We start from the raw sequence: 56,186 nt of genomic DNA on the forward strand, positions 1-56,186 counted from the left end.
CAACGGCGCGGGCAAGACCACCCTGCTGCGCGCGCTGTCCGGCCTGGTCGGCGCCCGGGGCTCGGCCACGCTCGACGGGGTCGGGCTCCTGGGCCGCTCGCCCGACGAGATCGCCAGGCTCGGCGTCGCCCATGTCACCCAGGAGGGCGGCACGTTCGGGCCGCTCACGGTGGAGGAGAACCTGCGCGTCGGAGCGTACGCCCGGCGGCGGCCGCGCCGCGGCGTCGCCGAGGACCTGCACCGGGTGTTCACCTACTTCCCCGGGCTCCAGGCGCACCTGGGGCAGCCCGCCGACACGCTGAGCGGCGGCGAGCAGCGGATGCTGGCCATCGGCAGGGCCCTGGTGGCCCGGCCTCGGCTGCTCCTCCTGGACGAGCCGACGCGCGGCCTGGCACCGCCGCTCAGGTCCAGGCTGTTCGGCACCATCCACGCCATCAACCGGCACGAAGGAACCATCATGATCATCGTCGAGCACAACGTGGCGGCGGCGCTGGAGGTGGCGCACCGGGCCTACCTCGTCGAGTCGGGCCGGATCGCCGGCCTGCGGGAACGTCGCAGGTGGTGACCGGATGTTCGTCCAGCAGCTCTTGGAGGGGCTGGGAGCGGGCGCGGGATACGCCGCCCTCGCGCTGGCCCTGGTGCTCACCTACCGGTTCACCGGCATCGTCAACTTCGCGCAGGGCGAGCTGGCCATGCTCGCCACGTACGTGGCCTGGCAACTGGTCGACGCCGGGATGCCGTACTGGGCGGCGCTGCCCGTGACGGTGGCCGTCGCGTTCCTGGCCGGGGTCGTGACCGAGCGGACCGTCATGCGGCGGGTGGAGGACCGCGCGGGCGAGCTCACGCTCGTGGTGACCACGATCGGCCTGTACGTCACGGTGAACGCGATCGCCGCCCTGGTGTGGACCTCGGCCCTGCGTGCCTTCCCCAGTCCCTTCCCCGACGGCCCGGCCGGGGTGTCCGCGCTCGTGGCCGCGTGCGTCGCCGGGCCGGTGCTCGGCGCGGTCGCCCTGGTCGTCCGGCACACCGGCCTCGGCCTGGTGATGCGCGCCGTCGCCGCGGACCCGCGCTCGGCCCGGCTGTCGGGGGTCCGGGTCGGGCGCGTGCTGGCCCTGGGCTGGGGCGCCGCCTCCGCCATCGGCGCGGTCTCCGGCGTCCTGCTCGCTCCGATCCTCTTCCTGGAGCCCACCATGATGACCGGCGTCCTGGTCTACTCCTTCGCCGCCGCCGTGCTCGGCGGCCTGGACAGCGCTCTGGGCGCGGTGGCCGGCGGGCTGATCGTCGGGGTCACCGAGACGCTGGCGGGCACGTACCTGGGCTTCGTCGGGGCGGACCTGAAGATCGCGGTGCCGCTGGTGCTCATCGTCGCCGTGCTGCTGCTGCGACCGCAGGGCCTGTTCGGCTCGGCGCCCGTGGAGCGGGCGTGAACACGGTCCCCGGGCTCGTGCCCCCGGGGCACCGCAGGATGCCCGTCGGGCAGGCGGCCGGGGACCGGCGGCAGGTGTGGCCGTGGCGGCGCGCCGGGCTGGGCGCTCTGGCGGCGGGCGCCGTGGCGCTGCCGTTCGTGCTGCCGCCGTACCTGTTGTTCCAGGCCACGCTCGTGCTCGTGTACGCCGTCGCGCTGCTCGGCCTGGACCTGGTGGTGGGGCGCGGCGGGCAGATCTCCCTGGGCCACGGCGCGTTCTTCGGCGTCGGCGCCTACACGGCGGCCGTCATGATCGCGCAGTTCGGCCTGCCGTACCCGCTGACCCTGCCGGTCGCGGCGCTGCTCACCTTCGGGCTCGGCTGGGCGGCCGGGCTGCCCGCGCTGCGGCTGCGCGGGCTCTACCTGGCCATGGTGACCTTCGCGGTCGCCGTCGTGCTGCCGCCGCTGCTCAAGCGCTTCCCGGCGATCACCGGCGGGGCGATGGGGATGCCCGTGCCCACGCCGCGGGCGCCCGTGCTGGACGACGACCAGTGGGTCTACTTCCTCGTCCTCGGGGTGACCGTCACGGCCTTCGCCGGGATCCGCAACCTGACGGCCTCGCGGGGCGGGCGGGCGCTCACCGCGCTCCGGGAGCACCGGGCGGCGGCCGAGGTGCTCGGCATGCGCCCGGCGACCCACATGACGCACGCCTTCGCCTGGAGCGCCATGTACGCGGGCACGGCGGGCGCCCTCTACACCTGGACGGCCGGCTTCGTCTCCCCCGACTCCTTCGCCCTCAGCCTGTCCATCACGCTGCTGGCCGGGGTGGTCATCGGTGGCCCCGCCACGCTGACCGGGGCGCTGCTCGGCGCGTTCGTCGTGATGGGCGTGCCCGCCGTGGCCCGGGAGCTGAACCCGGCCGCCCCGGGCGTCATCTCCGGCCTGCTGATCGTCCTCGTCGTCTACGCGGCGCCGACGGGACTCACCGGCCTGCTGCGCCGGACCGCCTGGAGCGTCGCCGGGAGGCGCACGTGAAAGCTGCCGGGAGGCGCACATGAGAGCCGGGGTCGTGCCGCTGGCCAGATGTCTCGCCGCGTCGCTCGTCCTCCTGGCGTCGGGCTGCCGGCCGGCGTCCAGCGAGGTCACGCTCACCGGCGACTGCGCGGGCCAGGTGGGCACCGGGATCACCGCCGAGTCCGTGCGGGTCGGCGGGATCTACCCGCTGTCCGGGCCCGCCTCCGCCTACGCGACCGTCGCCCAGGGCGCCCGCGCCTACTTCGACCATGTCAACGCGCGCGGAGGCGTGGAGGGGCGGCGCATCGAGTTCCTGGTTCGCGACGACGCCTACCAGCCCGCCCGCGCGGTGGAGGAGGCTCGCCGCCTGGTGCTGCACGACCGGGTGTTCGCGCTGTTCCAGACGCTCGGCACCCCCTCGACGGCCGCGGTGCGTGAGTACGCCGACCGGTGGAGGGTGCCGCAGGTGTTCGTCGCCACGGGGGCCACCCAGTGGGGCAGCGACACCAGGCGTCCCTGGACGATCGGCTTCCAGCCCAGTTACGTCGCCGAGGCCCGGGTCTACGCCCGCTACCTGGCCAAGGCCAGGCCCGAGGCCAGGGTCGCGGTGCTGTACCAGAACGACGACTTCGGCCACGACCTGCTCGACGGCTTCCGCCAGGCGATCGCCGGCACGTCCGTGCGGCTCGTGGCGGCGCTGAGCTACGAGGTGACCGACCCCAGCGTGCAGGGCCAGCTGGCCAACCTCGCCGCCTCCCGGGCCGACGTCCTGCTCAACGTCAGCACGCCGAAGTTCGCCGCCCAGGCGCTGGCCACCGACGCGGCCATGACCGGCTGGAACCCCCTGCACATCGTCAACGGCGTGGCCGCCTCCCCCGCCGTCCTGAAGCCCGTGGGGTACGACAAGGTCCAGGGCATCGTGACGGCCGGGTTCCAGAAGGAGCCGGGCGCGCCGGACTGGGCCGACGACCCGGGCATGCACACCTACCTGGCCGCGCTGGCCCGGCACGCGCCCGAGGCCGACCCCGCCGGGCAGCAGGTGGTCTTCGGCTGGACGGCGGCGCAGGCCTTCGTCAAGGTGCTCGAACGCATGCGCTGCCCCTCCCGTGAGGCCATGCGCGCGGCGATGCGCAGCCTGTCGGACGTCGAGCTGGACCTGCTCCTGCCCGGCATCACGCTCTCCACGGGGCCCGATGACGGGTTCCCGATCGAGTCGATGCAGCTCACGCGCCTGGAGGGCAACCGCTGGGTACGGTTCGGCAAGGTCATCGACACCCGCGCCGAGTTCGGCCCGGTCCCGCCCCAAGATCACCCTTGATTGCGGCGGAGTCCGCCGTCCGTTCACGAGCCCGCCATGTCCCTATTACAGGGTCTCTGTCCATGATTCGGAAGTTCCGCCGTACGCTGACCGTCACCGGCCTGGCCGCCCTGGCGACCGCCGCCACCCTCACCTCGCTCCCCCCGGCGTCCGCCGCGGACGGGTTCGACCGCATACACGAGCAGCTGCTGCGGCACGGCCCCGGAGCCCCGCTCATGATCGTCGCCCACCGAGGGCAGTGGCGCGACGCCCCGGAGAACTCCCTGGCCGCGATCCAGGCCGCCGTCGAGGACGGCGCCGAGATCGTCGAGATCGACGTACGGCCCACCCGCGACGGCCACCTGGTGCTCATGCACGACGAGACCGTCAACCGGACCACCAACGGCACCGGCCGCGTCGCCGACCTGACCCTCGCGCAGATCAGGTCGCTCCGCCTCAAGCAGGGCCTGGGCGGCAACCAGGCCGCGCTCACCGGCCACACCGTGCCCACCTTCGAGGAGGCGATGCTGGCCGTCAAGGGCCGGGCCCTGGTCAACCTCGACAAGGGCTGGCCCGTCCGGGAGGCGATGTACGAGGTGCTGAAGCGGACCGGCACCGTGGACCACGGCCTGTTCAAGGGCGCCCCCACGGTCGAGGAGGCCGCCGCCTTCATGGCCCGGGACGCCGAGATCCTCTACATGCACATCATCGACGACAGCACCGCCGGCGTGGTAGGCACCTTCCCCGGCCGCCAGCCCGTGGCGTACGAGGTGGTGTTCGACCGGGCCGAAGATCCGCAGGTCGCTCCCCGGACGCTGGAGAAGATCGCGCGGCACAGCCGGATCTGGATCAACAGCATGTGGTACGGCCTGGCCGCCAGGTACACCGACGAGGCGTCCCTGCGCGACGCGAACCTCGGCTGGCGCGCGCTGGTCAGGACGTACGGCGCGAACATGATCCAGACCGACAACGTCGAGGCGCTGGACTACTGGCGCGACGGCGGCAACCTGTCCCACTGGGGCCGGCAACCCGGCAACCGCACGATCCGCGTCGAGGGCGAGGACTTCGCGCCGGGCGGCGAGGGCGTCGGCTACCACGACCTCGACCCGAACCGCTGCACCGTGGCCCGGCCCGAGGAGGGCGTGGACATCTGCGACCTCGAGGGCGCCATCGCGGTGAACTGGATCCGCGGCGGCGAGTGGCTCAAGTATCGCTTCGAGGTCAAGCAGCCGGGCCTCTACCAGGTCTCGGCCCGCGTCTCCTCGCCGTACTCACCGGCCGGCACCGTCGTGCTCGACTGGGGCACGGGCACCGGCACCACCGCCGCGATCGCGAACACCACCAGCCACGACGCGCTGACCCTCCAGCCCCTGGAGCGCCGCCGCCTCACCAGGGGCACGCACGAGCTGGTCCTGCGCATGCCGGAGACCGCCTACCAGAACTTCAACCTCGACTACCTGCAGCTCGACCTGATCAAGCGCTGACACCCGGCCGGAAGGCGCTCAGCCGGGCGCGATACGCAGCTCGCAGTAGCTGAGTTGCGAAATTTCGCAATTCAGCAGAGTATGGGGCTGTCTACTTCGGCGATCCGGAAGGTGGCACGCGTGAGCGGTGCGTTCGCGGCGGCGGTGCGAGAACGGGCACGCCTGGCCCGGGCGGCGGTGCTGGCCGCCCGTCGCGACCAGGACCCGGACGAGGCTCTCGTGGCCGAGGCCGAGTGGGAGCACGTTACGCGCCTGGCCCGCACTCACGGCATCCGCCTGGCCGAGCCCGAGCCCGAGCCGGCCGAGGCTGAGCCGGCCGAGCCCGAGCGGGGAGAGCAGCCGTAATGTCGGTGCCGTTGTACCAGGCCAAGGCGGAGCTGTTCCGGCTGCTGGGCCATCCGGTCCGGATCCGGGTGCTGGAGCTGCTGCAGGAAGGGCCGAAGCCGGTGCGCGACCTGCTGGCCGAGATCGAGGTCGAGCCGACCGGGTTGTCGCAGCACCTCGCGGTGCTGCGCCGCTCCGAGCTGGTGACCGCCCACCGGGAGGGCTCCAGCGTGGTGTACGCGCTGTCCGGCGGGGACGTGGCCGAGTTGCTGCGCGCGGCCCGTCAGCTGCTGACCGCCAAGCTGAGCGCCAAGCTGTCCGATCAGCGTGAGCTGCTCAGCGAGCTGCTGCAGGCCGAAGCCGGCCGGGAGTGAGCAACCTGGTGACCGCGGGCCTCGCCCGCCTGCGTTCCGTGCTGCCCGCGCGCGCCGATCTGGCCGCGATGGGCCGCCACCCCCGCAGGGATCTGCTGGCCGGGCTCACCGTGGCGATCGTGGCGCTGCCGCTGGCGCTCGGGTTCGGCATCTCCTCCGGTCTCGGCGCCGAGGCCGGGCTGGTGACCGCGGTGGTGGCCGGGGCGCTGGCCGCGCTGTTCGGCGGCTCGGCCCTGCAGGTGTCCGGGCCGACCGGTGCCATGACGGTGGTGCTCGTGCCCATCATGAACGAGCACGGCCCCGGCGGGGTGCTCACGGTCGGCGTGCTGGCCGGCGTGTTACTGCTGGCTCTGGCGCTGGCCCAGGCCGGCCGGTACATGGCGCTGGTTCCGGCGCCGGTGGTGGAGGGCTTCACCCTGGGCATCGCCTGTGTGATCGCTCTGCAGCAGGTGCCCGCCGCGCTCGGCGTCCCTGTCCCGGAAGGGGACAAGGTGGTCACGGTGGCCTGGCAGGCCGTTCGTGACTTCGCGTCCGGCCCGGGCTGGACGGCGCCGGCCATGGCCGCAGCCGTGGCCGCGCTGATGCTGGCGGGGGCCCGCGTGCGGCCCGGCGTGCCCTTCTCGCTGCTGGCTGTGGCCGGCGCCACCGCGCTCGCCGAACTCGCCGACCTGCCGGTGGCCCGCATCGACAGCCTGCCCGCCGGGCTGGGCGCCCCGTCGCTGGCCTTCTTCGACGCCGCCGCCCTCGGCTCGCTGCTCGCTCCCGCCGTCGCGGTGGCCGCGCTGGCCGCCCTGGAGTCGCTGCTGTCGGCCGCCGTCGCCGACGGCATGAGCGTCAACCACAAGCACCATCCGGACCGGGAACTGTTCGGCCAGGGCCTGGCCAACCTGGTCGCCCCGATGTTCGGCGGCGTCCCGGCCACGGGGGCGATCGCCCGCACCGCGGTCAATGTGCGCTCGGGCGCCTCCTCCCGGCTGGCCGCACTCTCCCACGCCGCGATCCTGGCCGTGATCGTCTTCACCGCCGCCGACCTGGTCGCCCGGATCCCGCTGGCCGCGCTGGCCGGCGTGCTGCTGGCCACCGCCGTGCGGATGGTCGAGGTCGGCTCCGTACGGGCGATGGTCCGCTCCACCCGCGCGGACGCGCTGGTCCTGGCGCTGACCGCGCTGGCCACCCTCGCCCTCGACCTCGTCGCCGCGGTCATCCTCGGCCTGATCGTGGCCGGCGCGCTGGCCCTGCGCGCCATCGCCCGCGACGTCCGCGTGGACCCCATGCCGCTGCGCCCGGACATCCCCGGCGACCACGACGCGGAGGAGCACGACCTGCTGGCCGAGCACATCGTCGCCTACCGGCTGGACGGCCCCCTGTTCTTCGCCGCCGCGCACCGCTTCCTGCTGGAGCTGTCCGAAGTCGCCGACGTGTCCGTGGTCATCCTGCGCATGTCCCGGGTCACCGCCCTGGACGCCAGCGGCGCCATGGTCCTCGGCGACGCCATCGGCCGGCTCGAGCGGCGCGGCATCACCGTCTACGTCTCCGGCATCCGCGACCGCCATCAGCAGCCGCTGCGCGCCCTGGGCGCCATCGCCCGCCTGGACGCGTCGGGCCAGGTGTTCGCCACCACCCCCGAGGCCATAGCGGCTGCTCGCGACCGGCTGGCCGGCACCGGCGTCCTGCCCCCGCCCCGGACCGCCCCCACGGCCTGACCTCTGCGGGATCGGTGCGGCAAGCCGGCCCCGGAACGCGGCACGGGGCTCGGAGCGTGGGTGGCGGCGAGCCGGGCGCCGCCGCCCACGCTCCCCGGTTCAGGGAGCGATGCCCACGCCGCCGCGCCGGGCCAGGGCCCGTTCCCGCTCCGCCGTGAGCGCGGGCCAGTGGCGGGCGCCCGGGCGTGGCAGCACGCGGGAGGCGTAGTCACCCGGTACGAAGCCGGGATCGTAGTGGCAGCCGGTGCCGTAGACGGTGTCGAAGGCCGGGCAGGACGCGGCGAGCGACTCGGGCGTGGGCTTGGCTCCGGTGCGCACCCACCCGGACAGCGCCGACATCGCGGCGGCATACTCAGAGGCGCTCAGGGCGCTGTGCTCGCTCTCCCGGGTGAAGGCCTGCACCAGGTGGTCGCCGGCGCGGGCGCCCTCCAGGCTGGCGCGGTAGGCCGCCTCGTGCTCGACGAAGGCCGTGGGGTCGTCGATCGCGTGCATGGTGAGCACGGGCAGGGCGACCGCCCCGGTGACGTCGCTGTCGAAGGACAGGTCCCGCACGGCCGACGGGTCGGGCGAGAACCGCTCGACGCCGGCGTTGAGCGCCTTGTCGTCGTGGGAGCCGGAGTAGCGTACGCCCCGGTTGCCGAACGGGTTCCGGCCGCCGAGCCGCTCGTGCACGATGTCGCGGAAGGTGAAGGTGGCGAACCGCAGATGCGACTCCAGCGTGCGCTCCGGGATCCTGGTCACGGCCAGGATGTCGGCGAGGTTGCGCTGCTGCAGGGGCGTACGGGCCTCGGGTGCGAGGTCGTGGCCGGTGCACTCGCTCAGCCGGGCGCGCAGGCCGGTCGACGTCATCGTCGAGTCCGCGCGCAGCCCCATCCACAGCGGATACTGCGGCTCGGTGGGGCGCGGGTGGTTGCGGCAGTAGTACTGGTAGACCACCCGCAGGTCCACCCGGTAGTCGTAGCCGCGCGAGCCGCCCGCCAGCACGCCGCTGGTCAGCAGCACCCCGTCGTACGGCGAGCCCGGCCGGCGGCCGTAGATCTCGGCGACCTTGGCGGCCACGTTGCCGCCCCAGGACTGGCCGTGGACGTAGGTGCGCTGCGGCCGCCCGAACCTCTCGACGAACAGCCGCCGCAGGTTCTCGGTGTCCTCGGCCGCCATCCTGGTGCCGTAGCCGCCGCGCCGGTAGGCCGAGCCCGCCCAGGCGTAGCCCTCGCGGACCAGCACCGACCAGCGGGCCAGGTCGTCGGGGCTGCGCTCGGGGTCGGACGCCTCGGTCAGGTCGGGGCCGCCGTGGGCGTGCATGACCAGCGACCCGTTCCAGTCCGCCGGGATGGCGATCATGTAGTGGGCGCCGTTGCGGTCCTGCCCGCGGTGGCAGGTGGCCTGCTCCGTGAGCTGCTCCGGGCAGGGCACGGTGACCATCGTGCCGGCGGGCGCCGCGGCCGCGGGCGAGCCGAGTGCGGCCAGCAGCGGTCCGATGAGCAGGCCGGTCAGCGCGATGCGCCCGCGCCGGCGGGATCGGGATCCGAAGGGTGTCCGGGGGGTGCGGCCAGGGGCCTGGCTCGTGTCCACGTAAGTGGTCCTCCTTCGTCAGCCCCGCGCCCTGCTGCGGGCGCGGGGCTCTGATGCTAGGAAGGAGGCTCTGTTAAGAGAATGTTTCGTCAATTGTGTTCGTAGATCGCGGGCCGGCGTTCGGGGAGACGGCCGTCAACCGGCGGCCGCCGGGTCGTGGCGGGCGAGCCCTGCCCGGGGCCGGGGACGAGGTGAAGGGGATGCCGGTCAGCGGTTGCGCAGGTTCTTGCGCCAGTGGAAGCCGCCGGGCAGGTTGACCGACAGCGTACGGCGGCCGTCCGCGGTTCGCGTCACGCGGAAGAGCCGGTTGCCCCAGCTGTGCCCCACGCCGCCGCGGGACAGGTTCAGCCGGAAAGGACCGAGCTTGATGGACTTTCGATAGCTCAAACCCATTGCGCGTTCCTCCTTGAGAGCTCGCGAAGGACCTTCAGCTACCCAAACAAGAGGCGACATATCGGGTTTCGTAATCTCTGGGCAAAGCCTCACATGTTCTCGGCGCCCGCCTTGATGGCTTCGCGGATCCGGAAGTACGTGCCGCAGCGGCAGATGTTGCGCAGCCCGTCGAGGTCGGCGTCGGTGATCCCGCGGCCTTCGGCGGCGGCACGGCGGACCAGCGCCACGGCGGCCATGATCTGGCCGGGCTGGCAGTAGCCGCACTGCGCGACGTCGTGGTCCAGCCAGGCCTGCTGCATGGGGTGCAGGTCCGCGCCGGCGGTGGCCGCGAGCCCTTCGATGGTGGTGATCTCGTCGTCCGGCTGGAGATCCGCGACGGGGATCGCGCACGGGTTGATCGCCTCGCCGTTGAGGTGGCTGGTGCAGGCCTTGCAGACGTTGATGCCGCAGCCGTACTTCGGCCCGGTGATGCCGAGGAGGTCGCGCAGCACCCACAGCAGGCGCACGTCCGCGGCGACGTCGACGGTGACCTGCTCCCCGTTGACGCGGAAGGTGTATTCAGGCACTCGGCTCTCCTCGACTCAGCGGGCGGGGTCCAGGCCGTCGGTCGGGGACGGCGGGACGGACGGGACGGTCGGTTTGGGGGTGAAGGAGAGCGTGCCGTGGTTGATCGGGAAGCTGGTGGGCATCGTCCCGGTCGCGCGGCCGTACGCGCAGGCGACCGCGGCCATCGACGCGGCCACGCCCAGCTCGCCGGCGCCGCCGGGTGTCTCGGAGGTGCTGGGCATGACGATGATCCGGAGCTCGGGCGGGGTGTTCCACTGCCGGGTGTAGAAGTAGTTGTCCCAGCTCGCCTCGAGGAAATACCCGTCGCGCAGGTGCAGGCTGGAGGTCAGGGCCAGCGCGATGCCGTCCATGATGCCGCCCATCATCTGCGCCTCCAGGCCGCGCGGGTTGACGGCGAGGCCGACGTCCACGGCGAAGACGGCCTTGGTGACGCGCGGCCCGGTCACGCCGTCGCGGATGGGGCGGTTGACGGTCTCCGGGCGGCAGTCGATCTCCACCAGCGCGGCGCTGACCGACTTGTACTCGGCGTGGAACGCGATGCCCTGCGCGGTGCCCGGCTGCATGGGCCGCCCCCAGCCGCCGGCCTCGGCCACCTTCGCCAGCACCGCCCGGGAGCGGGCGTCACGGAGGAAGTCGTGCCGTAACCGGTAGGGGTCCTTGCCCATCCGCGCGGCGAGCTGGTCGACCATGAGCTCCCGGGCGCAGGTGACGTCGGGCGAGTAGACGTTGCGCATGCTGCCGGTGTTGAAGCCCTTGTCCGTCTCGGCGAGGAGCCGGCTGGTGACGCCGAAGTCGTAGGACGTCGCCTGGCTGAGGTGGAAGAACGTCTGGGAGAACCCGACGTCGCCCACCGGGAGCCGCGCGGCCAGGGCGGTGATGATCTCGCCCAGCCCGTGGCCGAGGTCGGTGGAGACGCCGGTGTGCCGCTGCTTGTAGCTGAGCACGGTGTCGCCGAGGTAGGCGATGCGTACCCGGGAGGTGGCCATCGGGTGGGCGCGGCCCTGGCGGGAGTCGTCGGCGCGGTGCCACATGAGCTTGACCGGTTTGCCGATCTTCCGGGACGCCTCGGCGGCTTCCAGCGCGGCGTCGAAGAACAGCTTGCGGCCGAAGGAGCCGCCGCCCTCGACGACGTGCACGGTGATCCGGCCGGGCGGCAGCCCGAGCCGGGCGGCGATGGCCTGCTGGGCGACGATCGGCGACTTCAGCGCCGACCAGATCTCGGCGCGGTCGGCCCGTACGTCGGCGATCGCGCAGTTGGGCTCCAGCGCGCTGTTGCTCCGGAAGTGGAAGGTGAACTTGCCTTCGACGACCGGGGTGGGCGGTCTGAGCCCGATCGGCAGCTCCGCGGCCTCCAGCTCCCGCAGCACGCTCGCGTCGGACTTCCCTTCCGCGGTGCCGGGTCTCCAGGAGACCCGCAGGGCGCGTACGGCGTCGATGCACTGGCCGAAGGTCTCGGCGCGCACCGCCACCCCGGTGGAGATCACCACGGCGTCGGTGACGCCCGGCATGGTGCGGACCTCGGCGAGGTTGGCCACCGAGCCGACCTTGCCGTTGATGGTCGGCGGGCGGCACACCATCGTCGGCTTCGCGTCCGGGACGTCGAGGTCCATCGTGAACTTCTTGCGCCCGGTCACCGCGTCCAGCGCGTCGATCCGGTTGTGCGGCCTGCCGATGACGGTGAAGCTCGCGCGCGGCGTGAGCGCCACGGACACCTGCCGGGTCCGCGTGCTCGCGGCCTTGCCGGCGAGGGCGCCGATGCCGACGCCACGGCCGGAACGGTCGGTGATCACGCCCGCCTTCAGGGTCAGGTCGCGGACCGCCGAGCCGAGTTCGGTCGCCGCCGCCGCCAGCAGCCGCTCCCGGGCGATGGCGGCGGCGACCCGGATCGGGGTGTAGGTCGCGATGGTCGTGTTCGATCCGCCGGTGAGCTGGTTGAAGACCAGCTCGGGCCGGGCGTCGGCCAGGGTGACCCGTACGCGTTCCAGCGGCACGGCCATCTCCTCGGCGATCAGCATGGCCGTCGAGGTGGTGATGCCCTGCCCCACCTCGGCCCGCGGCAACGCGAACGACACCGTGCCGTCCTGGTGGACCTCGACCGAGATCAGGCCGGAGGTCGGCAGCGCCGCCGCGGTCATCAGGTCGTTGAGGTCGAGCAGCGCCGGCAGGTCCAGGAGCTCCGGCGAGGGCAGCGGGTCGGCGGCCGCCGGCGGCGGATCGAGCTCGGCGGCGGCCACCAGGGTCGGAGCCGCGAGAACGTACCCGAGAAACCGCCGCCGCGCGATGGCGTCATTCGATTCCGTCATTGTCCAGCTCATCCAGGACGGTTGGTCGTGGGAATCTCTATCTTGGTCTCCTTGCCCTTGGTGAGGAAGAACAGGATGTACTTGCGCGCGGCCTCGTCGATGACCCAGGCGACCTCGGGCACCAGCGGCAGCGGGATGAGGCCCTCGCGGAACTTCACGAGCTTCGGCCAGGCGGTGGCGATCAGCGGGTCCCACAGCGGCTCGCGCCGGATGCCGTCCCAGTCGGCCACCTGGTTGCCGACCAGGTAGCGGGCCAGCGCGTTGCACAGAGGCCGGCTGATGCTGCCGGGGCTGGTCTGCTCGGCGAGCTGGCCCAGCAGGATGTCGGTCAGGATCACGCCCTCGGGCGTCGGCCCCATGTTCCTGGGCAGGATCTGGTCCGACTGAGCGTTGGCCGCGTCCCAGGTGGCGGGGACGTACTCGTCCTTGATGCCGAGCAGGTGCGCGGTCACCTGCCACACGTGCAGGTACGCCTCCGACTCGGCGGCCGTGATCGGCACCTTCCATTCGCGCATCCTGCGCATCGCGAAGGTCGGCAGGGTGTGCCAGGTGACCAGCATGTCCTCCTGGCTGATCGGGATGTCGCCGCCCCAGTGGGGGGACTGCCGCAGCAGGTGCCGCACCGCCGCGTGCACCAGCCTGGTCTTCACGGCCTCGACGACGCAGGAGCCGTCGGGCCGGTAGGCGTTCAGGGATCCGACGGCGAACCCCAGGATGCTCGTCTTGGCGACCCGGTCCTCCATGTCCGCGCCGCCCTTGGAGTAGTAGACCGCGCGGGCCTCCTTGGGGATGGCGGTGCTCAGCATGCCGCCGCCGACGCCGTTGAGCAGGTTGAGGTAGAGCCCCCTGGACTTGTTGAACTCGGCCGCGGTGCCCAGCTTGCCGTGGTCCGCCCACGACGGCAGCTCGCGGGCCCGCTCCATGAACGACCGCAGATCCTCCGGCAGCCCGGCGGGTAACGGCTGATCGTTGCGGGTCCAGTCCCACAGCAGGCGGTTGACCTCGGGCACCGCGCCGCGATCGATCAGCGAGGCGACCAGCGGGTCGGCCTCCTCGTCCCAGACCCACCGCGGATCGGCACCGGCACCGGAGCCGGCGACCGAGCCGGTCGGCGCCCAGGTCCAGGGCGTCAGGGGACGCGCCTCAGCCGGCGCCGCCATCCCCAGCGCCCCGAGCGCGCCCAGGGCCCCGCCCGAGATCAGAATCTTGCGTCTGCTCAGCTCCGCCATGCTCCGAACTCCTTTCCAGCGTGTCAGGACGGGCGGTTGGTGTCCGGGATCTCGATCCTGATCGGCTGCGCCTCGGACAGGAAGAGCAGGGCGGCCTTGCGCAGGAACTCGTCGAACAGCCAGTACGCCTCCGGCGCCAGCGGGAACGGCAGCAGCCCCTCGCGGACGGCGATGAAGGGCCCCCAGGACACCTTGAGCAGCGGATCCCAGACCAGCTCCCTCGGGATCTTCAGCCATCCGGCGATCCGGTCGCCGAGCATGAAGCGCGTGAACGCGCCGAGTATGGGCTTGGACAGGATGCCGGCATCGACCGAGGAGCCGAGGTTGAGCAGGATGTCGGCCAGCTTGACGCCCTCGGGCGTCGGCGCCAGCACCGGCTCCAGGACCTCCCTGGCCTGGGCGTTGGCCTCGGCCCACGACGCCGGGATGTACTCGTCCTTGATGCCGAGCAGGTGCGCGGTCAGCTGCCACGAGTGCAGGAAGCCCTCGGACTCGGCGGCGGGGATGGGCACCCTCCAGGCGACCAGCTTCTGCATGACGGTCGTGGGCAGGCTGTGCCAGGTGACCATCATGTCCCGCTGGCTGATCGGGATCTCCTCCTCGGCGACCTCCGACCAGTGCGGGGACTGTGGCAGCAGGTGCCGCACCGCCGCGTGCACGAGCCGGGTCTTGACGCAGGTCACGATCATTTCGCCGTCGGGCTGGAAGGCGGTCCGGCTCATGACGTCGTAGCCGAGCTTGGCGGTCTTGGAGATGCGGTCCTTCATGTCCGCACCGCCCTGGGAGTAGTAGACCGCGAGGGCCTCCTTGGGGATGACCGTGCTCATCATGCCGCTGGCCAGCCCGTACAGGAGGCCGAGGTAGAGGCCGCGCTTCTCGTTGAACCTGAACGCGGTCGCGAGCTTGCCGTGGTCGGCCCACGAAGGCAGCTGACGGGCCCGCTCCATGAAGTCCCGCAGGTCCGCCGGCAGCCCGGCCGGTAACGGCTGGCCGTTCTTGGTCCAGGTACGTAACAGCTCGTTGACCCTGGGCACGTCACCCCGGTCGAGCAGCGAGGCGACCAGCGGATCGGCCTCCTCGTCCCACACCCATCGCGGGTCGGTGCCGGCCCCGGTGCCCGCCACCGAGCCCTTGGCCGACCACGTCCACGGTCCCTGCGCGTACGCCGGTGCCGCGACGCCCAGCGCGCCGAGCGCGCCCAGCGCCCCACCGGCCTTCAGCACGTTGCGCCTGCTGAGTCGGTCCATGCCTGCGTTCCTCCTCCTCGCCGGAGCCTCCTCGTCGGAGCGACGAAGCGCTGGTTGATACGGTGAAACACGTAGCGCTTCTGTGTATCATCATCATGAGAGCACACTGTGAGGGGCATCACAAGACCGCACCGGCGGCCGTTGGGGCATGAGGCAGAATCAACTGCAGGAGGTGATCGTGGAATCTGCGCTGTCCGGGCTCATGACGCCTTCGGACTCGGAGTCGTTGCTGGAGCGCGCATACCTTGATGCCGTCGAACAGGTCGACGACACCGACGAGCTCCGCGCCCGCATACTCGACGCGGCTTACGACCAGTTCTGCCGGATGGGCATCCGGCGCTCCACCATGGAGGACGTCGCCCGGCGGGCCAAGGTCTCGCGGATCACGGTCTACCGGCGGTTCGCCACGAAGGACGCGCTGGTCGAACACGTCGTACGCCGCGAGTTCCGCCGCTACTTCGACCGGTTCCTCATCGACATAGAGCAGGCGGGCACCCCGGCCGACCGCGTGGTCCTGGGCTTCGTGAGCTCGTTACGCGCCATCCGGGGCAACCCGCTGATCGGCGGCCTGATCTCCGCGGAGCCGGACCTGCTGGTGCCCTCCATGGTCGCCGACGGGGGCCGGACCCTCGCCACCGTGCGCCAGTTCGTCGCCGGGCAGCTGCGCCGCGAGCAGCACGCGGGCCACGTCTCCGCCGACCTGAACACCGACCTCGTGGCCGAGATGATGGTCCGGGTCTCCGCCTCCTTCCTGGCGACCCCCAGCCACATCATCGACCTCGACGACGACGAGCAACTGGCCGCGGTGGCCCGCCAGTTCCTGGTGCCGATGCTGACCCCACCCTGATGCAGTTTTGTGGCAATTGCGACTCATGTGCAGAATGGGGAGGTGCTTTCTGATCGAACCGCCCTGCCCATGCCGCTCATCAGCGCCCCGCCGAAGGCGGGGGCCGGCTCATGAGAAAGCTCCTGGCCCTGGTGGCAGCCCTGACCCTGACCGCCTGCGGCCAGACGCCCGCCACCACCCGGGAGACCGGTCCCGATGCGGCGCCGCGGGCGGGTTTCCCGGTCACGATCACCAACTGCGGGCGCACCCTCACCTTCGACCGGCCGCCCGCCAAGGTCGTCACCGGCTACCACCCCTCCCTGGAGACCCTGTTCGCCCTCGGCCTGCATGATCGCGTCGCCGGGCGGACGAACTTCTCCGAGAGCGCGTTCCTGCCCGGCCAGAAGGAGCTGTACGACCGGATCCCGGAGATCTCGCCGACGATCATGCTGCCGCAGAAGGAGGTCATGCTCGCCCAGGGCGCCGACCTCGTCCTGGACAACGCGATGGCCGCCTTCGACGCCGCCGGCGGCTACGCCACCGTGGCGGAGCTGGACGCCGCGGGCTCCCCGGTGTACATCCTGGGCGGCTGGTGCAGCCCTGAGGAGACGCTCGAGTACACCCTCGACGACACCCTCACCGACCTGCGGAACCTCGGCAGGATCTTCGGCGTCTCCGGCCGCGCCGACCGGCTGGCCGCCGACCTGCGCGGCAGGCTGGACGACGTGCGCGAGCGCGTCGCCGGTCGGCCGCCGGTCAAGGTGCTGGCCACCGACGGCGGCAAGGGCCCGGTCAACGCCTACGGCGGCGCCGGCATCACCAACCAGATGATCATCGCCGCCGGCGGGGTGAACGTGCTGGCCGGTGTCAAGGGCGACTACACCGAGGTCAGCGTGGAGCAGGTCAGCGCCGCGCAACCCGACGCCATCCTGGTCAGCGAGTACGCCACGCTGCGGGGCGAGACGATGCCGACCGTGCGGGCCAAGACCGCCGACACCCTCGCCATCGCCAGGAACAGCCCAGCGGCCAAGGAGCGGCGCGTGCTCGCTCTGCCGGTGGCGGCCCAGCATCCCGGCTACCGCAACCTCCTGGCCGTCGAGGACATCGCCCGCTTCCTGCACCCCGGCGCGTTCACCCGATGACCAGCGCGCTTCAGCGGGCCAGGCCGGTGGACACCGGCCGGCCACACCGGCGCGGCGGCCGGTTCGCGCTGCTCGTCGCCCTCCTCGCCGTGGCCGTGGTCGCCTCGACGTGGCTGGCGGTGAGCATCGGCGCGGTGCGGGTCGGGTTGCCGCAGGCCTGGGGCATCGTCGCCGACCGCCTGGTGCCCGGGCTGGTCCCGCGTACCTGGACGCCGGTGCAGGAGCAGATCGTGTGGGAGTTCCGGCTGCCGCGCGCGCTGCTGGCGCTGCTGGTCGGGGCCGGGCTGGCGGTGGTCGGGGCGGTGCTGCAGGCCCTGGTGCGCAACCCGCTGGCGGACCCGTTCCTGCTCGGCATCTCCTCCGGCGCGTCCTTCGGCGCGGTGCTCGTGCTGATCCTGGGGGCCGGGGCGCTGGGCGGGCTGTCGCTGTCGGGGGCCGCCTTCGCCGGCTCGCTCCTCGCTCTGGGGCTGGTGTACGTGCTGGCTCAGCGGGCGGGCCGGATCACCCCGTCGCGGCTGGTGCTGGCCGGGGTGGCGCTGGCCTACCTCTTCCAGGCCCTCTACAGCTTCGTGCTGCAGCAGGCGCAGAGCGGGCGGGCGGCCCAGCAGGTGCTGTTCTGGTTGATGGGCAGCCTCGGCGGGGCCCGCTGGCACATGCTGCCGCTGCCGGCCGCCGTCCTGGCCGTGGGCCTGGTCTACCTGCTGCTGCAGCATCGTCAGCTCAACGCGCTCATGGCCGGCGAGGAGAGCGCTGTCTCCCTCGGCGTGAACGTGCACCGCCTGCGGCTCACGCTCTTCGTCCTCACCTCCCTGCTGGTCGGCGTGCTGGTGGCCACCAGCGGGGCGATCGCGTTCGTCGGGCTGATCGTGCCGCACGCGGCCCGGCTGCTCACCGGGGCCGACCACCGCCGGGTGCTCCCGGTCACGGCGCTGCTCGGCGCGGCGTTCCTGCAGCTCGTGGACGTCGCCGCCCGGGTCGTCAACGCGCCGCAGGAGCTGGCGCTCAGCATCGTCACCGCGCTGTTCGGCGTGCCGTTCTTCCTGTGGCTGCTGCGCCGCCGCTCGGTGGACCGGGCGGTGACCGTCGCATGAGGCTCGACCTGCGCGGCGTCGCCGTGCACCTCGACGGCCGCCCGATCGTCCACGAGGCCGACCTGCTGGTGGACGACGGCGAGTTCGTCGCCCTGGTGGGCCCGAACGGCTGCGGCAAGTCCACCCTCTTGCGGACGATCTACCGGGCGCTGCGTCCCTCGGCGGGGCTCATCCGGGTGGACGGCGACGACGCGCACGGCCTGCCCTGGCGGGAGTCCGCCCGGCGAACCGCCGTGGTGGCCCAGGAAACGCCCGCCGAGCTCGACTTCACGGTCGGGGAGGTCGTGCTCATGGGGCGCACGCCGTACAAACCCGATGCCGTGGCGGACGCGGAGCGGTGCGCGCGGGCCCTGGACCGCGTCGGCCTCGCCGGCGCGGCGGACCGCGTCTACGCCACCCTGTCCGGCGGCGAGAAGCAGCGCGCCCTCGTCGCCCGCGCCCTGGTGCAGGAGACCCGCCTGCTCCTGCTCGACGAGCCCACCTCCCACCTGGACGTCCACCACCAGCTGGAGATCCTGCACCTGGTCCGCGAGCTCGGCACCGAGCTGGGCCTCGCCACCCTGGCCGTCCTGCACGACCTCAACCAGGCCGCCGCGTTCTGCGACCGCCTCTACGTCATGAGCGCCGGCCGCATCCTGGCCGGCGGTCCGCCCGGCCAGGTCCTCACCCCCGAGCTGATCTCCGAGGTGTACGGCGTGCGCGCCGTCCACCGCCCCCAGCTCGTCTTCGAACGGCTCAGTCGGAGCCGGGCCACCAACCTGGCGGATCCAGGGGCCAGCGGCTGAGGGCGGCGCCCAGCACGCTCCCGGCGGTGGCACTGCTGAGGGCGATGCTCCAGCCGATGGGCCCGAGCGGCGTGCAGCCGAAGAAGCCGCTCACGAAGGGCGTCTGGATGACGGCGGTGAGCAGGGCGGCCGAGCCCAGGCCGGCGACCAGGACGTTGCGGTCGAGGCCGCCGGTCAGCAGGGTCTGGCCCAGCTGGCTGCCGACCAGCGCGGCCAGCGCCACGGTCGAGGCGCGGCGGGACCGTCCGGTGAACCGGGCCGCCAGCCACGCGCTGCCCGCTCCCGCCGCGGTGGCCAGCGCCCGGTTGTACATCTCCTGGGTGAGGGCCTCGCCGAGGGACATGTCGGGGCCCTCGCGCAGCAGGTGCGCGACGTCGTGCTCGCTGGGCGGCCGCAGCGCGATCGCCAGCGCGGGGGCGAGATCGGTGAGCAGGTTGACCAGCAGCAGCTGGCGGGCGTTCAGCGGGGACCGCCCGGTCAGGGCCGTGCCCAGGACGGTGAAGGCGATCTCCCCGAGGTTGCCGCCGAGCAGGATGCCCAGGGCGTGCCGGACGGACGACCACATGGCCCGCCCCTCGACCAGCGCCGCGATGATGGTCTCCAGGCGGTCGTCGGAGACGACGAGGTCGGCGGCGGCCTGCGCGGCGGGGGTGCCGCGGCGGCCGAGCGCGATGCCGACGTCGGCCAGCCGGATGGCCGGGGCGTCGTTGGCGCCGTCGCCGGTCATCGCGACCACCTTGCCCAGCCGCTGGTAGGCCTGGATGATGCGGACCTTCTGCGCCGGGCTGCAGCGGGCGATGACGTTCACCTCGGGCAGCCGCTTGTCCAGCGCGGCGTCGTCGAGCTCGTCGATCTCCGCTCCGGTGAGGACGTGGTTGGGGATGGCGCCGGGGTGCACGGTGGCCGCAATCGCGTCGGCCGTGGCGGGGTGGTCTCCGGTGATCATGACGGTGCGCACGCCCGCCTCGTGCAGGCGGGCCGCCGCGGGGGCGGCGCTGGTGCGTACCGGGTCGGCGAGGGCGAGGAAGCCGAGGAAGGTCAGGTCGCGGACGGTGTCCTCGTCGACCCCTTCCTGGGTGGCGGGCATGCGGCGTTCGGCCACGGCGAGCACGCGGTGACCGGCGCCGGCGAGCCGTTCGGCCAGCTCGGTCAGGGCGGTGTGGTCGCCGTCGGTCATCTCGCGTTCCCGCCCGCCGGTCCGGTGCCGGCCGCAGCGCGACAGCACGACCTCGGGGGCGCCCTTGACGCTGAGCAGCACCTGCCCGCCGGCGCGGCCGAGGGTGGCGTGGAAGCCGCGCGAGGGCTCGAACGGCAGGGCGAGGGTCTTCCGCCAGCCGCGGGCGCCGGTGCCCGGCCGGATCCGCGCGCGGCGGGCGCACTCGACGACGGCGCGGTCGGTCTGATGGGCCAGGTCCTCCGGGTGCCGGGCGTCCGGGCTGGCCCGCAGCGCCGCGGCCACCACCGTGCGGCAGGAGTCGTCCAGCGACCGTACGGGGCTGGCACGGGTGCCGTCGTGGACCTCGCGCACCGCGAGCCGGCCCTCGGTGAGAGTGCCGGTCTTGTCGAAGCACAGCACGTCCACCCGGCCGAGGGCCTCGATGGTACGCGGGTTGCGCACCAGCGCGCCGAGATCGGCCAGGCGGCGGGCGGCCGACAGCTGAGCGGCGTTGACCAGGAACGGCAGGCCCTCGGGCACCGACGCGATGGCCAGGTTGACCGCCGCGCTCAGGCTGTCGCGCACCGGCACGCCGTGCAGCAGCCCCGCTCCGGTCACGGCCGCGGCCGAACCCAGTGCCACCGGCAGGCTGTGCCGGGTGAAGCGGCGCAGGTGCTGTTCGACGCCGGTCACCGGGGCGCTCTGGCGGGCGGCGGCCATGCTGCGGCCGACCTCGGTGTCGGCGCCGGTCGCCACGACGACCGCCACGGCCCGGCCGGCTGCCAGCGTCGTGCCCTCGTACAACATCGACCGGCGATCGGCGAGCTCCGCGGCGATGACCGGGGCGACGTCCTTGGCCGCCGACAGCGACTCCCCGGTCAGTGACGACTCGTCGGCCTCCACCCCGTCGGCGCGCAGCAGCCGGCAGTCGGCGGGGACGACGTCGCCGGGGCCGAGCAGCACCACGTCTCCGGGGACGAGCTGCTCGGCGGTGACGACCTGCTCGATGCCGTCGCGGCGGACGGTGGCCCCGACGGCCGAGCGGGCCAGCAGGTCGGCCAGAGCCCGGTTGGTGCGTACGCGTTGCGCGGCCCCGGTCAGCGCGGAGACCCCGGTGATCCCGGCGACCAGGCCGGCGTCCACCAGCGAGCCGACGACCGCGCTCAGCGCCGCCCCGCCGGCCAGGACGGGAGTCAGCGGGTTGGCCAGCTCCTCCATGAACGCCGCGCCCAGGCTGCTGCCCAGCGGCTCCAGACGACCGCCCGCCCGCCACCTCTGCCGCGCCTCCTCGCTGCTCAGCCCCTCTTCGCCGGCGCCCAGGCGGCGCAGCACGGCCTCGGCCGGCATCAGGTGCCACGGGGTACGGGCGACGGCGCGGGCGGGTGTCTGCGTGTGCAGGTGGTGAGCCCGCCAGGCGCCGTCGGCGAAGGCCAGCGCGGCGCCGATGTTGACCGCGCGCAGGCTGCGTACCGACGGCCGCGCGGAACCGCCCTGGAGGGCCGAGGCCGCGCCGATGCCGGTGGCCGCCTGTGACAGCACGATGCCGTCGCGATCCACGGACCGTGCCGCCGCCACGGCCTCCACCAGCAGGACCGCGGTGCCCAGCTCCGATCCGACCAGGACGTGCGCGCCCCACGGCGGCACCTCGCCGTCCCTGTGCACGCCCAGCCCGCAGTCCGCCGCTCCGAGCGCCCGCCGCTCCCCCGAGATCAGCATGACCGCCCCGCCCGCCGCCTGGATCTCGCGCACCGCGGCCGACAGCCCGCGCCGGCGTTCCACCACGACGTCGGCGTGACCGCCGCGCGCGGGCCGCTGCTCGTCGGTGGCCAGCACGATCCGCAGCCGGGCGCGGCGGGCCGCGGCGACGACCCCGTCCAGGCCGGGCGCCGTCTCCTGCTCGGCCGCCAGCACCGCTTCCAGCCTCCCGCCGCGGGCCAGGCCCAGGACCACCTCGGCGCCGGTCCCGGCCAGCCGCTTGCGCTGCCGGGCCCCGGTACGGCCGCGCAGCTCCAGGTCCTCGACCGGGCCCAGGACCCATTCGCCGTCGCGGCGCACGGCCCGCACGTCGCCGTCGGGCGCGAACAACGCGAAGCCGACCTCGGCCACCTCCCCGGCGTCCGCACCGGCCAGCGGGATCAGGTCGGTCAGCTCCCAGCGCCCCGTACGCAGCACGGCATCGTCCAGCACGAGCGTGTCCACCCGGCCGAGCAGCCGCAGCGCCGAACGGTCCATCACCAGCGCTCCGTTGCGCGCCAGCACCCGCCCCAGATGAGAGGCGAAGGCCACCCGTCCCGCCTCGCTCGCCTTGGGCAGCGTGGCGAGCCCCACCGCCGCCGCGCGCCGCCACCCGACCAGCGGCGTGGCCACGGGCATCGCGGCCGCCCCGGCGGCCAGGACGCGCCGCTGGTACCTCTCCACCGGCCCGTCCGGCAGCGCGCACGGGCGTTCGACCACGACCGGGTCGGCCGCCGCGTCGTCGGGTCCGCGGATCAGCCGCGGCTCGGCCTCCTGCCACGCCTGCTGGTCGGCACGGGCCTCGCGCCACTCCCCGATCCGCTGCGCCACGTCCAGCACCACGCCGGAACCGCCCGCCGCCATCGCATGGGCCAGACCGGCGGCCATGGACACCAGCGACTCCGCCCGCTCCTGCCCGTGCAGCCGCTCGGCGGCCAGCTCACGCAGGCGCGGGTGCAGCGAGACGGCCGAGAGCAGGCCCGCCAGCTCGGTCGGCAACGGCGCCCACGGCGCCACCCGCGTGAGCCCGGACAGGACCAGCGCGGCCGAGTCGACCGCCAGGTTCGGCAGCACCTGGGTGCGCGCCGGCCCCTCGGCCGGGTGGTGCAGCTCCTCCTCGGCGACCTCCTCCTCGACGCTGGCCGGAGCCGACTCGGCGTGCGCCACCAGGGCCACCAGCTCGCGACGGAGCGGCGGCGGGTCGCCCACGGCCACCACGACCCGGCACGCCGGGGCGTTCACCCGCGCCCACAACACCCCCGGATGCCGCTCCAGCGCGCGCTCCACCCGGCGGGCCACCCGGGCGCCGCCCGGGCCGTGCACGCCATGCGTCTCGATGTGCAGCCGTCCCGGGCGCTCCCACACGTCCCGAGCCTCGCGGCCCCCGCCCAGCAACCAGCCCGCCACCCCGGTCGCCAGCTCGACGGCGCCCGAGACGGGAGCGGGTGCCCGCAATCCCAGCAACGCCACTACGGTCCCCACACCCTTGTCATGGGCCTCCCCCTGCCCGCGCGGGCCCGTGTCATGCCACCGCGGGCCGCGCGTCGATCCGATCACCCCTTCCGTACGTGACCTGGAACGTGGCGTCGGAGCGGCGGTGCGCGCCGGTGATCGGGTCGCTGCGGAGCCGGAGGCCGGAGTGCCTGTCACACCTGATCTCCGGTGTTGACCGACCTGGTGTGCGCGATCACACTGAGGTGGCGCCGAGGTGAACACCCGCCTTGACCGCGATGACGTGCCGCGTGTTTCCGCGCCGAGATGTTAGCGCTAACAGCCAATGTCGGAAGGCAGTCCGAAGATGTCCAGAGCCTGGTTACGGGTGAGCGCGGTCCTCGCCGCCGCCTGCCTGCTGTTCGCGTCGTTGTCCGTCACCGCCCCGAAGCGGGCGGCCGCCCTCGAACCGTTCACCGGCTACCTGATGGCGCACTTCACCGGGGAGTCGGCGAACGGCGAGCAGATCTACCTCGCCCACAGCGACGACGGGCTGCGCTGGACCGACCTGAACAACGGTCAGCTGGTCCTGCGCTCCACGGTCGGCACGCGCGGCGTCCGCGACCCGGCCCTCGTCCGCTCCCCCGCCGGCGACCGCTACTGGATCGTCGCGACCGACCTGCGCATCGCGAGCGGCACGTCGTGGAGCGACGCCGCCAACCGGGGCAGCACCTCGCTCGTCGTGTGGGAGTCACGCGACCTGGTGAACTGGTCGGCCCCGTGGCTGATCAACGTCGCCGGCGGCATCCCCGGCGCCGGCAACGCCTGGGCGCCCGAGGCCGTCTACAACCCCGCGACCGGCGACTACGTGCTCTACTGGGCGACCAACTCGGCCCGCAACGGCGTCACCAAGCACCGCATCTGGTACGTCCGCACCGGCGACTTCCGCACCTTCACCGCCCCGCAGCTCTACATCGAGCGCGGCGGCACGCAGGGCCTCATCGACACCCAGATCATCGAGGTGCCCACCAGCGTCGGCGGCTACCGCTACTACCGGGCCTCGGCGGACGGACACATCACCATCGAGGCCGCCGACTCGATCCTCGGCTCCTGGACGGCCCTCGGGAACCTGTCGCACATGGGCATCTCCAACGGCACCGGCGGCGGCAACGTCGTGGAGGGGCCGATGTGGGCGCAGTTCAACGGCCGGAACGAGTGGGCACTCTGGCTCGACCAGTTCGCCACCGGGCGCGGCTACATGCCCATCACCTCGACGAACCTGGGCAGCACGCAGAACTTCCGCACCCGTACCGACTACGGGATGGGCGGCAACCGCAAGCGCCACGGCTCCATCCTCAACCTGACCGCCGCCGAGGAGGGCCGGGTGCTCGGCCGCTGGGGCGCCGCCGTGCCGATCAACCGGATCCAGTCGTACAACTTCCAGGACCGCTACGTCCGCCACGCCGACCTCGACGTGCGCATCGACGCGAACGTCAGCCCGGCCCAGGACGCCCAGTTCCGGCTGGTGCCCGGCCTGGCGAACAGCTCCGGCCACGTCTCCTTCGCCTCGGTGAACTTCCCCGGCTACTACCTGCGCCACTACGGCTTCGACTTCGTGCTGGCCCCCGACGACGGCACCGCCACCTTCGCGGCCGACGCGACCTTCCGCCAGGTTCCGGGGCTGGCCACCACGTCATGGGCGTCGTTCCAGTCGTACAACTACCCCGACCGGTACGTCCGCCACTACGACTACCTGCTCAGGCTCGATCCCATCACCGACGCGCAGGGCCGCGCCGACGCCACCTTCCGCGTGACGTCCTAGCCCCTGCGCGGGGCTTCCGGGCGCGGGGCTTCCGGGCGCGGGGCTTCCGGGCGCGGGGCCTCCTTGTGCAGGCCGAGGACCTCGGCGGCGGTCTCCAGGGCGGCGAGGTGCTCCTCCACCGAGCGCAGGCCCGCCCGCATGGTGTTGACGGCGATGTGCGTGGCCCCGGCCTCCCTCCAGCCGCGGGCCAGCCCGTCCAGCTCGTCCTCGCCGCCCCGCCAGTTGACGCGGCCCTCCATGCCGAGCGTGGAGGGGTCGCGTCCGGCCTGCCTGGCGGCCTCCTCGACCATGGCCTTGGCCTCGTCGAGCTCGTGGCCGGGGGCGAACTGCGGGAACCATCCGTCGGCCAGGCGGCCGGCCCGCCGGTAGGCCGCCGGCGACTGCGCGCCGAACCACACGGGGATCGGCCGCTGCACGGGGAGCGGTGCCAGCCCCGCTCCCGTCACCCGGTCGAAGGTGCCCTCGAACGTGACCGACGGCTCGGTCCACAGCCGGCGCATCAGCTCGACCTGCTCCTCCATGCGCCTGCCCCGGGTGGCGAAGTCCTGGCCGAGGGCTTCGTACTCGACCCGGTTCCAGCCCAGCCCCACGCCCAGCCGGAACCGGCCGCCGGTCAGCAGGTCGACCTCCGCCGCCTGCTTGGCCGCCAGGGCGGTCTGCCGCTGGGGCAGGATGATGATGCTGGTGACGAGTTCCAGCGAGGTCACCCCGGCCAGATAGCCGAACATGACCATCGGCTCGTGGAAGGTCGTGCGCACGTCGTAGGGGCCGTCCCAGCCTCGGTGGACCGCCGGGTCGGCGCCGAGGACGTGGTCGAAGGCCATCACGTGCCGGTAACCGAGCTCCTGGACCCCCTGCCCGTAGGCGCGCACGGCGCCCGCGTCGCCGCCGAGCTCGGTCTGGGGGAAGACGACGCCGATCTGCATGGAATGACTCCCGTCAGGCTCCTGCTCTTTCCTGATCATCATCGCCCACCGCCGCCGTTCGTCCGCGCGCGACCCTCTGGCGGGAGATGGCGAAGTACACCACACTGATGATCACGAAGAACGGCACCCCGGCCCACCACGCCGGCCGCAGCGGCTCGATGAACAGCGGCGACACCAGGACGGCGGCGAGGAAGAGCATCACCACCCCGGAGGTGGCGGGCGCGGCCCAGAGCCGGACCGGCGACGGCGGCAGCCCCTGGGCGGCGCGGGTGCGGCGGAAGGCGTGGTGCGTCACCAGGATCAGCAGCCACACCACCAGCGCCCCGAACACAGAGACCCCGAACAGCGCGAGATAGGCCCCGCTCTCGCTGGCCGCCGAGACGATCGCGGCCAGCGCCAGGCCGAGCGCCGAGAGGGCGAGGGCGTTGCGCGGCACGCCGGAGGCGCTGAGGCGGCCGGTCCAGGCGGGGGCGTACCGGTTGGCGGCCAGCGAGTGCATCATCCTGGTGGTCAGGTAGAGGTTGGTGTTGGCGCTGGACAGGGCGGCGGTCAGCACGACGAGGTTCATGACGGTCGCCGCGGCGGGGATGCCGGCGGCCGAGAACACGCGGACGAACGGGCTCTCGGTGACCGAGCCGCCCTGGGCGGTGGTGGTCCACGGCGCCACGGTGAGGACGATCGCGATGGCGAGCACGTAGAACAGCGCCAGGCGGGTGACCATGCGGCGGGCGGCGCGCGGGATGTCGCGCACCGGGTTCTCCGACTCGGCGGCGGTGACCGAGACGGCCTCGGTGCCGATGTAGCTGAACAGCACGAACACCATGGCCAGGAACAGCCCGCTCGTCCCGTTGGGCAGGAAGCCGCCGTGCGCGGTGAGGTTGGAGACGCCGGTGGCGTCCGCGCCGGGCAGGCCGACGGTCACCAGGAGCACGCCGAGCAGGATGAACACGATGATGGCCACCACCTTGATCATCGCGAACCAGTACTCGACCTCCCCGAACAGCTTGACCGCGGCGGCGTTCGTGACCAGCACGACGGCCGAGAAGACGGTGACCGGCAGCCACAGCGGCAGCGACGGCCACCAGAACTGCACGTAGATCCCGGCCGCGATGACCTCGCCACCGATGGCGATGACCTGGATCGTCCAGTACGTCCACCGGACCACGAACCCGGCCCACGGCCCCAGATAGCGGTGGGCGATCACCCCGAACGCGCCCGCCTCCGGATGGACCACCACCATCTCGGCCAGCGCCCAGCCGATCACCAGCGCCACGCCCGCGCAGATGACGTAGGCCACGATGGTGGCCGGGCCGGCCTGGGAGATCGCCAGGCTGGAGCCGAGGAACAGCCCGGTGCCGATCGCGCCGCCGAGCCCGATCATGGTGAGCTGGCGCCCGGTCAGCCGGCGTTGCAGCCCGGATTCGTTGTCCACGGAAGACCTCTTCCCAGGGGGTGGTCAGGTCCTGCGGCAGGCCCTGACGGCTTCGACGGCCGCGTCCACGTCGGACCGGTCGTTGTAGTAGTGGAACGACAGCCGCAGCAGGTCGCCGCGCGGAGCCGTCCAGATGCGGCGCTCGGCCAGCCTGGCGGCCAGCGCGTTCGGGTCGTCGTCGGCGATGGCGACCTGCGGGCCGCGCGCCCCGGCGGGGCTCACCACCCGCTCACCGTCCGCCGTCAGCCGCTCGGCCAGCTCCTCGACCAGGGCGGACACATGCTCCTGTACGGCGTGCGGATCGACCCGCTCGACAAGGTCGAACCCGGCGTTGGCCGCGTAGGCGGACGGGATGGGCGGCGTGCCGGTCTCGAAGCGCCGGGCGTCGCCGGGGAAGTCGAGCAGCCGGGGATCGAAGGCGAACGGCTGCGTACGCCCGAACCAGCCGGTCAGCTCGGGCTCGCGCTGCTGCTCCATGCCGCCCCGGACGTACAGGAACGCGATCCCGGGCAGGCCGAGCAGGTATTTGAGCGACCCGGACGCCAGGTAGTCGCAGCCGAGCCGCTTGACGTCGATCGGGACGACGCCGGCGCCCTGGTAGGCGTCCACGAACACGCGGGCGCCCCGGTCGTGCGCCAGCCGTACGACGTCCTCGACGGGCAGGCGGGCGCCGTTGCGGTAGCTGTGCAGCGGCACGGAGACCAGGTTGACGCTCTCGTCGATGACCTGCTCGTAGCTCTCGGCCGGCACGTTCTCGCCGGTGTCGGCGGCCACCCGCACCTCGGCGCCGCGCTGGCGCTGGGCCAGCCAGACGTGCGCGATCGACGGGAACTCCAGGTCGTTGGTGACGATGCCGGGACGGCGCGACCAGTCGAGCGACGCGGCGGCCTGGAAGGCGGCCTCCGACGCGCACGAGAGCACGGCCACCTCGCCGGCCTCGGCGCCGATGAGCCGGGCGAAGCGTTCCCTGGCCCGGCCGACCTGCCCCATCCAGGTCTCCCAGGGGGCGCCCTCGGCGCGCAGCGAGTGGCCGATCTCCTGGAGCGCGTACGCGAGCCGCGACGACAGTGCGCCCTGGCTGCAGCTCGCCAGGTGCACGGAGTCGGCCAGGGAGGGGAACTCGGCCCGGAACTGGGTGGCGTTCAACATGCACGACATTTCGGGCACACTATCGGGCACCTTTTAACCAGGTCAATAAGAGTTTAACGTCATTAACGCCCGGTAGGATCTCCGGGTGATTGGCGCCAGGATCCGGAAGCTCCGCACCGAACGGGGGTTGACCCTCGCCCAGCTCGCCGCGGCGGCGGGCGTGTCCGGGGGGTTGATCAGCCAGGTCGAGCGCGACCTGGCCGACCCGAGCCTGGAGACGCTCAGGAAGATCGCCAAGGTGCTGGAGCTGCCGCTGTTCAGCCTGTTCCAGGAGCCCGACGCGGCCGCCGTGGCCGTGGTGCGCCAGGACAAGCGCATGCTGGTCCGGTCCCCGACCGGCGGGGTCGCCTACACCCGGGTCTCCCCCGGGCACGGGCGGCTGGAGGTCCTGGAGGGCCGGCTGGAGCCCGGCGGGTCGTCGGCGGCCGAGCCGTGGGCGCATCCGTCCGAGGAGTGCGTGCTCGTCCTGCGGGGGCGGCTGGTCGTGGAGGTGGCCGGGGCCGAGCACCTGCTGGAGGAGGGCGACAGCTGCTACTTCGACTCCTCGCTCCCCCACCGCTACCTCAACCCGGGCGAGGAGCCGGTCGACTTCCTGATCGCGGCGACCCCGCCCAGCTACTGAGCCGGTTTCCCGGCGATCAGCGGCGATCCGGAAAACCGGGCTGAACCGTTCCCGGCCGCTCCGCGTACCTTCGTACATGCGTTGGAGAATGGCCTTGGTCGCGCTGCTGGGCCTGCTGGCGGTGAGCGGCTGCGCCGCGGCGGCGGACACCCAGGCGGCGGGGTACAACCAGGCCGACGTGCGGTTCAACCAGCAGATGATCACGCATCACCGCCGGACCATCCAGCTGGCCGAGCTCGCGGTCGATCGGGGCGGCAGCGCGTACGTGCGGGACCTCGCCAAGGAGATCATCCCGAACGAGCAGGCCGACATCCGGGAGATGTCCGGCTGGCTCACGTCGTGGTCGGAAGCGGTGCCCGCCGAGGAGAAGGCGGAGGAAGGCGCCGAGTTGCGGAAGGGCGCCGGGTTCGACCGGGGCTGGCTGACGATGCTGAAGGGGCACCTGGAGCACGGCGTCCACATGGCGAAGGAGGTCCAGACCGCGGGGAGGCACGCGCCGACGCGCCGGCTCGCCGACCGGATCATTCAGGTGCAGAGCGGCGAGCTGACCGCCATCGCCGAGCGCCTGGCTCTCTAGCCGTGTCGACCATGCCCCCGCCCGCCGGACCGGGCGACCCGGAGGAGCGTTCGGCGCGCCGGGCCGCGGCGGCCACGTTGACCGGCATCCGGCCGAAGATCAGGCGGTGGAAGGGGGAGATCGCCCACCAGTACAGGTGGCCGAGCAGCCCGTGCGGGTGGAAGATCGCCCGCTGGGTGTAGATCGTCCGGTCGCCGGAGCGGGTGACGCCGAGCTCCAGCCAGGCCAGGCCGGGCAGCCGCATCTCGGCCCGCAGCCGCAGCAGCCGGCCGGGAAGGACCTCCTCCACCCGCCAGAAGTCGATCGAGTCGCCCACCCGCAGCCGGGCCGGGTCGCGGCGGCCGCGCCGCAGCCCCACGCCGCCGACGAGCAGGTCGGCCAGGCCGCGCAGTTGCCAGGCGACCGGCAGGGAGTACCAGCCGTTGCGGCCGCCGATGCCCTCGATGACCTGCCACAGCGCCTGCGGGCTCGCGGGCACGGCCAGGCTGCGATCGTCGACGAAGAGGCTGCCGCCCGCCCAGTCGGGGTCGGTGGGCAGCGGATCGCTCGGCGCGCCCGGGGTGGACGCCGAGGACCAGCGGGTGGCGACGTCGGCCTCCTTGATCTTCATGAGGGCCAGCGACACCGCCCGGCGGAAGCCGATCAGGCCGCTCTCGGGGTCGGGCACGTGGCGGGCGATATCGTGCTCGCCGCAGACGGCTTCGTTGCGCAGGGACTCCACCAGCGGGCGCGCGATGCCCGACGGCACCGGCGTGACCAGCCCCACCCACAAGCTGGACAGCCGGGGGCTGAGCAACGGGACGGGGATGATCAGCCGGGGCGGCAGCCCGGCCACGGCGGCATAACCTCGCATCATGTCCGCATATGTCAGGACGTCGGGGCCGCCGATGTCGAACCCCCGGTTGACCGTACCCGGCGCATCCGCCCACGCGACCAGATAGCGCAGCACGTCGCGGACCGCGATCGGCTGGGTCCGGCTGCGTACCCAGCGCGGCGTCGTCATCACCGGCAGCCGCTCGGTCAGGTGGCGCAGCATCTCGAACGAGGCCGACCCCGACCCGATGATCACCGCGGCGCGCAGCACCACCGCCGGCACGGCGCCCCGCAGGAAGATCTCCCCCACCTCGGCCCGTGACCGCAGGTGCGGCGAGAGCCCCTCTCCATGGGTGAGGCCCCCCAGGTAGACGATCCGCCGCACGCCCGCCGTGGCCGCCGCCGCCGCGAACGTACGCGCCGCCAGGCGGTCCCGCTCGGCGAACCGGCCGGTCGCGCCCATCGTGTGGATCAGGTAGTACGCGACCTCCACCCCGTCCAGGGCCCGGCGCGTACGCTCGGGGTCGGTGGCGTCGGCCTCGGCGATCTCCGTCCGCGGCGCCCACGGCAGATCCCGCAGCCGCCCGGCCGAGCGCACCATGCACCGCACGTCGTGACCGGCCGCCAGCAGCTCGGGCACCAGCCGCCCGCCGATGTAACCGGTAGCCCCGGTGACCAGGCACAATGCCATGAGGTCAGACTTCCCCGGCACGCGCGCGCCATGCTCCGGGTGGCGTGCGGATCCTGGGTTGCGGGCATCTGGGGAGCATGAGTGAAGGTCACGGTTGGGGCAGGCCACGGGTGGCGGTGTCGAGCTGCCTGCTCGGCGAGCCCGTACGGCACAACGGCGGGCACAGCCGCGCCCGCTTCCTCACCGATGACCTGGCGCCGTTCGTGGACTGGCTGCCGATCTGCCCGGAGATGGAGATCGGACTCGCCGCACCCCGCGAGTCGCTGCGCCTGGAACGCTCGCCGGACGGTCCCCGGCTGATGACGCGCCGGAGCCGCCGCGACCTCACGCCCGCACAAACCGCGGCCTGTTCGCCGACGCGGTGATCGAGGCCCACCCACTGCTGCCCATCGAGGACGAGGGCCGGCTCAACGACGCCGTCCTGCGGGAGGCGTTCACCGAGCGGATCTTCGCCCATGCGCGGCTGCGCGAGCTGCTGGAGAGCGACTGGCGGCCCCGCGAGATGGTGGCCTTCCAGTCCATGCACAAGATGCAGTTGCTCGCGCACTACCCCGACGGCCTCCGCGAGACCGGCCGTCTGGTCGCCGGGGCGGGGACCCGCCCGCGCGACGCGCTCGCCGAGGCGTACGGCACCGCGTTCCGCACTGCCATGGCCGTCAGGGCGTCGGTCGGGCGCAACGTCAACGCCCTGCAGCACTGCCTCGGCATGATCAGTGACGGCCTGGACCCGGTCCGCCGCGCCGACCTCGCCGAGGTCATCGCCTCCTACGGGGCGCGCCGGGTGGCGCTCAGCGTGCCCCTCGCCCTGCTGCGCCACCACGCCCGCGGCGAAGCGGCCACCTACGTCCGGGAGCAGACGTACTTCTCCCCGTACCCGGACGAGCTGAGCCTGCGCAACCACGTCGCCTGACGGCGCCCGTCGCCATGACGGTCGTTTGGTGATCCGGTTCGCGGGGAGGTCACGGACATGATGCGGGTCTGCACGCCCACGAGGCGATCATGAGAGCGGATTCGGCGGAGACGAGGTACGACTTCGCCTTCGACCGCCGGTACCGCCCGCTGCTCGGGCTGCTCCGGATCCGTCCCGACACCAGCTACGTCCTGGTGACGGACCGGGCGCTGCGGGTGCGTTTCGGGCCGTGGGAGGTGGTCACCTCGCTGGACAACGTGGCCGAGGTCCAGGTGACCGGCCCGTACGCGGCGATCAAGGCGATCGGCGCGCGCATGTCCCTGGCCGACCGCGGCCTCACCTTCGGTTCCAGCACCCGCCAGGGGGTGTGCGTACGGTTCCGCCAACCGGTCGGCGGCGGCGAACCCGTGGGACTGCTGCGCCACCCCGCGCTCACCGTCACCGTCACCGACTGCCCCGGCCTGGCCGCCCACCTGCGGCAGCACCTCCGCACCGGCCGGGAGTGACCCGCGCGTTGACGAAGGGATGGGCGTTTCCATAGCGGAGCCGGGGGGTGAACGCTCCGGCGGGGGCAAGGGGGAACGCATGACCAGGAAGCGGAGGAAAGACCCGTCAGTTGGCGACGAGGTCGCCTGGCGAAGCCATGGGTCGACCACCCACGGCAAGGTGGAGAAAAAGATCACCAGCAGGCGGAAGGAGGCCGGCCGCACCGTTGCCGCCTCGCGCGACGAACCCCAGTACGTGGTGCGCAGCGAGAAGAGCGGCAAGAAGGCCGTGCACAAACCATCGGCCCTGCACAAGGACGAGGACGCCTGATGGCCGAGGAGGAGCGGGAGGTCGTGGCCGAGTTCGGCCGAGCGGTGAACATGACCGCCAAGGAGCTGGAGCGCTGGCTCGGCACGGAGGAGTCGATGGCGGTGGGGCAGAAGGACGACGGCGGCGAGTCCACCGGGCACGAATCCGGCCGCAAGATCGTCAAGCTGCTCCACGCGAAGAAGTCGTCCCTGACCGAGGCGGACTACGCGCACATGCGCAAGGTGATCGGTTACATACACCGGCATCTGGCGCAGCGTCCCGACGGCGACGTCCGGGACACCAGATGGCGTCATTCGCTGATGAACTGGGGCCACGATCCCCTCAAGTGAGTGACGGCCGCGGCGACCGTGTGAAAACGCTTCCTTCAGACGGCCGATCCTAGGCGTTGACGGACAGTGGCCACAACGCCAGCGTCATCGAGATGAGCAGGAAAATCGGGCATCGCGCGGCCCTAAGCCCAGCAACGGACTGTTGACGCCATCATGTAACCGTTTTATCTTGATGAACATTCTGTTTCGGGCTCGGCATCGCAAGAGAGGCGTAGCACGTGAGCATGACGCGGGTCCGTGGCGGTGCTGGCGCGACCAGTCCGCCGATCGAGGAGGCACGCGCCCCGTCCCACCGCAGGAACCGGTTACGGCGCATCCGGGCCGACCGGGTGCTGTTGCTCCTCGCGGTGCCGGGGCTGGTGTACTTCCTGGTCTTCCACTACGGCGCGCTCTTCGGGAACGTGCTGGCCTTCATGGACTACATCCCGTTCCTCGGGATCCAGGGCAGCGAGTGGGTGGGCCTGGCGCACTTCGAGCGCATGTTCGCCGACCCGGAGTTCTGGAACGCGGTGACGAACACCCTGTTCATCGCCCTGCTCCAGCTCGTCTTCTTCTTCCCCGCCCCGCTGGCCCTGGCGCTGCTGCTGCACAGCATCGTCGGCGACACGGTCAGGAAGTTCGTGCAGAGCGTGGTCTACCTGCCGCACTTCCTGTCGTGGGTGATCGTGCTCGCGCTGTTCCAGCAGATGCTGGGCGGGGCGGGCGTGGTCAACGGCTGGCTGTCGGACCTGGGCGCGGGCGGTATCTCGATCATCGGCAACCCGGACGCGTACGGGCCGCTGGTGGTGGCGCAGCTGATCTGGAAGGAGTGCGGCTGGGCCACGATCATCTTCCTCGCCGCCCTGTCACAGGTCGACGAGCAGCAGTACGAGGCCGCCGCCATCGACGGCGCGGGCTGGGGCCGCCGGCTCTGGCACGTGACACTGCCCGCCATCCGGCCCGTCATCGTGCTGCTGCTGGTGCTGCGGCTCGGCGAGTTCCTGTCCATCGGCTTCGAGCAGTTCTTCCTGCAGCGCCAGTCCGTCGGCCCCGAGACCGGCGAGGTGCTGGAGACGTTCGTCTACTTCACCGCCTTCGCGGGCGGCGACTTCGGCTACGCCGCCGCGGTCGGCCTGTTCAAGGGCGTGATCGGGATCGTGCTCATCTACACCGCCAACAAGGTCGCACACCGGCTCGGCGAGCAGGGGGTCTACAAGGCATGAGTGTCACCGGTGCACCGGCCTGGATGGGCCGGCCCAGCCCCGCCGTCCGCGCGCTCAAGGCGGTGGCGCTGACCGTCGTCGTGCTGCTGGTGCTCTTCCCGCTCTGGACGGTGCTGGCCACCAGCCTGGCCGGCCCGCAGGACGTCATCGACAACGGCGGCTGGGTGATCTGGCCGGCGGGGCTCTCCTTCGACGCCTACGCCGACATCCTGGCCGGCGGCATCATCACCCGCGCCCTGGTCATCAGCACGGGCATCACCCTGGTCGGCACGGCGCTCAGCCTGGCCTGCACCATCGCCCTGGCGTACACGCTGAGCCGGCCGAAGGTCTACGGCGGCAAGCCGATGCTGCTGCTGGTGCTGTTCACCTTCCTCTTCCCGCCCGGCATGGTGCCGCTGTTCCTGGTCGTGCAGAGCACCGGCCTGGTCGACCAGTACGCGGCGCTGATCCTGCCCTTCCTGGTCAACGTGTTCAACCTGGTCGTGATGCGCGGCTTCTTCCAGTCGATCCCGCAGGAGCTGATCGACGCCGCCCGGATGGACGGCGCCGGCGAGCCGGCGATCCTGCGCAAGGTCGTGCTGCCGCTGTCGAAGGCGGTGATCGCGGTGATCGGCCTGTTCTACGCGGTCGCGTACTGGAACCGCTTCTTCGAGGCGATCATCTACTTCAACGACCAGGCCATGTGGCCGATCGGCACCGTCCTGCGCCAGTACGTCACCGGCGGCGCCTCCCTCGCCGAGACCTCCGGCGAGCTGGCCGCCACCTCGCCGCATTCCGTGCAGATGGCCGTGGTCATCCTGGCCACGCTGCCGATCGTCTGCGTCTACCCGTTCCTGCAGCGCTACTTCGCCAAGGGCGTCCTCACCGGCGCGCTCAAGGCCTGACCTCACACCCCCCACCAGCTCTTTTCGGCGACACCGCCGAGAGAGGAGTTCGTCATGGACAACACCGCCATCGGCCGCCGCGGCCTGTTCAGGATGGCCGGCGCCGGCGCGCTCGGCCTGGCCGCCGCGCCGCTGCTGTCCTCCTGCGGAGGCGGCGCGAGCACCTCGGGAGGCGGCGTCTCCAACGCGGGCAAGCAACTGGTCCCCTGGCCGGCGTACGTGCCCTTCGCCGGGCCGAAGCCGGACGCCCCCGGCGACGACACCGGCGTGCAGAACCTCTACCTGAAATACCCCGAGACCCTCGCCCAGTCGGTGAACGACACGGTCGGCGACGGCTCGAAGGTGACCGCGCTGGTGGTCACCTTCGGCCCGCCGCCCACCCCCGTCACGCAGAACCGGTACTGGCAGGCCATCAACAAGGCGCTCAACGTGGACCTCCAGGTCACGGTCGTGCCCGACCCCGAGTACGGCCAGAAGATGACCACCCTGATGGCCTCGGGCAGCGACCTGCCGGACATCATCATGTTCACGAACCTCGCGCTGCCGCACTCCCTGGAGTTCATCCAGGCGCAGTGCGCCGACCTGTCGCAGTTCGTCGGGGGCGACGCCGTCAAGCAGTTCCCGAACCTGGCCAACATCCCCCCGTACGCGTGGAAGGGCATGGGCCGGATCAACGGCAGGATCTACGGCATCCCGCTGGAGCGCCCGACCCCGGCCAACAGCCTGTTCGTCAACCGCACCGCCATGAACGAGGCGGGCATCCCCAAGACCTGGACGACCGAGCAGTACCTCGACGCCATGAAGAAGCTCAGCAGCGGCCGCAAGTGGGGGCTCGGCTGGTACAAGACCCTGTTCGGCGGGCTGGGCTCCATCACCTTCCACGCCGGCTCGCTCGGCGCGCCCAACACCTGGTCGCTCTCGAACGGCCAGTTCGCCACGACCCTGGCCACGCCGCAGTTCGAGGAGGCCCTCGGCCTCATGCGCAAGCTGGTCGAGGCCAGGTCGGTGCATCCCGACGGCCTCACCGTCAGCTCCACCGACATGCAGACCTACTTCCACAACGGCACCGTCGCGTCCATCCAGGACGGCTTCGGCTCCATGTCGCTGACCACCCTCACCAAGATCAACAAGCGGTACGAGCTCGACCTGGGCTACCCGTACGGCCCCTCCCCCACTCCCTGGCAGGGCGCCGGCATGTTCGGCTACGTCACCTTCAAGAAGGCCCCCGCCGACCGCATCAAGCTGCTCCTGCGCATCTCCGACTACCTCAGCGCGCCCTTCGGCACCAAGGAGTACGAGCTGGCCAACTACGGCGTCGAGGGCGTGCACTTCACCAAGGAGGACGGCGGCATCAAGACGCTCGACCTGTTCCAGACCGAGAACAACAACACCCTGCCCTTCCGGTACATCGGCACCGCCCCGTCGGTCCTCTACCTGCCCGGCTACCCCGAGACGGCCCAGGCCACCCACGACTGGCAGAAGGCGACCCTGCCCCGGAGCATCCCCAACCCGGCCAACGGCCTGCGCTCGGCCAGCCAGGTGAGCAAGGGCGCGCAGATGGGCCAGATCATGGGCGACGGCATCGCGGCGATCACCTTCGGCCGCAAGCCGCTGTCGGCGTGGAAGGACGTCGTCACCCAGTGGCGGAACGCGGGCGGCGACCGGGTGGCCGAGGAGCTCGCCAAGGAGCACGCGGCCACGCAGTGAGCCTGTTGAGCCCTGTTGAGCCCTGTTGACCCGATGGCCTGAAGAGCATGAAGAGCCTGAGAGCCTGATGAGCCGCCCGGCTGCCGAAACCGGGCGGCTCGTCTCACGAAGGAGGGCTCAGCCGCCCGCGTAGGTGATGTTCGGCGCGGGCGGCTTCGTCATGCCCGCCCCCAGGAAGTAGTCGACGTGATGGGACTGCAGGTAGCCCTTGAGCGTCATGCCGTTGCGGTAGGCCGGGTTGTGGGCGAGGGTGTAGAGCCTGGTCGTGGTGGGCCGGTCGGTGGTGAAGATGATCAGCTGGTCGTGGGCGGCGTTGGTGTACACGACCTCCTCCCGCCAGTCGCCGAACAGGTCGCCGACCAGGGCGGGGTTGGGGCCACTGGCGTTGACGGCGCCGTAGTGCGAGGTGGTGAGCAGCCGGGGCAGGCCGTTGGTGGGCTTGGGGTCGGCCGGGTTCCACTTCTCGAACTTGCCGTCGTTGAGCAGCTCCATGGTGAGGTCCCCGTCCCACCACAGGCCGAGGTGGGGCCACGGGCGTAGCGAGGTGTCGGGCTCGGTGAGCTGGTTGCTGCGCGCGTTGTAGAGGCCGGAGAAGGACCAGACCTCCATGCCGGGGAAGCGCGGGTCGATGTCGCCGGCCATGCCCCGGCCGACGTCGCCGACGCCGTCCTCGACGTGCTGCCAGAGCATGCCGCCGGTGCCGGCGTTGTAGTAGTACTCGCGCAGGCCGCTCGGGTTGTTCTGCTGGACGCCGTAACCCTGCAGGCCCGCGCGGTTCGGGTCCATCTTGGCGATGTGGAAGCGGTCGCCGTGGACGATGCCCTCGTCGGCCAGCGAGTAGCGCAGGCTGCCGTCGCCGTTGAGGACGAACCCGATCTCGGCGACCTCGTCCTTGCCGTCCTCGTCCACGTCCACGATGCGGGTGTTGTGGCCGTCGGCCATGTCGCCGTTGCCGCGCAGCCACTTCCACTGGTTGGTCAGGCTGGTGCCGTTGAACCTCCAGGCGGTCATCATGAGGTTGAAGTCGCCGGTGCCGACCCGGTTCTTCATGTACGCCACGAGGCTCTTACCGGTGCCGTCGAGGGAGCCGATGCCGAAACGGGCGTACATCGGGCCGTCGGCCAGGTAGTCCGTGGGCACCGGCGCCTTGGCCCTGGGCGCGCCCGTGCGACCGTCCAGGACGGCGATGGACTGGCGGACGTTGTCGCTCTCGGTGTGCCTCGACCCGTCGCCGAAGGTCACGCCGTTGGCGACGCGGACCGCCACCTCGGCGCGGCCGTCGCTGTCGAGGTCGCCGACCGTGACGCCGTCCCAGTGGCCGACGTCGACGGTGGCCGAGCCGCCTTCGATGTTGTCCTGGTTCGTGCTGTTCGGGCCGAGGTTGACCGACCACAGGAACGTGCCGTCGCGGCGGTACGCCTCGATCGTCTGCGGGCTGGTCTGGCGGTCGATGACGTAGTCGTACTCGCCGTCGCCGTCGAGGTCGCCGGCCCAGACGAACTTCACGTTGCCGCCGGGCCGCAGCGGGATGCGCACCACCGGCTCGACGGCGTGATCGGCCGTCAGCGTGAACGCGCCGCTGGCCGCCTGCTCCGCGCCGTTGATCACCGGGCGTACGCGGTAGCTGTTGGCCCTGGTCAGGTCGGCGGTGGAGTCGGTGTAGTTGGTGCCGCCGGTCAGCACGCCGGCGTTGAGCTTGACGTACGAGCCGCCGGCCGTCGAGCGGTAGACGTTGAAGCCGATGCCGTCGGGGTCGAGCCCCAGCAGCCGCCAGGTCACCAGGACGCTGGTGCCGCTGGAGCGCACGGCCACGACGCCGCGGCCCAGGTTCTCCATCGGGCGGGCGGCGGCCGCGGCGGTGCTCGGTGCGGCCGGCACGGCGACCAGCGCCGTACCGGCCGCCAGGATCGCCGCGGTGATGATCACGCCTTTGTGCGGGGCGTGCATGGTGCTCTCCTTTGCGTCGGGGGGTTACGCGGGAGTTGGTCGCCTGCGTCGGGGTTACGCGGGGAGGTGGTCGCCGACGAGGGCGAGGCACTGGATGGCGGCCAGGCCGTACTGGGCGGAGGCGTTGGTCGACAGGTCGGCCTCGTCCACCGGCTTGAGGACCTTCGAGCCCTCGATCCGCCTGGAGGCGAAGTCGTGCGCCTTCGGGTAGCCGGCGTGGCCGGTGTCGAACTCCTTCCAGGCGCGGGCGGCCAGGCCGGCGTCGCCGAGCTTGGCGGCGGCGTACGCGGTGAGCCGGGAGTGGGCCTGCCGGAGGTTCTGGTTGCCGAACGACTGCCCGGTCTCGGCCTGCTGCTCGGCGGCGGTGCCGTTGTAGAGGCGGCAGTACTGCAGCCACGCGTTGGTGAACGCCTGGTCGCCGGTCAGGGAGATGACCTCGCTGCACACCTCGACCAGGCCGAACACCGCGCCGAGCGAGCCGACGCTGACCGCGGTCCCGTTCGGCTTGAAGGTGCCGTCGTCGAGGTCGTACAGGCCGCTGCCGCGGACGAACCCGTTGGGCATCGCCGCGATCGTGCGCATGCCGTTGAGCAGCTTCTCCTTGGCGACGGGGTCGCCCCCGCGCTCCCACTCCGTCAGCCAGGCCAGCGCGAGTCCGCTCCAGTCGGTGCCGGTGCTGACGCCGAGGGCGTGCGGGTCGGGCTCGTACGGCTCGGTGCGGATCTTGCGGATGGGGTCGAGGACGAGGAACGTCCTGTCGGAGTCGACCAGGTCGCGCAGCAGGTCGCCGACGCGCTCGTCGGCGGTGAGGAAGTAGTAGAAGCGGCGGTAGCCGGCGTTGCTGATGCGGGCCTGCTTGGCGCTGTCGGCCCAGTGCTGCACGCCGTGCCGGGTGCCCAGGTCGCGCCACTTGCCCAGGTGGTAGACGTCCACCTCGCCGGTGTGGCGGGTCATGGCCTCGGCGAAGCGGAACGCCTCCGCCTTGCCGGTGCGCAGGTAGTGGTACCAGAGCCACAGGTCGGTGGACAGCTCGGAGTTGTCCCAGGCGTAGCCGCCCACGTCGTAGCGCCACACGTGCCGGTCGCCGTCGTAGCTGTGCATGACGTCGCCGTAGTCCCAGAAGCCGTACCAGGACCGCTGGTCGACCTGCTCGCTGTGGTATTTGAACATCAGGTCCAGGCGGTCCTCGATGAGCTTCCTGGCCGGGGTCGAGCGGTCCACCGGCGACCAGTCGCCGAACACCCCGGCGGCGTGCAGGTGCGCGGGAGGCGCGACGATCAGCGGGGGCGTGCGGACGGCGTCCGTCAGCTCGGCGATCTGCTCGGCGGCGGGGGTGGCCGCCAGCGCCCAGAACATCAGCTCCGTGGTGCGGGCGATCCCGTACGGGGTGCCGAAGCCCGGCTCGTAGTCCTCGTACGTGATCTCCAGGCCTTCGAGCTGCTCCGGGTAGGTGTCCTGGCCGAGGCCGTCGTGGTAGAAGCGCAAGTCCATCGCCCCGGCCTCCGGCGACCACAGCCACACCGTCACCTCGGCCCGGTCGCCGGCCGCGCCGCGGATGTCGAGCTGGGTCGGGTGCAGCTGCCAGAAGTTGCGCATGCCGAACGCGAACCCGCCCTCCGGGCTCCCGACGTAGCCGAGCCCCCCGGCCCGGCCGCCCGCGTCCACCGGGATCCAGCCGTGCCCGGCCTTGGTGCGCTTGCGGATCTGGAACCCGTCCGCCGACAGCTGGCGCAGCGAGTAGTCGCCGAAGGCCGGGATGAGGTGCAGGCGGGAGCTGACCCGGGTGTCCCAGGTCTCCACCGCCGGGGTGGCCTGGCCCGCCACCTGCGCCCGGCGCACGGCCGCGCCCGGATCGCGCCGCAACCCGGTGATGCCGCGGACGGCCTCGGCCAGCACACCGTCGCCGGGGCCCCCGAAGCGTACGTGCCGGTTGTACAGCTCGCCGCGCATCGGCACCTCGAACCGGATGCCCAGGCCCCGGATGAAGTCCTGCTGCTGGTCGCCGTCGTAGACGAAGCTGTGCACGGCGCGGACGCCGTCGCTGCCCGCGTAGAAGTAGAGCCGCACGGTGAACGGCAGCCACGACCGGTCGCCGTGCCGGTGCCGGCCCTCGATCCTCACCACCGCGCGGACCGGGCCCGGCTGCTCGACCGTCACCTTCTCCGTCCGGCCGGCGAACTTCTCGGTCTTCACCGACCCGGACTCGTCGTCGTCGATCCCGTCCTGGCGCAGGCAGACCAGCTCGCCGTCGCGGGCGATCTCCGTGGTGCCCCGGAGGAGCGAGCGGACCAGCTTGTCACCCTTTTTCGGGATCCGGCATGTGATCACGCCCGTGGCCACCTCGACCTCGTCCCGGCCGTCCTTCACCGTCACGGCGGTCGCGGGCGCGGTGGGGGTGCCGGCGGCGAGCACGTACTGCTCGGCCGGGGGCACCTCGGTGCCGATGGCGTGCGCCGTCCACTTGAGCGTCCCGTCCGGCCAGTACGCCGTCGCCCAAGTCTGCACCGGCACCTGCTGCCCGGCCGCCGTGCGCAACGCGAACGCCTGGTCCTTCGGCACCACGCCCTTCGGCCACGCCACCCCCCACGTGGACCCGGCCGCCAGCCGCTTGGGCGCACCGCCTTCCAGCCACTTGAGCTGGACACCGTCCTCCAGCGGCCCCGCCGCCGCGACCCGCCGCGCGTCCTCGGCCCGCGCCGGTCCGGCGGCCAGGCCGAGCTGCCCGGCGGCACCGACCGCCGCCGCGCTCAAGAGCAGATTCCGTCGGGACATCATCGCCATGGGGGGCTCCCTGCAGGGTTGGCGTAACGCGAGGGAAACGGCCAGTTGTTTAACCGTTTACTAGGAACTGATCGCAGCATGCGGGGAATAGCCTGTCAAGTGGGGGGTTTCGGGCTGGATACGCTTCAATCGGAGGGCTGGGGTGTGTTTGGGGGTCACGCTTGACCAGGCAACTCGACGACCGCTGGACACGACGACACGCGCGAGGAACGGTCGTGTGGAAGCGGTTTACCCAGGCGGGGGGCGGGAGCTCACGGTTTCCCGGGAGGTCTCACCGGTCCGGGTGCCGCCCGCATCCGTGAAAGCCCTGGTGCGCGCGCTCGCCTCGGCGGCTCTCGGCCAGCGCCGTCATCATGTCCTCCGACGGGGAGCCGGTCGCCGGGGTGTAGACCACGAGGTACAGGTCCGGATCAGCGGTCGGGGCGAACGACTCCCAGTTGAGCGTCACCGTGCCCGCCTCGGGATGCCGGATGCGCTTGACACCGTACGTACAGTACGTCACCCGGTGATCGGCCCAGTGCCGGGCGAAGTCCGCGGACCGCGCGAGCAGCTCGTCGACCAGCTCCTGCGGCCGCGGATCGTTCCCGGCCCGGCCCAGGGCGCCCCTGAGCCAGGCGGTGCACTCCGTCGCGACCTCCTCCCAGTCGGCGAAGACCTCGCGTGCCTTGGGATCGAGGAACGTCCAGCGGATCTCGTTCCGCTCGGCGCGCGGCATGGCCTCGAAGTCGTCCAGGAGGACGACGCCCATCCGGTTGATCGCCACGATGTCCAGGACCTCGGTCACCAGGAGCGCCGGCACCGGGTCGAGCACGTCCAGCATCATGCGCAGCGCCGCCCGCGCCCGGATCGGGGCACGGGCCGGCTCCTCCAGGGCCTCCGGCCCGTCGTTCAGCAGCTCGCGCAGGTGGCGGAACTCCTCGGAGGTCAGCCGCAGGACGCCGGCCACGGCATGCAGCACCTGGTCGGAGACGTTGCCGACACGCCCCTGCTCCATCCTGGTGTAGTAGTCGACGCTGACCCCCGCGGCCAGGGCGAGCTCCTCGCGGCGCAGCCCCGCGACCCGCCGGCCGTCGGCCCGCCAGGGCAGACCCACGTCTCCCGGGGAGACGCGAGCCCTCCTGGATCGCAGGAAGTCGCGCAGCTCGCCTGGCCGCCTCATCTCGCCAGTATGCATCCGCGCAGGTAAAGCAGGGTCAGAGCGCCGATCAACAGGTCCTCATGGCGACGCGGGTTCACCTGGGCGCGGAGCGCCGGAGCCGCTCTCCGAACCGGCTCGCGTCCAGGACCGCGGGCGTCGGGTCGGCGAACAGCTGCAGCTGCTCGATGACCTCCTGGAGCCGGCTCACGGCGCCGATGGTGCGGTCCAGCAGCCTGTCCAGGTCGACGTTGCCCGGGTTCAGCCGGGCCTCCTCCAGCTCCACACGCAGCGCGGCGACCGGCGTACGCAGCGCGTGCGCGGCGTCCTCGCTCAGCCGGCGCTGTTCCTCCAGCACGTGCCGGTACGATCGCGCCTTCGGTGTGGTGATGGTGCACATTCTTCGGTTCCCCCGTTCCGAGCAGTGACCCGCGGTCACACATCCAGTGAAACGCCTGGAAGCACCCCGCACACATACGCCAGCTGGCCCTTCCGAAACTAGGTCTCGCCAGTACCACCCTCGCGAGACCGGCGGCTGACGTCACATGACGCCACTCTTCCCGCCGAAGGGGTTTGCCATGACGCCATCATGGTGTCATAGTGACGTCATGGACCTTGCGCCCTATGTCGATCACCTTCGCCGCGAACTGGCCATCGCCGCCGCGGCGGGCGGCGAGGAAGCCCACGCGCTGGGCGAGCGGCTCGCCGCCACGCTCGAGTCGGCCACCCGGCTCGCGCTGCTGGACGCCCTGTCCGCCGCCGCGGACGAGATCACCCACGACCTCGCGCCGGGCTCGGTCGAGGTGCGCCTGCGCGGCCGTGACCCCAGTTTCGTCGTGACGCCACCGCTGAGCGGCGGGTCGTTCCAGGAGGAGGACGAAAGGAGCCGGCCGGCCGCGGCGCCCCCGGCCCCGCCGCCACCGCCGGACACCGAGGAGGGCGGCACGTCCCGGATCTCGCTCCGGGTTCCCGAGCACCTCAAGCCCCGCATCGAGGAGGCCGCCGCCCGCGACGGGCTGTCGGTCAACGCCTGGCTCGTCCGCGCGGTCTCCGCCGCGCTCGACCCCGGCAAGGAGGACCGCCGCTCCGGCCGGGGCCCGGCCCAGCAGTCCGGTAAGCACTACAGCGGCTGGGTGCGCTGATGTTCATGCCAACCTACGACGCGGGGACCGCAATGCCGACTTTCGACACTCCCGAACCCATCCTCGTCATCATCGACTCGGCGACCGCCACCATCCGGATCAACGCGAGCGACCGCCCCGACACCGTCGTGGAGATCCGCCCGAGCGACGAGCTCAACGACGCCGACGTGCAGGTCGCCCAGGCCACCGAGGTCGAATACGCCGACGGCCGGCTCCTGGTGCGCACGGACAAGGACAGGGCCGGTTCGTCGTACGGCTGGGGCCTGTCGTTCGACAAGCTCGTGGAGTCGCCCGCGAACTGGGCGCGTTCACTGCTGGTCGGGGACGGCTCGGTCGACGTGACGATCGACCTGCCGTCCGGCTCCCGCGTGACCGCCAAGGCGGGGGCCGGCCTGCGCTGCCGGGGGCCGCTCGGCGAGGTGACCTTCACCAGCCAGTACGGCGACATCCGGGTCGAGCAGGCCGGCCGGCTGCGCCTGAAGACCACCCACGGCGACATCTCGGTCACCCGCTCGTCCGGGCACGCCGACATCACCTCGACCCACGGCGACATCCGCGTCGGCGAGATCGACGGCACCGCGGTGCTCGGCAACTCCCATGGAGAGCTCCACCTCGGCGCGATCACCGGCGACCTGCGGCTGCACAACGCCCACGGCGACATCACCGTCGACCGCGCCCTGGCCGGCGTCGCCATCAAGACCTCGTACGGCAGCGCGCGGATCGGCGAGGTGGTGTCCGGCGCGGTCGTCATGGAGACCACCGGCGGCGGGCTGGAGCTCGGCATCCGCGCGGGCAGCGCCGCCTGGCTCGACGTGAGCTCGCAGTACGGCACCGTGGACGTCGCCCTCGACCCCAGCGACGGCCCCGGCCAGTCCGACGAGGTCGTCGAGGTGCGTGCCCACACCGCCTACGGCAACATCGCCATCCACCGTTCCTGACGACCAAGGAGACCGCTCATGCCTGACGCGATAGTGGCCGAGGGTCTGGTCAAGACCTACGGCGACGTGACCGCCCTCGACGGGATGGACCTGACCGTTCCCGAGGGCACGGTGTTCGGACTGCTCGGCCCGAACGGCGCCGGCAAGACCACCACGGTGCGGATCTTGACCACGTTACTGCAACCGGATGCCGGCCGGGCCACGGTCGCCGGGTTCGACGTCGTACGCGACGCGCCCCGGCTGCGCGCCCACATCGGCGCCTCCGGCCAGTACGCCGCCGTGGACGACCACCTGACCGGCGCCGAGAACCTGGAGATGGTCGGCCGCCTCTACCACCTGGGCGTCAAGCGCAGCCGGCAGCGCGCCCGCGAGCTGCTGGAGCGCTTCGACCTGACGGAGGCGGGCGACCGCCCGGTGCAGGGCTACTCCGGCGGCATGCGCCGGCGCCTCGACCTAGCCGGCGCGCTGGTCGCCGACCCGCCGGTGCTGTTCCTCGACGAGCCCACGACCGGCCTGGACCCGCGGGCGCGGGCGAGCCTGTGGAACGTCATCGCCGAGCTGGTGAGCGGCGGCACGACGGTGCTGCTCACCACCCAGTACATGGAGGAGGCCGACCGGCTGGCCGACCGCATCGCGGTGGTCGACAACGGGCGCGTGATCGCGCTCGGCACCGCCGACGAGCTCAAGACCCAGGTCGGCGGCGACCGCATCGAGCTGACGGTGACGAACGCGGCGGACCTGGCGACCGTGGCGCGGGCGCTGGCACCGCTGGCCGTCGGGCAGCCGCAGACCGACGCCACCGCTCTGCGGGTGACGATCCCCGTCGCCGGGGGCGCGGCCTCGCTCACCCGGGCGCTCGGCCACCTGGCCGCCGAGCGGATCACCGTACGCGACGCCGGGCTGCGCCGGCCGACCCTGGACGACGTGTTCCTCACCCTCACGGGACACCAGGCCGACGAGAAGACCGAGGAGAGCGTCCGATGAACGCCCTGCAACTGGCCGTCGCCGACGGCATGACGATCGCCAAGCGCAACGCCCTGAAGATCCGGCGGGCCCCCGACCTGCTGGGCGGCGTGGTCATGCTGCCGATCGTGTTCGTGCTGCTGTTCACCTACATCTTCGGCAGCATGATCAGCGTGCCCGGCATGTCGTACGGCGAATACCTGCTCCCCGGGATCTTCGTCATGACGATCGTCCAGAGCGGGCAGATCACCGGCTACACCCTGACGCAGGACCTGCAGAAGGGCATCTTCGACCGGTTCCGCACGCTGCCGATGTCCCCCTCCGCGGTGCTGACCGGTCAGACCGTCAGCGACGTGATCATGAACCTGATCAGCATCGTCACGATGGCGCTCGTCGGGCTGCTGGTCGGGTGGCGCATCCACTCCTCCCCGCTCGAGGCCGCGCTCGGGTTCCTGATGCTGCTGCTGTTCGCCTACGCCTTCTCCTGGGTGACGGCGACGGTCGCGCTGGCCCTGCGCACCCCCGAGGTGTTCAACAACATCTCCACCCTCCTGTCGTTGCCGCTGATCTTCCTGTCCAACGCCTTCGTCGACAGCGCGCGCCTGCCCGGGCCGCTGAAGCCGATCGCGGAATGGAACCCGGTCTCCACGCTCGTCCAGGCCGCGCGCGAGCTGTTCGGCAACACCAGCCCGGGCCTCCCCGTGCCCACCGCCTGGCCGCTGCGGCACGCGGTGCCGGTGTCGCTGCTGTGGTCGGTCGTGCTCCTGGCCGTGTTCGTGCCGCTGGCCACGCGGCTGTACAAGAAGGCCGCCAGCAAATGAGCCTCCTGCCCGACCGGGATCGGGACCGGGCGGTGGAGCTGGTCCAGCAGGCGTACGCGGACGGCCGGCTCGGTCACGCCGAGCTGGAGCTGCGACTCGAACGGGCGCTCACCGCCGCCTCCGCCCACGAGCTGGCGCCGATCGTGGCCGACCTGCCGGACGACGTGGTCCGGCTGGGCTCCACCGGCGGGCGCATCACCCGGGAGGGCGACTGGCTCGTCCCGCGCAGCCTGCACGTCGAGTCGGAGTACGGCAGGGTGCGGCTCGACCTGTCCCGGGCCGTCATCCGGCACTCGCGGATCGACATCGAGCTCTGGCTCACGTACGGGGGCGCCACGATCATCCTGCCCGCCGGCGCGAGCGCCGACACCGACGGGCTGCGCACCGAATGGGGCAGGGTGATCAGCAGGGCGGCGGGCCGCCGGCCGGCGGGCGGGCCGCACGTGCGGATCAGCGGCGAGCTCACCTACGGCCGCCTGACCGTCCGCTCCTCGGCGAGGCCCGTCCATCGCCAATAGAGTAATGTTCGGTAATTGTGGGACCTGACAACGGGAAGCCGGTCGAGTACCGGCAGGGACGATTCCGTACGCCGCCCGGCGCCACCGAGGTGCTCCTGGTCCGGCACGGCGAGTCGGAGCCCGCTCGCCCCGACCGGCCGTTCCCCCTGGTCGACGGCCAGGGCGACCCGGGGCTCGCGCCCGAGGGCCGCGAGCAGGCGGAGCGGGTGGGCCTGCGGCTGGCCGCCGAGCCCATCGACGCGATCTATGTGAGCTCGCTGCGGCGCACGTCCCAGACCGCCGCGCCGCTGGCCGCCCGGCTCGGCCTGACGCCGGTGGTCGAGCCCGACCTGCGGGAGGTGCACCTCGGCGAGTGGGAAGGCGGCATGTTCCGGCGCATGGTCGCGGAGGGCCATCCGATCGCGAAGCGGCTTTCGGACGAGGAACGCTGGGACGTGATCCCGGGCGCCGAGCCCGCCGCCGCCTTCTCCGAGCGGGTGCGCAAGGTGCTCGACAAGCTGGCCACCGCCCACCCCGGCCAGCGGATCGTCGCCGTCACCCACGGCGGTGTGATCGCCGAGGCGCTGGCGGCGGCCACGGGGTCGCGGCCGTTCGCGTTCCTCGGCCCCGACAACGCGTCGGTGTCACACCTGGTGCTGACCGAGGCCCGATGGATCCTGCGCCGCTTCAACGACACCGCGCACCTCGGCCCCGCCTTCCCCACCACGGCCGCCCCGCCCACCTGACGACTCGATCAGGAGGCGGTGCGACTCCAGCAGGCCCTCCGGGAGGTCGTCCGGGGCGCACCACCGGGCCTCCAGGATCTCCATCGGGTTCAGCCGCATCGTGCCGCCCCCGGCGTACGCGGCCGCGTACGCGACCTCGACCCTGAGCCGGAACCCGCTCCTGAGCCGCACCAGCTCCCCCACGCTCACCTCCAGCCCGGTCTCCTCCCGCACCTCGCGGACCACCGTCTGCTCGAACGTCTCCCCGCGCTTCGCGCCGCCGGTCGGCAGCCCCCACTGCCGGCGCTCGTCCCAGAACCGGTGCCGCAGCAGCAGCACGTTGCCGTCCCGGTCGCGGACGACACCGGTCACCCCGACCATGAACTTGGCCTGGGACAGGTAAAGCAGCCGCCACTGCGTCGACCCGCGGATGCCGAGCCAGAGCCGGGCGATCAGCCTCTTCACCGGTGTCCTCCATGATCGGGTGTCCTTGCAGCGTACCGAGGCGGGCCGGCCCGCCCCTCCTCAGCCGCGCAGCCGATCGACCGCCTCGGCGAGCCGTTCCAGCTCCGCGTCGGTGTTGTAGTAGTGCACCGAGGCGCGGACGAGGGCGGGCAGGCCGCGGGCGGCGAGATCGTACCGGGCGTATTCCGGCAACGAGACCGAGGTGTTGATGTCCGCCTTCGCCAGCCGGTCGTGCACCTCGGCCGCGGGCACGCCGTCCACGGTGAAGGTGACGATGCCACACCGCCGGGTGCCCTGGTCGTGCACCCGTACGCCGGGCACCTGTGACAGCAGCTCCCTGAGCCGCCGCCCGAGCAGGCCGACGCGCTCTTCGATGGCGGCGGTCCCCCAGGACAGCGCGTGGTCCACGGCGGCGCCCAGGCCGAGCGCCGCGGCCACGTTGTGCTCCCAGGTCTCGAACTTCCGCGCGGACTCCCGCACCCGGTAGCGGTCGGGATGGGTCCAGGTGGCCGAGTGCAGGTCGAGGACCACGGGCTGGAGCCGCTCGCGGAGCTCGGGCCGGACGTAGAGGAAGCCGGTGCCACGCGGGCCGCGCAGGTATTTACGGCCGGGCGCGCTGAGGGCGTCGCAGCGCAGCCGTTCGACGTCGAGGTCGAGCTGGCCGGCCGACTGGCAGGCGTCCAGGAGGAACGGGACGCCCGCCTCCCGGGCGATCTCGCCCACCTCCTCGGCGGGGTTGACCAGGCCGCCCTGGGTCGGGACGTGGGTGATGGCGATCAGGCGGACCCGCTCGTCCAGGCGCCGCCGCAGGTCCGCCACGTCCAGCTGTCCGTCGGCGTCGTCGTCGACCACGTCGATCCGCACCCCGGTGCGCTCGGCGGTCTGCAGGAAGGCGATGACGTTGCTCGCGTACTCGGCCCGGCAGGTCAGGATGCGGTCGCCGGGGCGGAACGGCAGGGCGTAGAACACCGCCTGCCACGCCCTGGTGGCGCTGTCGGCCAGGGCGATGTCCGCGCTCCCGGCGTTCAGCAGGGTGGCGATGGACTCGCGGACCGCGGACAGTCGCGGCGCGGCGTCGGCCGCCGCCCGGTAGCCACCGCGAAGCGCCTCCGCGCGCAGGTGGGCGACCATCGTGTCCGTCACGGTCTCTGGAGGCAGGGCGGTCCCCGCGTTGTCCAGGTGGGTGACCTGCGTGCACCCGGGTGTCTCCATCCGGGCGCGAGCGACATCGAACCGCTGCTGTATACAATTCATAGAAACTGAATACAGAATCTGCGGCTTGAACGCAATATGATGCCGGGGTGGACAGCAACTCCGCCCCGCTCCGGCGGGAGATCGCCGACCAGGTCACCGCCCGCATCCTGGACGGCAGGCTGGCGGCCGCGGCCCGGGTGAACGAGGTCCGCCTCGCCACCGAGCTGGGGGTGAGCCGGACCCCGCTGCGGGAGGCGCTGGTCGAGCTGACCGACCGTGGCCTGCTGGTCGCCGAGCCACGGCGCGGTTTTCACGTACCGCCGCTCGACCTTGACGAGGCGCGCAAGCTCTACCCGCTGGTGGGCGAGCTCGAAGCGCTCGCGCTCCGCTGGAGCACCCCGCAGGATCTCCTCGGGCTGCTCGACCGGCTCGAACGGCTCAACGACGACATGCGCGCCGCCGTGGAGAGCGGGGGCGACCTGGCCGCGCTCGACGACCAGTGGCACGGCCTGCTGCTGTCGGCCTGCGCGAACCCGCACCTGATGCGGCTCATCGGCCAGACCAAGCCCCTGCTGAAGCGCTACGACGCGATGTATTTCGGCGGCGCCGAACGGGCCCGGCTCAGCGTCGACGAGCATCGGCGCATCATCGCCGCGATCCGCGACGGCGATCTCAACGAGGCGGCGCGGTGGCTCACGCAGAACTGGGTCAACGGCGCGGCCTACCTCGGCCACGCCCCGGGAGCCCGGGACGCCCGGCCCCAGCGGGTGCCGCCGGCCCCCTGACGGCGGTCGGCGGCGGCCGGCCCGCGGTGGATACAGTCCGGGCATGGACGAGCCACCCATCGACCGCGCGGGCGGGCTGCTGCACTTCACCGAGGGCACGCTGGCCTACGCCGGTCACTACCTGCACGAGCAGAGCCATCCGGTGCACGCGCACAGCTTCGTCGAGGTGGCCGTGGTGACCGGCGGGGAAGGGGTGCACGTCTCGCTGGCCGGGCGTCAGCCGCTGGCCGTCGGCGATGTCGTCCTGCTGCGGCCCGGCGTCTGGCACGGTTACGAGGGCTGCCGGCGGCTCGACGTGTTCAACTGCTGCTTCTCCAGCGATCTGCTGCAGCGCGAGCTGGCGTGGGCCCGTGAGGACCCGCTGCTTAACCATCTGCTGTGGACCGGCCTCTATTCGGGGCAGCGTCGCGGCATGCTGACCACCCGGCTCGACTCGACCGCCCTCACCGAGTGCGTCGAGCCGCTCGACGCGCTCGACCGGCTGCGGTTCCGGCCCCTGAGCCTCTACCGGAGCGAGGTCATCGCCCGGCTCATCCAGTTCCTCGGCGGCGTGGCCCGGTTCGTGGCGAGCACCGCCGGCGGCTCCGAGGCGGCCACCGGGCCCGGCCATCCCATGGTCGTCCGTGCCATGCGGCTGATGGAGGCCGATCCGACGCGTCCGTGGACGCTCACCGACCTGGCCGCGGAGCTGCACCTGAGCCGCGGCTACCTGGTTCGGCGGTTCAAGGCGGAGACCGGGCTGCCGCCGATGGCCTACCTGTCGCGGTTCCGGGTCGAGCTGGCGGCGGCCATGCTGCTGCACGGCGACCACTCCATCACCCAGATCGGCGAGGCCGTCGGCTGGCCGGACGCCAACAACTTCGCGCGCCGCTTCCGGGCGCACTACGGGATGAGCGCGTCGGCGTACCGGACGCAGTTCAGGGACAACACCGTACGCCTGCGCTCGTGGACCGAGCAGCGGCAGGTCGGCTGACGCGTGCTCCCCGCCCCCGCGCGACGAGCGGCGCGACGCCGCTCGTGGCGGGGAGCGTGCGCTCAGCGCATGACGAAGCGCCCGCGCAGGGAGGTGTCGAAGGAGGTGCCGACGCTGACCTGGTGGACGCCCCTGGCGGTGGTCCATCTGCCGGTGCCGGTGTTCCAGTACTGCAGCAGATGCAGGTCCTCGAGGTCGGCCGCGCTGAGGGTCAGCCGGACGGTACGGGACTCGCCCGGCCGCAGGGTGACCTTCTCCCAGCCGAGCAGGCGCTTGGACGGCTCGTTCGCGCTGGGCGGCAGCTCGACGTAGACCTGTGCCGTCTCGGTGCCCGCCCGCCTGCCGGTGTTGGTGAGGCGGAAGCTCACCCGCAGGTCCCGGTGCGCGGTGACGCGGAGCCGGTCGTAGGCGAAGGTGGTGTAGGTGAGCCCGTGGCCGAACGGGAACAGAGGCTCGATGTCCTGGGCCGCGTACCAGCGGTAGCCGACCCGCAGGCCCTCCCCGTACTCGACCTGCCGCGGCTCGGTGTTGCCGGGCGGGCGGACGACCGAGCCGTCGGAGAACGTGCCGGGGTAGCGGCGCGGGTCGCCCGCCGTCGGCAGGTCGGCCTCGGACCTCGGGAAGGAGTGCGTGAGCTTTCCGCTGGGCGCCGTGTCGCCCCACAGCAGCGACGCGATCGCCGGGCCCATCTCCTCACCCGCGTACCAGACCTCGAGCACGCTCCTCACTGAGCCGATCCACGGCATGAGCACGGGCCCGCCAGTCTGGAGCACCACCACGGTGCGGGGGTTGGCGGCGGTCACGGCGGCGATCAGGGCGTCGCCGCCGGCGTCCAGGGAGATGTTCGGGCGGTCGGCGAACTCGCCCTCCCGGTAGTGGCCGAACACGACGGCCACGTCGGCGGCGGCCGCCGTGGCCGCGGCGGCGGCCAGGTCGGTGCCGTCGGCGTAGCTGACCGTGGCGCCGCCGGCCTGGGCACGCGCGGTGATGGCGTCGAGCGGGGCCTTGGCCGTGCAGGGGATGTTCGGCGCGGTGTGCAGGCACACGCTGGAGGCGTCGATGTCGCCGGTGGCCGGGGTGTTGGCGGCGGTCGGGCCGATGACGGCGATCTTCCTGACCGACCGCGACAGCGGCAGGGCGCCGTCGTTCTTGAGCAGGACCGAGCCCTGCTCGGCCAGCCTGCGGGCCAGCGCCTGGCTCTGCGGGGTGGAGACGTCGGCGTCGGGGGCGCTCAGCCGGGGCACGTCGAACAGGCCGGAGGCGATGTGCGCGCGCACGATCCGGTACGCCGCCGCGTCCACGTCGGCCTCGCTGAGCCGGCCCTGGGCGATCTGCTCCTTGATCGCCATCGGCGTCCAGTAGCGCCAGGCGTTCAGCTCCTGGTCCAGGCCCGCCTTCAGCGACGGCGGGTCGTCGGTCAGGTAGTGCCGGGCCCCGAAGTCGGACACCACCCAGCCGTCGAACCCGATCTCCCGCTTGAGGATCTGCCCGAGCAACTGCTGGGAGCCGCACGCCCAGTCGTGGTTGACCTGGTTGTAGGAGCACATGACGGAGCCGACGTCGCCGCGGTCTATCGCGATCTCGTACGGGAGGGTGTAGATCTCCCGCAGCGTGCGCCCGTCCACGTTGGAGGAGCTGTTGTTGCGGTCGGTCTCCTGCTCGTTGGCCACGAAGTGCTTGAGCTGCGCCTGCACTGGCTCGGCGTCGTTCGCGCCGACGCCCCTGCTGTACGCGCCGGCCATGAGGCCGGACAGGACCGGGTCCTCGCCGAGGTACTCCGACGTGCGCCCGCTGCGCGGGTCGCGTCCGCCGGCGATGCCGGGGCCGAGCAGCACGTTGCGCTGCTTGCGCCAGGCCTCGTGCCCCATCGCGACGCCCTTCTCGTACGCCAGCGCCCGGTCCCACGAGGAGGAGAGCGACACGTTGGCCGGGAAGACGGTCACCCCGGCGCCCGCGCCGGCGATCGCGGAGGGCGCGTCGGTGTACTGGATCGCCGGGGTGCAGGGCACCTGCGGCGGCATGGTGAAGGTGACGGGCACGAACTCGCCGGGCGGCAGCTCGCGCGGCGCGGCGGTGGTGAACGTGGTGCGCGCCGGGTCGTTGGCCGAGTGCTCGTCGAGCCAGCGCAGCTTCTGGTCGAGGGTGGAGGCGGCGAGCAGCGCGCGGGCCCGCCGCTCCGGGGACTTGGACCTGTCCATCCACGGCACGCCGGCGCAGTCGTCGCGGACGCCCGCCGCTCCGGTGCCCGTGGCGATCAGCTGCACTCCCGGGGCCAGGACTGTCAGGGCGGCGACGACCAGGGCGACACGGCGGCCAGGGGCTGAGCGCGGTAATTTCACGGTGGTGCCTTCCGGCTGTGAGGGGTTTCCGCCAAGCCAAATCCTGCGTCCCGGCCGGGCACGCAGCTAGGCCGGAGTGCGCCAGAGCTAGCACGAAATGCACCTCTCGCCGCCCGCCGCCACAGGCGGGTGGCTACCGGGTCGCGGGCGGCGCCGTGGAGCGGCGGGGCACGAGGGTCGGGGTGACGGAGAAGCGCACCGCGGAGGTGCGCCCGCCGATGCGTTCGAGCAGCAGCCGGCCGGCGGTCTTGCCCATGATGGCGCCGTCCTGGTCGACGCTGGTCAGCGCGACGTGCGCGAGGCCGGTCATCCGGGCGTTGTCGTAGCCGGCCACGGAGATGTCCCCGGGCACGGCCAGGCCGGCCTCGTGCACGGCCGCCAGGGCGCCGAACGCGGCCTGGTCGGCGCCGGCGAAGATGGCGGTGGGGCGCGGGTCACGCGCCAGCAGCTCGCGCGCCCCCTCGTAGCCGCCCTCCTCGGTGTAGGAGGTGGCGGCGACGGCGATGTGACCGGCCAGGCCGTGCTCGGTCATCACCCGTTCGTAGGTCGCGGCCCGGATGGTCTGCAGCAGGGCGGCGGAGCGGCCGCCGATGGTGTCCTTCTGCGTGATGTGCGCGATGCGGCGGTGCCCGAGCGCGATGAGGTGCTCGACGACCAGCTCGGCTCCGACCTCGTCGTCGTCGAGCACGCAGTCGTACAGCGCCGAGCGGTCGTGGCGGCCGAGCACCACGGTGGGGGTGTCGGTGGCCATCTTCTCCAGCTGCGCCTTGGGACAGGCGGGGGCGACCCAGAGGACGCCGTCCACCTGCCGGTCCACCAGCGCGTCGCTCGCGCGGCGCTCCGCAGCGGGGTCGCGGCCGCCGCTCTGGACCATGATCGCCTGGTAGCCGCTGGCGGAGATCTCCTCGGTCAGGCCGTCGAGGATGTCGGCGAAGAACGGGTTGCGGATGTGCGGCAGCAGCACGCCGATGGTGAAGGTGCGCCCGCGCATGGCCCGGGCCGCGTTGTGCGGGCGGTAGCCGAGCTCGTCGATGGCGGCCTGCACCTTGGCCCGCATCGCCTCGCTGACGCCGTAGGCGTTGCGCAGCACCTTCGACACCGCGGTGGTGGAGACCTGGGCGTGCTGGGCCACATCGGTGATCGTCACTCTGCGCTGCCGGTCTCGTGTGACCATGTGCCGCCTTCCTGAACGCGACGCCGCCCGATTGTACGAGCCCCGCCGCATCGTACGCGATGGGTAACGTTACCCAGCAGATCCCGCATCCTTGCCCGGATGCCCCTCCTGACGAGAATCACGATTGGGGACCGTTCCCCAATCGTCCTCTTGACGCTCTGCCGTGTAACGCCTACGTTAACTCGCATCGGGGGACGCTTAAAACGTTTCAACGAACCCGGAGGGGCGTTGTGAAGACCTCGCACCGCATGACTGGAGCGGCCCTGGCCGTTCTCGCGATGGCGGCCCTGACCTCGTGCGGCTCGGGCTCTGGCGCCGGCTCGGAGCCCGCCGCCGACGGCTCGGCCACCCTGAAGTTCCTCGTCGACAACAGCCCCGGGACGACCGGCACGGCCAAAGCGCTCGCGGACGCCTTCATGCAGGCCAATCCCAAGATCAAGATCGAGACCGAGACCCGCCCGGGAGGCAGCGAGGGCGACAACATCGTCAAGACCCGGCTCTCGACGGGCGACATGTCGGATGTGTTCTGGTACAACTCCGGCTCGCTGCTCCAGGCGCTCAACCCGGCGCAGACCATGGTCGACCTGACCGGCGACCCGGTGCTGGCCAACGTGCAGAAGGACTTCCTGCCGGTGGTGAGCCAGGACGGCAAGGTGTACGGCGTCCCGGCGGGCACCCTGACCGGCGGCGGCATCCTCTACAACCGCAAGATCTACGAGCAGCTCAAGCTGGAGGTGCCGAAGACCTGGGCCGAGTTCATGGCCAACAACGACAAGATCAAGGCGGCCGGGATCACCCCCGTGATCACGACGTTCAAGGACACCTGGACCTCGCAGCTGTTCGTGCTGGGCGACTACTACAACGTCCAGGCGGCGGTGCCGACCTTCGCGCAGGACTACACGGCCAACAAGGTCAAGTTCGCGTCCACGCCCGCGGCGAAGGCCGGGTTCGACCACCTGGCCGAGGTGCACGCCAAGGGCTACCTCAACGAGGGCTTCGGCTCGGCCACCAACGACCAGGGCGTCAAGATGCTGGCCGAGGGCAAGGGCGCGCACTACGCGATGCTCAGCTCCGCCCTGCCGCCGGTGATCGCCACGCTGCCGCAGGCGGCCACCGACGTGGGCTTCTTCGGCATCCCGGGCACCGACGCGGCCAAGAACGGCGCCACGGTCTGGGAGCCCCCGGGCATCTACATCGCCAAGACCACCCAGAACCTGGAGGCGGCCAAGAAGTTCCTCGCCTTCATCGCCTCGCCGGCCTCGGCCGAGGCGGTCAACAAGGTCGTGCCGCCGACGGGGCCGTACCGGATCCAGGGGGCCAAGCTGCCCGAGGACGCCATCCAGGCCGCCA

51 protein-coding genes (2 of these 51 running past the window's edge) are annotated in these 56,186 nt (G+C 72.2%); 32 read left to right on the top strand and 19 right to left on the bottom strand.

What is annotated here, in order from left to right:
• The 8 genes from ACBJ59_RS30485 to ACBJ59_RS30520 all read left to right on the top strand — a co-directional run.
• Positions 1–565: the 3' portion of an ABC transporter ATP-binding protein gene (locus tag ACBJ59_RS30485; RefSeq protein ID WP_375113647.1), read on the top strand. Its footprint begins 110 nt before the window's first position; only the last 565 of its 675 coding nucleotides appear in the window; its start codon lies beyond the left edge, outside the window; its stop codon occupies positions 563–565.
• A 4-nt stretch (positions 566–569) separates the two neighbouring features.
• Complete coding sequence (locus tag ACBJ59_RS30490; protein WP_375113648.1) at positions 570–1,427, top strand: branched-chain amino acid ABC transporter permease; 858 nt, start codon at positions 570–572, stop codon at positions 1,425–1,427.
• The gene (locus ACBJ59_RS30495) at positions 1,424–2,440 is read left to right on the top strand and encodes a branched-chain amino acid ABC transporter permease (RefSeq protein ID WP_375113649.1); all 1,017 of its coding nucleotides are present in this window, start codon (positions 1,424–1,426) and stop codon (positions 2,438–2,440) included. Before ACBJ59_RS30490 ends, ACBJ59_RS30495 begins: the two co-directional genes overlap by 4 nt.
• Positions 2,441–2,459: 19 nt before the next feature.
• Positions 2,460–3,737, top strand: a complete 1,278-nt coding sequence (locus tag ACBJ59_RS30500) for an ABC transporter substrate-binding protein (protein WP_375113650.1) — start codon at positions 2,460–2,462, stop codon at positions 3,735–3,737.
• Between the two features lie 62 nt (positions 3,738–3,799).
• A complete protein-coding gene (locus ACBJ59_RS30505; RefSeq protein ID WP_375113651.1) occupies positions 3,800–5,200 on the top strand; it encodes a glycerophosphodiester phosphodiesterase family protein in 1,401 nt (466 codons plus the stop codon).
• Between the two features lie 120 nt (positions 5,201–5,320).
• Positions 5,321–5,545 (top strand): hypothetical protein, encoded by a 225-nt coding sequence (locus tag ACBJ59_RS30510; RefSeq protein WP_375113652.1) that lies wholly within the window; start codon positions 5,321–5,323, stop codon positions 5,543–5,545.
• Entirely contained in the window at positions 5,545–5,898 is a 354-nt protein-coding gene (locus tag ACBJ59_RS30515; protein ID WP_375113653.1) for an ArsR/SmtB family transcription factor, read from the top strand. Before ACBJ59_RS30510 ends, ACBJ59_RS30515 begins: the two co-directional genes overlap by 1 nt.
• A gap of 68 nt (positions 5,899–5,966) precedes the next feature.
• On the top strand, positions 5,967–7,601 hold the full coding sequence (locus tag ACBJ59_RS30520; RefSeq protein ID WP_375113864.1) for a SulP family inorganic anion transporter: 1,635 nt from the start codon (positions 5,967–5,969) through the stop codon (positions 7,599–7,601).
• A gap of 99 nt (positions 7,602–7,700) precedes the next feature.
• On the opposite strand, the gene ACBJ59_RS30525 is transcribed toward ACBJ59_RS30520, so the two are convergent.
• From ACBJ59_RS30525 to ACBJ59_RS30550, 6 genes are all read right to left on the bottom strand, one after another.
• Positions 7,701–9,173 (bottom strand): hypothetical protein, encoded by a 1,473-nt coding sequence (locus ACBJ59_RS30525; protein ID WP_375113654.1) that lies wholly within the window; start codon positions 9,171–9,173, stop codon positions 7,701–7,703.
• A 207-nt stretch (positions 9,174–9,380) separates the two neighbouring features.
• On the bottom strand, positions 9,381–9,566 hold the full coding sequence (locus tag ACBJ59_RS30530; protein WP_364117111.1) for a DUF4236 domain-containing protein: 186 nt from the start codon (positions 9,564–9,566) through the stop codon (positions 9,381–9,383).
• Between the two features lie 89 nt (positions 9,567–9,655).
• The gene (locus ACBJ59_RS30535) at positions 9,656–10,132 is read right to left on the bottom strand and encodes a (2Fe-2S)-binding protein (protein WP_375113655.1); all 477 of its coding nucleotides are present in this window, start codon (positions 10,130–10,132) and stop codon (positions 9,656–9,658) included.
• Between the two features lie 15 nt (positions 10,133–10,147).
• On the bottom strand, positions 10,148–12,436 hold the full coding sequence (locus ACBJ59_RS30540; protein WP_375113656.1) for a molybdopterin cofactor-binding domain-containing protein: 2,289 nt from the start codon (positions 12,434–12,436) through the stop codon (positions 10,148–10,150).
• An 8-nt stretch (positions 12,437–12,444) separates the two neighbouring features.
• Entirely contained in the window at positions 12,445–13,665 is a 1,221-nt protein-coding gene (locus ACBJ59_RS30545; RefSeq protein ID WP_375113657.1) for an oxygenase MpaB family protein, read from the bottom strand.
• 23 nt (positions 13,666–13,688) lie between these two features.
• Positions 13,689–14,912, bottom strand: a complete 1,224-nt coding sequence (locus ACBJ59_RS30550; RefSeq protein ID WP_375113658.1) for an oxygenase MpaB family protein — start codon at positions 14,910–14,912, stop codon at positions 13,689–13,691.
• Between the two features lie 202 nt (positions 14,913–15,114).
• Between ACBJ59_RS30550 and ACBJ59_RS30555 the strand changes: the two genes are divergently transcribed.
• The 4 genes from ACBJ59_RS30555 to ACBJ59_RS30570 all read left to right on the top strand — a co-directional run bounded on the left by ACBJ59_RS30555 (position 15,115) and on the right by ACBJ59_RS30570 (position 18,756).
• Positions 15,115–15,759: a TetR/AcrR family transcriptional regulator gene (locus ACBJ59_RS30555; RefSeq protein WP_375113865.1), complete on the top strand. Its 645-nt coding sequence runs from the start codon at positions 15,115–15,117 to the stop codon at positions 15,757–15,759.
• Between the two features lie 110 nt (positions 15,760–15,869).
• Entirely contained in the window at positions 15,870–16,880 is a 1,011-nt protein-coding gene (locus ACBJ59_RS30560) for an ABC transporter substrate-binding protein (RefSeq protein WP_375113659.1), read from the top strand.
• The gene (locus tag ACBJ59_RS30565) at positions 16,877–17,971 is read left to right on the top strand and encodes a FecCD family ABC transporter permease (RefSeq protein ID WP_375113660.1); all 1,095 of its coding nucleotides are present in this window, start codon (positions 16,877–16,879) and stop codon (positions 17,969–17,971) included. Before ACBJ59_RS30560 ends, ACBJ59_RS30565 begins: the two co-directional genes overlap by 4 nt.
• The gene (locus tag ACBJ59_RS30570) at positions 17,968–18,756 is read left to right on the top strand and encodes an ABC transporter ATP-binding protein (RefSeq protein WP_375113661.1); all 789 of its coding nucleotides are present in this window, start codon (positions 17,968–17,970) and stop codon (positions 18,754–18,756) included. The genes ACBJ59_RS30565 and ACBJ59_RS30570 overlap by 4 nt, the downstream gene beginning before the upstream one ends.
• Here the strand turns inward: ACBJ59_RS30570 and ACBJ59_RS30575 are convergent.
• Positions 18,707–23,128: an HAD-IC family P-type ATPase gene (locus ACBJ59_RS30575; RefSeq protein WP_375113662.1), complete on the bottom strand. Its 4,422-nt coding sequence runs from the start codon at positions 23,126–23,128 to the stop codon at positions 18,707–18,709. The genes ACBJ59_RS30570 and ACBJ59_RS30575 overlap by 50 nt on opposite strands.
• A 337-nt stretch (positions 23,129–23,465) precedes the next feature.
• Here ACBJ59_RS30575 and ACBJ59_RS30580 point away from each other — a divergent pair, with 337 nt between their 5' ends.
• Positions 23,466–24,899: a glycoside hydrolase family 43 protein gene (locus ACBJ59_RS30580; protein WP_375113663.1), complete on the top strand. Its 1,434-nt coding sequence runs from the start codon at positions 23,466–23,468 to the stop codon at positions 24,897–24,899.
• Here ACBJ59_RS30580 and ACBJ59_RS30585 read toward each other — a convergent pair.
• The 3 genes from ACBJ59_RS30585 to ACBJ59_RS30595 are packed head-to-tail and all read right to left on the bottom strand — an operon-like array spanning position 24,896 to position 28,415.
• Complete coding sequence (locus ACBJ59_RS30585; protein WP_375113664.1) at positions 24,896–25,825, bottom strand: LLM class F420-dependent oxidoreductase; 930 nt, start codon at positions 25,823–25,825, stop codon at positions 24,896–24,898. The genes ACBJ59_RS30580 and ACBJ59_RS30585 overlap by 4 nt on opposite strands.
• Before the next feature lie 13 nt (positions 25,826–25,838).
• Positions 25,839–27,257 carry an amino acid permease gene (locus ACBJ59_RS30590; RefSeq protein ID WP_375113665.1) on the bottom strand — a complete coding sequence of 473 codons (1,419 nt, stop codon included), beginning with the start codon at positions 27,255–27,257 and terminating at the stop codon, positions 25,839–25,841.
• Positions 27,258–27,281: 24 nt separating this feature from the next.
• Complete coding sequence (locus ACBJ59_RS30595; RefSeq protein ID WP_375113666.1) at positions 27,282–28,415, bottom strand: aminotransferase class V-fold PLP-dependent enzyme; 1,134 nt, start codon at positions 28,413–28,415, stop codon at positions 27,282–27,284.
• Positions 28,416–28,491: 76 nt separating this feature from the next.
• On the opposite strand from ACBJ59_RS30595, the gene ACBJ59_RS30600 reads away from it, so the two are divergent.
• Both ACBJ59_RS30600 and ACBJ59_RS30605 read left to right on the top strand, forming a co-directional pair.
• On the top strand, positions 28,492–29,028 hold the full coding sequence (locus ACBJ59_RS30600) for a helix-turn-helix domain-containing protein (protein ID WP_375113667.1): 537 nt from the start codon (positions 28,492–28,494) through the stop codon (positions 29,026–29,028).
• Positions 29,029–29,104: 76 nt separating this feature from the next.
• Positions 29,105–29,605, top strand: a complete 501-nt coding sequence (locus tag ACBJ59_RS30605) for a DUF305 domain-containing protein (protein WP_375113668.1) — start codon at positions 29,105–29,107, stop codon at positions 29,603–29,605.
• On the opposite strand, the gene ACBJ59_RS30610 is transcribed toward ACBJ59_RS30605, so the two are convergent.
• Positions 29,550–31,109: an SDR family oxidoreductase gene (locus ACBJ59_RS30610; protein WP_375113669.1), complete on the bottom strand. Its 1,560-nt coding sequence runs from the start codon at positions 31,107–31,109 to the stop codon at positions 29,550–29,552. The genes ACBJ59_RS30605 and ACBJ59_RS30610 overlap by 56 nt on opposite strands.
• A gap of 77 nt (positions 31,110–31,186) precedes the next feature.
• On the opposite strand from ACBJ59_RS30610, the gene ACBJ59_RS30615 reads away from it, so the two are divergent.
• The 8 genes from ACBJ59_RS30615 (at position 31,187) to ACBJ59_RS30650 (ending at position 36,957) form a co-directional block, all read left to right on the top strand.
• A complete protein-coding gene (locus ACBJ59_RS30615) occupies positions 31,187–31,474 on the top strand; it encodes a DUF523 domain-containing protein (RefSeq protein ID WP_375113670.1) in 288 nt (95 codons plus the stop codon).
• Positions 31,471–32,019 carry a YbgA family protein gene (locus tag ACBJ59_RS30620; RefSeq protein ID WP_375113671.1) on the top strand — a complete coding sequence of 183 codons (549 nt, stop codon included), beginning with the start codon at positions 31,471–31,473 and terminating at the stop codon, positions 32,017–32,019. Before ACBJ59_RS30615 ends, ACBJ59_RS30620 begins: the two co-directional genes overlap by 4 nt.
• Positions 32,020–32,108: 89 nt before the next feature.
• On the top strand, positions 32,109–32,525 hold the full coding sequence (locus tag ACBJ59_RS30625; RefSeq protein ID WP_375113672.1) for a hypothetical protein: 417 nt from the start codon (positions 32,109–32,111) through the stop codon (positions 32,523–32,525).
• A gap of 79 nt (positions 32,526–32,604) precedes the next feature.
• Positions 32,605–32,835: a DUF2945 domain-containing protein gene (locus ACBJ59_RS30630; RefSeq protein ID WP_375113673.1), complete on the top strand. Its 231-nt coding sequence runs from the start codon at positions 32,605–32,607 to the stop codon at positions 32,833–32,835.
• The gene (locus ACBJ59_RS30635) at positions 32,835–33,164 is read left to right on the top strand and encodes a DUF3140 domain-containing protein (RefSeq protein ID WP_375113674.1); all 330 of its coding nucleotides are present in this window, start codon (positions 32,835–32,837) and stop codon (positions 33,162–33,164) included. The genes ACBJ59_RS30630 and ACBJ59_RS30635 overlap by 1 nt, the downstream gene beginning before the upstream one ends.
• Positions 33,165–33,388: 224 nt before the next feature.
• Positions 33,389–34,366 (top strand): ABC transporter permease, encoded by a 978-nt coding sequence (locus tag ACBJ59_RS30640; RefSeq protein WP_375113675.1) that lies wholly within the window; start codon positions 33,389–33,391, stop codon positions 34,364–34,366.
• Positions 34,363–35,250, top strand: coding sequence for a carbohydrate ABC transporter permease (locus ACBJ59_RS30645; RefSeq protein WP_375113676.1), 888 nt, complete (start codon positions 34,363–34,365; stop codon positions 35,248–35,250). The genes ACBJ59_RS30640 and ACBJ59_RS30645 overlap by 4 nt, the downstream gene beginning before the upstream one ends.
• A gap of 54 nt (positions 35,251–35,304) precedes the next feature.
• Positions 35,305–36,957 carry an extracellular solute-binding protein gene (locus ACBJ59_RS30650; protein WP_375113677.1) on the top strand — a complete coding sequence of 551 codons (1,653 nt, stop codon included), beginning with the start codon at positions 35,305–35,307 and terminating at the stop codon, positions 36,955–36,957.
• A gap of 117 nt (positions 36,958–37,074) precedes the next feature.
• On the opposite strand, the gene ACBJ59_RS30655 is transcribed toward ACBJ59_RS30650, so the two are convergent.
• From ACBJ59_RS30655 to ACBJ59_RS30670, 4 genes are all read right to left on the bottom strand, one after another.
• Positions 37,075–38,904 (bottom strand): hypothetical protein, encoded by a 1,830-nt coding sequence (locus ACBJ59_RS30655; protein ID WP_375113678.1) that lies wholly within the window; start codon positions 38,902–38,904, stop codon positions 37,075–37,077.
• A 54-nt stretch (positions 38,905–38,958) separates the two neighbouring features.
• Positions 38,959–41,685, bottom strand: coding sequence for a Tat pathway signal sequence domain protein (locus tag ACBJ59_RS30660; RefSeq protein WP_375113679.1), 2,727 nt, complete (start codon positions 41,683–41,685; stop codon positions 38,959–38,961).
• A 271-nt stretch (positions 41,686–41,956) separates the two neighbouring features.
• Positions 41,957–42,844, bottom strand: a complete 888-nt coding sequence (locus ACBJ59_RS30665) for a helix-turn-helix domain-containing protein (RefSeq protein ID WP_375113680.1) — start codon at positions 42,842–42,844, stop codon at positions 41,957–41,959.
• Between the two features lie 73 nt (positions 42,845–42,917).
• Positions 42,918–43,220, bottom strand: coding sequence for a histidine kinase dimerization/phospho-acceptor domain-containing protein (locus tag ACBJ59_RS30670; RefSeq protein WP_375113681.1), 303 nt, complete (start codon positions 43,218–43,220; stop codon positions 42,918–42,920).
• Positions 43,221–43,428: 208 nt separating this feature from the next.
• Here ACBJ59_RS30670 and ACBJ59_RS30675 point away from each other — a divergent pair, with 208 nt between their 5' ends.
• The 6 genes from ACBJ59_RS30675 to ACBJ59_RS30700 are packed head-to-tail and all read left to right on the top strand — an operon-like array spanning position 43,429 to position 47,927.
• Entirely contained in the window at positions 43,429–43,962 is a 534-nt protein-coding gene (locus tag ACBJ59_RS30675; protein ID WP_375113682.1) for a hypothetical protein, read from the top strand.
• Between the two features lie 32 nt (positions 43,963–43,994).
• Entirely contained in the window at positions 43,995–44,900 is a 906-nt protein-coding gene (locus tag ACBJ59_RS30680) for a DUF4097 domain-containing protein (protein WP_375113683.1), read from the top strand.
• An 18-nt stretch (positions 44,901–44,918) separates the two neighbouring features.
• The gene (locus ACBJ59_RS30685; protein ID WP_375113684.1) at positions 44,919–45,884 is read left to right on the top strand and encodes an ATP-binding cassette domain-containing protein; all 966 of its coding nucleotides are present in this window, start codon (positions 44,919–44,921) and stop codon (positions 45,882–45,884) included.
• Entirely contained in the window at positions 45,881–46,684 is an 804-nt protein-coding gene (locus ACBJ59_RS30690; RefSeq protein WP_375113685.1) for an ABC transporter permease, read from the top strand. Before ACBJ59_RS30685 ends, ACBJ59_RS30690 begins: the two co-directional genes overlap by 4 nt.
• Positions 46,681–47,202 carry a DUF1707 domain-containing protein gene (locus ACBJ59_RS30695; protein ID WP_375113686.1) on the top strand — a complete coding sequence of 174 codons (522 nt, stop codon included), beginning with the start codon at positions 46,681–46,683 and terminating at the stop codon, positions 47,200–47,202. Before ACBJ59_RS30690 ends, ACBJ59_RS30695 begins: the two co-directional genes overlap by 4 nt.
• A gap of 17 nt (positions 47,203–47,219) precedes the next feature.
• Positions 47,220–47,927, top strand: coding sequence for a histidine phosphatase family protein (locus tag ACBJ59_RS30700; protein WP_375113687.1), 708 nt, complete (start codon positions 47,220–47,222; stop codon positions 47,925–47,927).
• On the opposite strand, the gene ACBJ59_RS30705 is transcribed toward ACBJ59_RS30700, so the two are convergent.
• Positions 47,826–48,371, bottom strand: coding sequence for an NUDIX hydrolase (locus tag ACBJ59_RS30705; protein ID WP_375113688.1), 546 nt, complete (start codon positions 48,369–48,371; stop codon positions 47,826–47,828). The two genes, ACBJ59_RS30700 and ACBJ59_RS30705, sit on opposite strands and share 102 nt — an antisense overlap.
• 60 nt (positions 48,372–48,431) lie before the next feature.
• Positions 48,432–49,583 carry an aminotransferase class V-fold PLP-dependent enzyme gene (locus ACBJ59_RS30710; RefSeq protein WP_375113689.1) on the bottom strand — a complete coding sequence of 384 codons (1,152 nt, stop codon included), beginning with the start codon at positions 49,581–49,583 and terminating at the stop codon, positions 48,432–48,434.
• A gap of 89 nt (positions 49,584–49,672) precedes the next feature.
• Between ACBJ59_RS30710 and ACBJ59_RS30715 the strand changes: the two genes are divergently transcribed.
• Together ACBJ59_RS30715 and ACBJ59_RS30720 are read left to right on the top strand one after the other, a co-directional pair.
• Positions 49,673–50,350, top strand: a complete 678-nt coding sequence (locus ACBJ59_RS30715; RefSeq protein ID WP_375113690.1) for a GntR family transcriptional regulator — start codon at positions 49,673–49,675, stop codon at positions 50,348–50,350.
• Between the two features lie 43 nt (positions 50,351–50,393).
• Positions 50,394–51,323: a helix-turn-helix domain-containing protein gene (locus tag ACBJ59_RS30720; protein ID WP_375113691.1), complete on the top strand. Its 930-nt coding sequence runs from the start codon at positions 50,394–50,396 to the stop codon at positions 51,321–51,323.
• Positions 51,324–51,385: 62 nt separating this feature from the next.
• Here the strand turns inward: ACBJ59_RS30720 and ACBJ59_RS30725 are convergent, their stop codons facing one another.
• Both ACBJ59_RS30725 and ACBJ59_RS30730 read right to left on the bottom strand, forming a co-directional pair.
• Positions 51,386–53,662 carry a beta-glucosidase gene (locus ACBJ59_RS30725; RefSeq protein ID WP_375113692.1) on the bottom strand — a complete coding sequence of 759 codons (2,277 nt, stop codon included), beginning with the start codon at positions 53,660–53,662 and terminating at the stop codon, positions 51,386–51,388.
• Positions 53,663–53,795: 133 nt separating this feature from the next.
• Positions 53,796–54,836, bottom strand: a complete 1,041-nt coding sequence (locus ACBJ59_RS30730; RefSeq protein WP_364130771.1) for a LacI family DNA-binding transcriptional regulator — start codon at positions 54,834–54,836, stop codon at positions 53,796–53,798.
• A gap of 230 nt (positions 54,837–55,066) precedes the next feature.
• Between ACBJ59_RS30730 and ACBJ59_RS30735 the strand changes: the two genes are divergently transcribed.
• Positions 55,067–56,186, top strand: partial view of an ABC transporter substrate-binding protein gene (locus tag ACBJ59_RS30735; RefSeq protein ID WP_375113693.1) — the 5' portion only. The gene runs 194 nt beyond the window's last position; 1,120 of the gene's 1,314 nt are visible here — the first part of the coding sequence; the start codon lies at positions 55,067–55,069; its stop codon lies off the right edge, out of view.

It is taken from the genome of Nonomuraea sp. MTCD27 (assembly GCF_041950495.1).
Classification (GTDB): domain Bacteria; phylum Actinomycetota; class Actinomycetes; order Streptosporangiales; family Streptosporangiaceae; genus Nonomuraea.

What these genes read in the sequence shown, in the direction of transcription:
- ACBJ59_RS30490 (WP_375113648.1), top strand. Translation starts at nt 570, where the DNA reads ATGTTCGTCCAGCAGCTCTTGGAGGGGCTGGGAGCGGGCGCGGGATAC.
- ACBJ59_RS30500 (WP_375113650.1), top strand. Translation starts at nt 2,460, where the DNA reads ATGAGAGCCGGGGTCGTGCCGCTGGCCAGATGTCTCGCCGCGTCGCTC.
- ACBJ59_RS30505 (WP_375113651.1), top strand. Translation starts at nt 3,800, where the DNA reads ATGATTCGGAAGTTCCGCCGTACGCTGACCGTCACCGGCCTGGCCGCC.
- ACBJ59_RS30515 (WP_375113653.1), top strand. Translation starts at nt 5,545, where the DNA reads ATGTCGGTGCCGTTGTACCAGGCCAAGGCGGAGCTGTTCCGGCTGCTG.
- ACBJ59_RS30520 (WP_375113864.1), top strand. Translation starts at nt 5,967, where the DNA reads ATGGGCCGCCACCCCCGCAGGGATCTGCTGGCCGGGCTCACCGTGGCG.
- ACBJ59_RS30530 (WP_364117111.1), bottom strand. Translation starts at nt 9,566, where the DNA reads ATGGGTTTGAGCTATCGAAAGTCCATCAAGCTCGGTCCTTTCCGGCTG.
- ACBJ59_RS30540 (WP_375113656.1), bottom strand. Translation starts at nt 12,436, where the DNA reads ATGACGGAATCGAATGACGCCATCGCGCGGCGGCGGTTTCTCGGGTAC.
- ACBJ59_RS30545 (WP_375113657.1), bottom strand. Translation starts at nt 13,665, where the DNA reads ATGGCGGAGCTGAGCAGACGCAAGATTCTGATCTCGGGCGGGGCCCTG.
- ACBJ59_RS30550 (WP_375113658.1), bottom strand. Translation starts at nt 14,912, where the DNA reads ATGGACCGACTCAGCAGGCGCAACGTGCTGAAGGCCGGTGGGGCGCTG.
- ACBJ59_RS30555 (WP_375113865.1), top strand. Translation starts at nt 15,115, where the DNA reads ATGACGCCTTCGGACTCGGAGTCGTTGCTGGAGCGCGCATACCTTGAT.
- ACBJ59_RS30560 (WP_375113659.1), top strand. Translation starts at nt 15,870, where the DNA reads ATGAGAAAGCTCCTGGCCCTGGTGGCAGCCCTGACCCTGACCGCCTGC.
- ACBJ59_RS30565 (WP_375113660.1), top strand. Translation starts at nt 16,877, where the DNA reads ATGACCAGCGCGCTTCAGCGGGCCAGGCCGGTGGACACCGGCCGGCCA.
- ACBJ59_RS30570 (WP_375113661.1), top strand. Translation starts at nt 17,968, where the DNA reads ATGAGGCTCGACCTGCGCGGCGTCGCCGTGCACCTCGACGGCCGCCCG.
- ACBJ59_RS30585 (WP_375113664.1), bottom strand. Translation starts at nt 25,825, where the DNA reads ATGCAGATCGGCGTCGTCTTCCCCCAGACCGAGCTCGGCGGCGACGCG.
- ACBJ59_RS30595 (WP_375113666.1), bottom strand. Translation starts at nt 28,415, where the DNA reads ATGTCGTGCATGTTGAACGCCACCCAGTTCCGGGCCGAGTTCCCCTCC.
- ACBJ59_RS30605 (WP_375113668.1), top strand. Translation starts at nt 29,105, where the DNA reads ATGCGTTGGAGAATGGCCTTGGTCGCGCTGCTGGGCCTGCTGGCGGTG.
- ACBJ59_RS30610 (WP_375113669.1), bottom strand. Translation starts at nt 31,109, where the DNA reads ATGGCATTGTGCCTGGTCACCGGGGCTACCGGTTACATCGGCGGGCGG.
- ACBJ59_RS30615 (WP_375113670.1), top strand. Translation starts at nt 31,187, where the DNA reads ATGAGTGAAGGTCACGGTTGGGGCAGGCCACGGGTGGCGGTGTCGAGC.
- ACBJ59_RS30625 (WP_375113672.1), top strand. Translation starts at nt 32,109, where the DNA reads ATGAGAGCGGATTCGGCGGAGACGAGGTACGACTTCGCCTTCGACCGC.
- ACBJ59_RS30630 (WP_375113673.1), top strand. Translation starts at nt 32,605, where the DNA reads ATGACCAGGAAGCGGAGGAAAGACCCGTCAGTTGGCGACGAGGTCGCC.
- ACBJ59_RS30635 (WP_375113674.1), top strand. Translation starts at nt 32,835, where the DNA reads ATGGCCGAGGAGGAGCGGGAGGTCGTGGCCGAGTTCGGCCGAGCGGTG.
- ACBJ59_RS30640 (WP_375113675.1), top strand. Translation starts at nt 33,389, where the DNA reads ATGACGCGGGTCCGTGGCGGTGCTGGCGCGACCAGTCCGCCGATCGAG.
- ACBJ59_RS30645 (WP_375113676.1), top strand. Translation starts at nt 34,363, where the DNA reads ATGAGTGTCACCGGTGCACCGGCCTGGATGGGCCGGCCCAGCCCCGCC.
- ACBJ59_RS30650 (WP_375113677.1), top strand. Translation starts at nt 35,305, where the DNA reads ATGGACAACACCGCCATCGGCCGCCGCGGCCTGTTCAGGATGGCCGGC.
- ACBJ59_RS30655 (WP_375113678.1), bottom strand. Translation starts at nt 38,904, where the DNA reads ATGCACGCCCCGCACAAAGGCGTGATCATCACCGCGGCGATCCTGGCG.
- ACBJ59_RS30660 (WP_375113679.1), bottom strand. Translation starts at nt 41,685, where the DNA reads ATGGCGATGATGTCCCGACGGAATCTGCTCTTGAGCGCGGCGGCGGTC.
- ACBJ59_RS30665 (WP_375113680.1), bottom strand. Translation starts at nt 42,844, where the DNA reads ATGAGGCGGCCAGGCGAGCTGCGCGACTTCCTGCGATCCAGGAGGGCT.
- ACBJ59_RS30670 (WP_375113681.1), bottom strand. Translation starts at nt 43,220, where the DNA reads ATGTGCACCATCACCACACCGAAGGCGCGATCGTACCGGCACGTGCTG.
- ACBJ59_RS30675 (WP_375113682.1), top strand. Translation starts at nt 43,429, where the DNA reads ATGGACCTTGCGCCCTATGTCGATCACCTTCGCCGCGAACTGGCCATC.
- ACBJ59_RS30680 (WP_375113683.1), top strand. Translation starts at nt 43,995, where the DNA reads ATGCCGACTTTCGACACTCCCGAACCCATCCTCGTCATCATCGACTCG.
- ACBJ59_RS30685 (WP_375113684.1), top strand. Translation starts at nt 44,919, where the DNA reads ATGCCTGACGCGATAGTGGCCGAGGGTCTGGTCAAGACCTACGGCGAC.
- ACBJ59_RS30690 (WP_375113685.1), top strand. Translation starts at nt 45,881, where the DNA reads ATGAACGCCCTGCAACTGGCCGTCGCCGACGGCATGACGATCGCCAAG.
- ACBJ59_RS30695 (WP_375113686.1), top strand. Translation starts at nt 46,681, where the DNA reads ATGAGCCTCCTGCCCGACCGGGATCGGGACCGGGCGGTGGAGCTGGTC.
- ACBJ59_RS30710 (WP_375113689.1), bottom strand. Translation starts at nt 49,583, where the DNA reads ATGGAGACACCCGGGTGCACGCAGGTCACCCACCTGGACAACGCGGGG.
- ACBJ59_RS30720 (WP_375113691.1), top strand. Translation starts at nt 50,394, where the DNA reads ATGGACGAGCCACCCATCGACCGCGCGGGCGGGCTGCTGCACTTCACC.
- ACBJ59_RS30730 (WP_364130771.1), bottom strand. Translation starts at nt 54,836, where the DNA reads ATGGTCACACGAGACCGGCAGCGCAGAGTGACGATCACCGATGTGGCC.